The sequence below is a fragment of the Pseudoalteromonas sp. S4492 genome (genome assembly GCF_005886115.1).
Lineage (GTDB): Bacteria > Pseudomonadota > Gammaproteobacteria > Enterobacterales > Alteromonadaceae > Pseudoalteromonas > Pseudoalteromonas gelatinilytica.
In genome coordinates, this window is record NZ_PNCP01000011.1 from 1 (window position 1) to 56,846 (window position 56,846).

Sequence of the window (56,846 nt, forward strand, 5' to 3'; positions counted from 1 at the left end):
GTGCATTCTACGCAAGCCGTTATTTTTGTCAACACTTAATTTTGAGAAAAGTTTATTTTTTCAAAACCCAGTCTTACTTGACTCAACCAACTCGTCGTTTTGCTTTTTTGTAAGCAGTCCGCCGTGTCGGTGGATGCGCATTATAGGGAGATCCGAATTGAGATCAACTGTTTTTTGAAGTTTTTATGAAAAAAATGACTGTTCGCGCAAAATACGAACGAAACGCGTAAAAATAGCACTAAATCACTCGTATTAGGCCTATATAGCCACTGTATTTTATATATATGCCTGTTTTTAACTTCTATAACTGAAGATGTTGCTATTAAAGAACGCGGTGTGATCTTTATATGTGATCTTAGTTGCTAGTTGCTAGTTGCTAGTTGCTAGTTGCTTCAAGATTGTATGGTGATGTTTGGGAATTGATAGAGTTAATTTATCGATAGTGAATTTCAGAAAGTAAAAAGCCGAGCATAAGCTCGGCTTTTTGGTGTCTTTACGACTTACTCTGCAGACTGCGCGTCTTCTTGAACTTCTTCGTTTGTCGCTGGGCGACCAACTAGTTCAATATAAGCCATTGGTGCATTATCACCAGCACGGAAGCCACACTTAAGAATACGAGTGTAACCACCAGGACGGTCTGTATTACGTGGACCGATTTCGCTGAATAATTTACCAACTACTTCATTATCACGCGTGCGAGCAAACGCTAAACGGCGGTTTGCTACACTGTCAGTCTTAGCCAGTGTGATTAAAGGTTCAATTACACGGCGCAACTCTTTAGCTTTAGGCAAAGTTGTTTTGATGATTTCATGTTTCACCAAAGAACCAGCCATGTTGCTGAACATCGCTTTGCGATGGCTGCTGTTACGGTTTAATTGACGACCACTCTTACGATGGCGCATGACCCTATCCTTCTAACTAAACTAATATAGTGATTTAGATTATTCAGCTAGGCTTGCAGGCGGCCAATTTTCTAGGCGCATACCTAGAGAAAGACCACGTGAAGCTAGCACGTCTTTAATTTCAGTTAGAGACTTCTTACCTAAGTTAGGCGTTTTAAGAAGCTCAACTTCAGTGCGCTGAACTAAATCACCGATATATTGAATTTGCTCGGCTTTCAAACAGTTTGCTGAACGTACTGTTAGTTCAAGATCATCAACTGGACGAAGTAGAATAGGATCGAATTCTGGCTTCTCTTCTTTCTCTTCTGGCTCAGTTACATCACGTAAATCTACGAATGCATCTAATTGCTCAGCTAAGATAGTAGACGCACGGCGGATCGCTTCTTCAGGATCTAAAGTGCCGTTCGTTTCCATATCAATGATTAGCTTGTCTAAGTCTGTACGTTGCTCAACACGGGCTGATTCAACCGAGTACGCAATACGTTCAACTGGGCTGAATGATGCATCAAGCAGCAGACGACCAATTGGACGCTCATCGTCATCAGAGGATAAACGACTAGATGCCGGCACATAACCGCGACCGCGCTCAACACGAATACGCATGCTGATCTCGCTGCTATCTGTCGTAAGGTGACAGATAACGTGATCTGGGTTGGCGATAGTTACATCACCATCGTGCTGAATATCAGCCGCAGTCACAGGGCCTACACCAGATTTAGTCAGGGTCAGAAAAACTTCATCTTTGCCTTCTAAAGTTACTGCTAGACCTTTAAGGTTTAACAGAATTTCAATGATGTCTTCTTGTACGCCCTCTTTCGCGCTGTACTCATGCAATACACCGTCGATTTCTACTTCAGTTACTGCACATCCAGGCATAGATGATAACAGTATACGGCGTAAGGCATTACCCAAAGTGTGACCGAAGCCACGCTCTAATGGTTCTAAAACTACTTTAGAACGCGTAGGGTTGATAGCGTCGATATCGACTAACCTTGGTTTTAGGAATTCGGTAACAGAACCCTGCATTTTATCCTCTCTTAACTCTTAACTTTACTTAGAGTAAAGTTCGACGATTAGTTGTTCGTTAATGTCCGCAGACAGATCTGAACGCTCAGGTAGGCGCTTGAAGCTACCTTCCATTTTCTTACCGTCAACTTCAACCCAAGTCGGCTTTTCACGTTGCTCAGCCAACTCTAGAGCAGCGATGATACGTGCTTGTGTTTTTGACTTCTCACGAATTACAACAGTATCTTCTGGAGTAATTACGTATGAAGGGATGTTCACTACACGACCATTAACTAAAATCGCTTTGTGGCTAACTAACTGACGTGCTTCAGCGCGTGTACTAGCAAAACCCATGCGATATACAACATTGTCTAAACGTTGCTCTAAAAGCTGTAACAAGTTTTCACCTGTATTACCTTTAAGGCGAGCAGCTTCTTTGTAGTAGTTACGGAATTGCTTTTCTAATACACCGTAGATACGACGTACTTTTTGCTTTTCACGTAACTGTAAACCGTAATCAGATAAGCGACCTTTACGAGCGCCGTGCTGACCAGGTGCAGTCTCAAGTTTACACTTAGAGTCGATAGCTCTTACGCCGCTTTTAAGGAACAGGTCAGTACCTTCACGACGACTCAGCTTGAGCTTAGGGCCCAAATATCTTGCCATGTTATTTCTCCTAACCTATTGTTAAACGCGACGTTTCTTCGGTGGACGACAACCGTTATGAGGGATTGGCGTCACGTCAGTGATGTTGGTGATACGGTAACCAGCAGCATTCAAAGCACGTACAGCAGATTCACGACCTGGACCTGGACCTTTAATGAAAACTTCTAGATTTTTTAAACCGTATTCTTGAGCAGCAGTACCTGCACGCTCTGCAGCAACCTGAGCCGCGAATGGAGTAGATTTACGTGAACCACGGAAACCTGAACCACCTGCTGTTGCCCAAGATAGTGCATTACCTTGACGGTCGGTAATTGTTACAATAGTGTTGTTGAAAGAAGCATGAACGTGAGCCATACCATCAGCAACTTGCTTTTTAACCTTCTTACGACGAATTGGTGCTTTAGCCATAATCTACCCCACCTTATTTCTTGATAGGCTTGCGAGGACCCTTACGAGTACGCGCGTTAGTCTTAGTACGTTGACCACGTAGTGGTAACGAACGACGGTGACGTAGGCCACGGAAACAACCAAGGTCCATAAGGCGCTTGATATTTAATGTAACTTCACGACGAAGGTCACCTTCTACAGTGTACTTGCCAACTGCTTCACGCAATACGTCAAGTGTTTCGTCTGAAAGTTCACCGATTTTTGTGGTCTCGGCGATACCAGTCGCTGCTAAGATAGCCTTAGAGCGAGTCTTACCTATGCCATAAATAGCAGTTAAACCGATAACTGCATGTTTATGATCAGGGACGTTAATGCCAGCGATACGGGCCACTAACACATCTCCTATATTTGAATTTGGTTATCATCTGTTTGAAAAGCCCGTAAGGATACTCAAACGAAGACCAAATCACAACTAAAAACACAGGCCGAGTGAATAACTCAGCCTGCACGACTGTTTAATTAGCCTTGCCTTTGCTTGTGCTTAGGCTCACTGCAAATTACGCGTACTACACCAGCACGTTTAATAACTTTACAGTTACGGCATATTTTCTTAACGGAAGCACGTACTTTCATTGCTCAACTCCGTAAAATGACCTTATCGGCCGTAGCCTTTAAGGTTTGCTTTTTTCAGCACAGAATCATACTGATGTGACATCAGATGCGTCTGTACTTGTGCCATAAAGTCCATGATTACAACAACGATAATCAAAATTGATGTACCGCCGAAATAGAATGGCGTTTGCCATGCCATAGTCATGAATTCGGGCACCAGACAGATAAAGGTTATATACAAAGCACCTGCCAATGTCAGGCGTGTCATCACTTTATCAATGTATTTAGATGTCTGCTCACCTGGACGAATACCTGGGATAAATGCGCCAGATTTTTTCAGGTTATCTGCTGTTTCACGCGGGTTAAATACCAACGCGGTGTAGAAAAAGCAGAAGAAGATAATAGCCGCAGCTAAAACCATCGCATATAAAGGCTGACCTGGAGTCAACGTTGTAGCGATTGCTTGTAGCACATCAGCGACCGGACCTTCACCCTGGCCGAACCAGCTTGCAATTGTACCAGGGAACAGAATTATACTGCTAGCAAAGATTGGTGGAATAACACCCGCCATGTTTACTTTCAGTGGTAAGTGCGTGCTTTGAGCAGCAAATACCTGACGACCTTGTTGACGCTTCGCATAGTTAACGACGATACGACGTTGACCACGCTCAAAGAATACAACTAGGTAAGTAACAGCGAATACGATTACAGCAATCAATAACAGTACAAGTACATTCAGATCACCTTGGCGCGCCATTTCGGCTGTCGAACCAATAGCAGACGGCAGGTTAGCTACGATACCAACAAAAATCAGAACTGAAATACCGTTACCGATACCACGTTCTGTAATTTGCTCGCCCAACCACATTAGGAACATAGTACCAGTTACTAAACTCACTACAGCAGTGAAGTAGAAACCGATACCAGGGTTAACAACTAACCCGTCCATCATGCTCGGTAAGCTTGTAGCAATACCGATTGATTGGATAGTAGCAAGCACAAGCGTGCCGTAGCGTGTGTACTGGCTAATTTTCTTACGCCCTTGCTCACCTTCTTTCTTAAGCTCTATAAACGGCGGATACATATGCGTTAATAGTTGCGTAATAATCGAAGCCGAGATGTACGGCATAATACCCAGTGCTAACACTGAAGCGCGCTCAAGCGCACCACCGCTGAACATGTTAAACATTTCAACAATGGTGCCCTTTTGTTGCTCGAAGAAATCGGCAAGTACAGCGGCGTCAATCCCAGGGATCGGCACGAATGAACCTAGACGGTAAATAATGATAGCACCTAATACAAATAGTAATCGACGCTTCAATTCCGAAAGCCCACTTTGTGCACTTTTCATATCTTGACCTGGTTTAGCCATTAGTACTTCCTTAGTCTTCTACCTTGCCTCCGGCAGCTTCGATAGCTTCGCGAGCACCTTTAGTCACTTTAAGACCTTTAACGGTAACTGCGCGTGAAACTTCGCCAGATTTTACTACTTTAACGAACTGGATGTTCTTTTTAACTAGACCAGCTGCTTGTAACGCGTTTACGTCTACTACATCGCCTTCAACTTTAGCGATTTCAAAAAGGTTAACTTCAGTAGATACTAATGATTTACGTGAAGTGAAACCAAATTTAGGTAGACGACGTTGCATAGGCATTTGACCGCCTTCGAAACCAACGCGTACTTTACCGCCAGAACGTGATTTTTGACCTTTATGACCACGGCCACCAGTCTTACCAAGACCAGAACCGATACCACGACCTAGACGTTTCTTTTCAGTTTTTGCACCAGCAGCAGGTGAAAGTGTATTCAAACGCATCGAATTAACCCTCAACCTTTACCATGTAAGAAACTTGGTTAATCATACCACGCACACATGCTGTGTCTTCTAACTCAACAGTGTGATTGATACGACGTAGACCAAGACCACGTAATGTAGCTTTATGCTTCGGTAAACGACCGATAGAGCTCTTTACTTGTGTTACTTTAACAGTTTTATTAGCCATGGTTTACCCCGTGATTTCGTCAACGCTAAGACCACGTTTAGCAGCGATAGCTTCTGGAGAGTTCATGTTCTCAAGAGCAGCAATCGTTGCACGAACGATGTTGATCGGGTTAGTTGAACCGTATGCTTTTGACAGTACGTTCTGTACACCAGTTACTTCTAGTACTGCACGCATCGCACCACCGGCGATGATACCTGTACCTTCAGAAGCAGGCTGCATGTATACTTTAGAACCCGCGTGGCGACCCTTGATTGGGTGCTGTAGCGTGTTGCCGTTTAGTTCTACGCTGATCATGTTGCGACGTGCTTTTTCCATTGCTTTTTGAATAGCAGCTGGAACTTCACGTGCTTTACCATAACCAAAACCTACTTTACCTGCGCCGTCACCAACTACAGTTAGTGCAGTGAAGCTAAAGATACGACCACCTTTAACCACTTTAGACACACGGTTTACCGCGATTAGCTTTTCAGCCAAATCAGGCTGTTGTTGCTTTGCTTCTACGTTAGCCATTGTCTACTCCTAGAATTGCAGACCGGCTTCACGCGCTGCATCAGCAAGCGCCTTCACACGGCCGTGATATTTAAAGCCACTGCGATCAAAAGCAATCTTTTCGATGCCTTTGTCAGCTGCACGTTCAGCAACCGCTTTACCAACTGCTTGAGCAGCTGCAACGTTACCTGTGCCTTTAACTGTTTCGCTAATTGCTTTTTCAACAGTAGAAGCAGCAGCCAGTACAGTACCCTCAGCAGTAACTACTTGAGCGTAAATGTGACGTGGCGTGCGGTGGATAACAAGACGCGTTGTGCCTTGTTCAATGTAATTTCTACGAGTGCGTTTAGCACGACGTAGACGAGCTGTTTTTTTATCCATCGTCTTACCTTACTTCTTCTTAGCCTCTTTACGGCGTACATTCTCGTCCGCGTAACGAACACCTTTACCTTTATAAGGCTCAGGTTTACGGTATGCACGGATGTTAGCAGCTGTTTGACCAACTAACTGCTTGTCTACGCCCTTAACTAGAACTTCTGTTTGGCTTGGTGTTTCAATCGTAATACCTTCTGGTACTTCGAAATTAACTGGGTGTGAGAAACCAAGAGTTAAGTCTAATACTTTGCCCTTAGCTGCTGCACGGTAACCAACACCTACTAACTGAAGTTTCTTCTCGTAACCTTCATGCGTACCAACAACCATGTTGTTGATAAGAGCGCGAGCAGTACCTGCTTGTGCCCATGCATTGACTACGCCTTCACGAGGTAAAGTTGTAATAACGTTGTCGTTAACTTGTACTTCAACAGCGTCGTTGATAGTGCGAGTTAATTCACCGTTTTTGCCTTTAACTGTGATTTCCTGGCCTTTTAATGTAACTTCTACACCGGCAGGAACATTGATTGGTGCCTTTGCTATGCGAGACATAGTTCCCCTCCGATTAAGCTACAAAGCCAATGATCTCACCACCAACGCCGGCACTACGTGCTGCGCGGTCTGTCATTAGGCCTTTAGAAGTTGATACGATAGCGATACCAAGACCACCCATTACCTTTGGTAATTCGTCACGTTTCTTATAGATACGTAGACCAGGGCGGCTAACACGCTGGATATTTTCAATAACAGCTTTGCCTTCGAAATATTTTAATTCGATAGAAAGCTCAGGCTTCGCTTCACCGCTTACAGCGTAATCTGCGATATAACCTTCATCTTTTAATACTTTAGCTACTGCTACTTTCAGTTTTGAAGTTGGCATCGTTACTGATACTTTCTTCGCTGACTGACCGTTACGGATACGTGTAAACAAATCCGCAATAGGATCTTGCAAGCTCATAGTCTTACTCCCGTGATACTATTACCAGCTAGCCTTTTTAAGGCCAGGAATTTCACCGCGCATAGCTGCTTCGCGAACTTTGATACGGCTCATGCCGAATTTGCGAAGGTAACCGTGTGGGCGGCCCGTAACGTTACAACGATTACGTTGACGTGAAGGGCTAGAATCACGTGGTAAAGCTTGTAGCTTTAATACCGCGTCCCAACGATCATCGTCAGATGTTTTCACATCGCTGATGATAGCTTTTAGTGCCGCACGCTTTTCAGCGAACTGAGCAACTAATTTAGTGCGCTTTGCTTCGCGCGCTTTCATAGAATTCTTTGCCATAACCCTACCCTTATTTCTTGAATGGGAAGTTAAACGCTTCTAACAACGCACGGCCTTCATCATCTGTTTTCGCAGAAGTAGTGATAGTGATATCAAGACCACGTACACGGTCTACTTTATCATAATCGATTTCTGGGAAGATGATTTGCTCACGTACGCCCATGCTGTAGTTACCACGTCCATCGAAAGACTTAGCACTTACACCACGGAAGTCACGGATACGTGGGATAGCGATTGAAACCAAACGCTCAAAAAAGTCCCACATACGCTCGCCACGTAGGGTTACTTTACAACCAATTGGGTAACCTTCACGCACTTTGAAGCCAGCAACTGATTTGCGAGCTTTAGTGATTAGAGGTTTCTGACCAGAGATTGCTTCTAGATCCGCAACAGCGTTATCTAGGATCTTCTTGTCAGCTAGAGCTTCGCCCACACCCATGTTTAATGTGATCTTTTCGATCTGAGGGACTTGCATGACAGAGCTGAAACCAAACTTCTCTTGAAGCTCAGCAACTACTTTGTCTTTGTATAATTCATGCAGTTTCGCCATCATTCTACTCCAACTATTAGATAGTTTTACCAGTAGATTTAAAGATACGTAATTTCTTACCATCTTCAATCTTGAAACCTACACGATCTGCTTTACCCGTTTCCGAGTTGTAGATCGCAACGTTTGATACGTCGATAGACGCTTCTTTCTCAACAATACCGCCAGCTTGGTTCAACTGAGGAACAGGCTTTTGGTGCTTCTTGATTAAGTTGATGCCTTCGACAAATACTCGACCAGATTCAGCAACAACTGAAAGCACTTTACCGCGCTTACCTTTGTCTTTGCCTGCTAGTACGATTACTTCGTCATCACGACGGATTTTTGCTGCCATGATAGACTCCTTATAGTACTTCTGGTGCTAGTGAAACGATTTTCATGAACTTTTCAGTACGAAGTTCACGAGTCACAGGGCCGAAGATACGAGTACCAATTGGCTGTAAGTTATCGTTTAAGATAACAGCCGCATTGCTATCGAAACGGATCAAAGAACCGTCCGGACGACGAACGCCTTTTTTAGTACGCACAACTACCGCGTTTTTAACATCACCTTTCTTCACTTTACCGCGAGGAATAGCTTCTTTTACAGAAACTTTGATGATATCGCCAACCGCTGCATAGCGACGGTGCGAACCGCCAAGGACTTTAATACACTGCACTTTGCGAGCGCCGCTGTTATCAGCAACGTCCAGCTGAGTTTGCATTTGGATCATGTTAATGACCTCCGGTGTAGAAATTACAACACGCCTTAATTTTGTTTAAAATCAAGACATTTCGGTTAAATTCCACTCAAAAAACAAGCAAGTTGTCTCTTAAGGGCGGGCAATTGTAGCAGCAATGGCAAGGAAGTGGTAGGTTATTTTTTAATTAATTTGGAATTAATCGCAATGCCTGCATTGAGGAATTACAGCAGCTTGCTGGTTTGTTATTGATTATAAAACAAACAGGGCGCAAATGCGCCCTGTTTTAGTATTTAATTAAATTTTAATTAATTACCAAATAGACCTTTTAATTTGTCTTTAATTTTATCTTTAGCTTTCTCTTTCACTTCTTCTTTCGCCGCATCACTAACATCTAAGCTATAGCCAACATCATGAAATGGACCTTTGATACGCAGGGGAATTTTAAAGCCTGTGCTGTCATCGGTCGTGCCTTGACCTTCGATTGAATCAACAATACCTGTCACTAAACGGTAATCAACAGTCGTCATTGGTAAATCAACCTTACCTGAACCAGTAATACGGACAAGCGGGCTAAGTAGCGACAAGTCTTTATTTTCACCTACACCGTTAGTGAATACAAAACTGCCCTTCAATGCTGAGAAGTCTGTTTGCTGTGAGTTATCAAAGCCAGTATCTAACCCTTCAGATACTGCACTTAAGTTACCTTTGATAAGCTCTTTTGCTTTACGAACCATCTCTGCGATGTTGGCACCTTTTACCGCACCATCTGCAAACTCAAAGCCTAACTTACCATTTAATGCATTAATAAAGCTCTTTTGACTTTGACCTGTGGTCGTAAGATCCCAGTTTAGAGAGCCTTTACCCATCAACTTATCGAAACCAGCTGCATCAGTCAGTAATGGCTGTGCATCAATTTTATCTAAAGCAAAGTTGGTACTAATTTTATACGGTGTTTGCTTGGCATTGACGGTGATCACACCTTTACCATTGCCTTCATAAGCAACAAACTTATCTAGGCTGATTTTAGCCACTGCATTTTTTAGGTTCACCGTTAACTGGTTTTCACCAAGAGTAATATCATTTGCTTTTAAGCCACTTGAACGCACGACTACATTTGCATCCAATGCATTTAAGCCGCTCATGTCAATTGCAGTATCATCCCAAACAATTGGCTGTGCAGGCGCATCTGCTGCAGGCTCTGCTTGTTCTTCTTTAGCTACGCCCTCCGGTAAGTAAGGGTTTAAATCAAGCATCCCTAAATCAATATCGGCATTTACAGCTAAACGGTCACCAAGCTTAATATCGCTTTTACCTTTAATTTGCAGCTCATCTAGCGTGGCTAGTAGCTCAGTAAGCTTAAACTGCTGTCCTTTTAGGTGCATTGAACCTTTTACATTAAAGGCATTAAACGCATTTTCTTTTGCATTAAGCTCTACACCTTGCCAGCTCGCAATGTTTTTAACAGAGTCACCACTAACAGAAAGAAGCCCTTGCACATCATTACCCATTTCTGCAATTGCACCTTTAAAGTTCAAGTCGACTAAGCGAGAATCAACCTCAGTGCTGACATTAAAGGTTTCGCCTTCAATTGCTTTTACCGGTGTATCTAGCGTGACATCTAAGTTAAAGCGCTCACCCATATAGGTAATACCGCCTTTTAACTCTAAGGTCTTACGAAGAGAAGGTAATAAGATGGCTAACTCTAAATCGCTTATCTGTTGTTTTGCCCCGGTTTTACCGTCTAGATAAGTAAAAGTACCGCCATAGATTGCCACTTCACCAAGCTCGATATCAAAGTTATCTGGTAAGTTAACTGCGCTAGAACTCTTTTGCTGCTCTGTCTGTGGTTGCTCAGCAACCGCATCAAATAATTGCCAGTTTGCTTTACCATTTTTATCGGTTTCTAACAAAATCGTTGGTTCGTTAATCACAAATTTATCTAGCTTAAACTCACCGCCAAATAACGACATCCAAGGGATACGAATAGCAAGTTGTTGCATGCTCGCCATATCTTTTTGCGAGCCCGTTTGCATATTGGCAAAGTGCACATCATTCAATTCGAGTTTTAATGATGGAAATACCGACAACTTTTTATCGCCGTTAATAGTCAGACTACGACCTGTGGTTTGTTCTACTTGCTCCGATACTTTATTAAATATCGCGTCTGTAGGTATGAGAAATGGTGCTGCGACTACCAATGCAATCAGTAATACGAAGATGACACCAACGATTTTCAGTAAGGTTTTCATAATCATCCTTAAAAATGGGCAAACAATGTTCATATCATAGCGGGAGTTAGGCGCAAATGCATTGCCCAACACATAAAAAGGTTCGTAAACAAGCTTAGGTACAAGAATATGAATCAGCGCTGAAACTTTTTGATACCTACAGGTTACAAAAAAACTTGACCACATGATACCCTAGGGTTACATTGATACCTGTAGGTTACATTTGAGTTGAAAATAAAAGGAATCGATTATGTCTAAGCAAGATATCAAAACGGAAGAAAAGTTTATGAGTCATAACGCATGGTTTTCAATATTCATGGGAGTCACGTTATTGATTATTAGTGTTTACCCAATGCTCAAGCAAACATCAGTGCCTTTACTGTTTATTGGTGGTGCCGCATTTATTGGTTCATTCTTTATGTTTGTAATTAGAGGTGGATTTACATGGAAACTTGGCTATCGCCTTACATATAAGGATGAATTTTTAAATACGGTTGATACCATCGCTTATAAACATGTTGTGCTTGGATTACTTTTTAGCATGGGGGCTATTTTTTTATTAGCTGATGAACTTGCTTTAAATGTATCTCATAGCATGATGGCCACATTTTACCTTGCCTTGATGTGTTTGATATATGGCGTATCAATTATTTGGCAAAGTAGAGACTAGGTGTAAAAGTGCAAAATAATATCGCTAAATTCCGTAAAGATAAGGGTTTATCGCAGCAAGAACTTGCTGATGCCATTGCAGTATCACGTAAAACCATTAGCACAGTTGAAACAGGCCGCTTTATACCCTCGGTGATTATCGCGTTAAAAATTGCTGCTCACTTTGAGCTCAGTGTTGAACAATTATTTACACTCGATGACAATGATTAATTAACCACGTCAGACGCAATCTTACTTATAAATTATCAGTAAGATTGCATCATTTCATTACTTCGGTATGATGCACGCCCCTGTTGTTTTTGCACCCTGTGTACTAAAATTAAACAACCCAATTTAGTCAAAACTGGAGTATCGATTAAGCATGAAGAAACTGCTTATTTCACCGTCAAAAATGGCGCTTGGCGAGCAAGAAAGTCAAATTTATCAAAACATCCTCAAGCAAGCCTCTGATATCAGCTTAAACCTAATGGCAGTTAAAGTAGAAAATCACCCTGAAGACTTTTTAGGTTGGTGCTATGAGCTATTAAGTGCAAGCCGCGATCGCATTAACTACGATCTGTTAGAAGATAAGCAATTACCGACACTTAAAAAACTTCATGACTTATTAATTTCTGCAATCAGCTTTTTGCAGCTAAAAACACTAAGGGTTGCGCCATGGCCTGTTATCGCAGGCTTCATCGAACAGCATAAAGAACTGATAGCGCTTGATGAGCAACTACGCTTGGCTAATTACCTTGCAGCAATTAAATCGCAATCACTCAAAGAAATGATCCCTGAAGACCGTTTAGCGTTTTCAGGTAAACACAGTGCTTCACTAGACCCAAGCAGCTATAACTTCGACGTTGAATGGTTTGCTTCTACCAAGAACGCAAAAGGTTTCCACCAAATGTTGAGTGATTTACCTGGCGCATTTGATGAAGCGCTTGCACACATTCCACTGGAGGGTGAAGTAACGCAAGAACATTATCAGCATTTTATGGTTGCTTACTTCATGGCATTTAATGGCAGCGATGAAAAACCAACGCTTGCTCCTGCTACTCGCTTACTTGCGATGCGCCGACCTGACGTGTTTACACCAATCGTAAATAGTAAGCTCGATGCTCTTTGTGCGGCATTAGGCATTACTAAGCTTAATAACCGCGATTTTGAGCGCTACTGGCAAGATGTTGTCGAAGCCATTCATAGTATGCCTTGGTTCAAAATGGCCAACGCAGCAAATGAGCTTGAACACTCTCTGGTTGAAATCAAAGCCCTATTACCGAGCTTCTTTTATTATGCAGATAAAAGTACCGCTGATAACTCAAACTATATTAAGTTGTTAAACAAACCTAAGAGTACCACGAGCTCAGCAGGTAAAAAGACCGTACGCCGTGGCAAAGAATCAGCTGAGATACTGGTAGACCGCGCACTAGCAAGCGATGATACCCCTGAACATATCAAAGCTAAGCGCGATTCAATCATCAGTGAAGTTGAAAAAGGCCGCAGCGTCGAAGAAACAATTAGTCTAATGCGTGCAATTTTCGGCTAAGTCACTCTCAAATAAGCAAAACCCGGTTGCTTCGCAATTGTGCAATCGGGTTATTTATTGCACCACACGTGTGCGCATGAATAATTCAAATAACCACCCCTTCCAAAATTAAACAAGCTTAAAAGTCTGTTTTTAAAGCGTTTAAGCATAAAATATCCCATACAAAATGAACTTGGCACAACCAGTGCAATATCGTATCCAGACAACACATAGAAAATGTCCTCAAATAATAACCAGACTGCAATCTGAAATGGGACAAAATCAACATAACAACAGGATACAGAAACATGCTAAAACTAAAAAAAACGGTCGCAGCAAGCGCCCTTGCGCTATTAACTTTGAGCTCAACATATAGCTATGCAGAAGTCACAGCAAACGCTGCGGCAACTTCAAACTACTTATGGCGTGGTCAAGAGCAAGGCGGTGGTGATGCTGCAATCCAGGGTGGTATCGACTACGCAAGTGAATCTGGCTTTTATGCAGGTACTTGGGTGTCGAATGCTAGCTGGGCTGACGACATGACTTACGAGCTAGACCTTTATGCTGGTTTTGGCGGTGAAATCAATGAAACCTTTAGCTACGATGTTGGCTACATTTATTATGCATACCCAGATGCAGCATCTTACACAGATGCAGACTTCTCAGAAATCTACGGTAGCATTAGCATGGGTAGCTTCACCTTTGGTGCAGCAATACTAGCAACATCAGCAGCAAGCGGTGACGGTACAGATTTTGGTGATTCACTTTATTTAAATGCTGACTACAGCTTCCCAGTTGGTAGTACCGGTGCAGAAATGGCCCTTCATTTAGGTCATTACTCAGGGGATTTCATTGGTGATGATGACATCATCGACTACGGCGTTTCAGTGTCGAAAGACGGCTTTACTTTCGGTCTTTCAGACAATGACATCGATGGTTCAGATGTAAAAGTGTACGTCGCTTACGCGGTTGACTTCACTTTATAAAGAATGTGTTACTTGCTGCAACACGAAGGGCCGTAAGGCCCTTTTCTCATTTTGGGCTGTACGTTAAGGCACACTATGACCAGTTGAGCCTTGCCAAATGCGATACCATTGTTCACGGTTCATTGTAAGCTGCTTAGCTTCAACCGCTGATTTAACACGCTCAATATTCCCCGTACCGAGTACCACAGACGGTGCACTTGGGTGCATTAACAGCCAAGCATAAACAACTTGATCAATGGCTGTCGCGCCAATTTCAGCACCAACCTGCTCTAGCACTGCACGTAAACGTACCGCTTTTTCATCATCACTTGAGAATATACGACCCCCAGCTAATGGTGACCAAAGCATAGGTTTGATATCGAGCAATTGGCATTGGTCTAAGCTGCCATCATCAAGCGCTTTCATTTCGTAAGGAGAAAACTCAATTTGATTGGTCACAAGCTCAAAGTCTAAACGCGACTGCAACAGGCTAAGTTGCGATGGCGTAAAATTAGATACACCAAAGTCAAGCACATCACCATTTGCTTTTAGGGTATTAAATGCTTGTGCCATTTCATCGGCGTTCATTAAGTAATCAGGGCGATGGATAAGTAATACATCTAAACGATCAGTGTTGAAGTTTTTAAGTGACTGCTGTGCTGAGGCAATTATATGCGCGGCACTTGAATCATAATGGTTTGCTTTGCCTTGCAATCCTAGGCTTGCAAACGCAGGCTTGATACCACACTTAGTGATTATTTTGATTTCATCACGAATACTTGGTTTTAGTTTAAGTGCTTTACCAAATTCGGCTTCACAACCGTATTCACCGTAGATGTCAGCATGATCGGTATGTGACACCCCCATCTCTATTGCATTTTCTAAAAAACTTAAGCATTGCTGTGGCGTTATCTGCCAATCTAACAAGCGCCAGAATCCTAATACCAACTCATCAATACAACGACCTTTGCTATTCACCATAACGACCTACTATTCCTAATAAATTCGACTCAAATTAATCCTTAAACCATATCACAGATTTACTAATCACAGCTGTTAACATACAGTTACAAAACAAATTGCTAATTTGTTACTAAACAGGATATTTTAGTACCTAAAAACAAATGTTATAAAACAAGGAATAAAAAATGAAATCATCAAATGTCATGACTGCTTTGGTTGATATTTTTATCAGCCCGAGCAAAGCTTTTAATGGCTTAAAAGAAGCAAAAGGTTGGTCTTTTGTTGCCTTTATCTTACTTGCCGGCATTCTCGCTGCCAGCATGTTTGCTTTTTACAATAAAGCTGACCCGCAATTTTTAATCGATCAACAAGTCGCTGTTGCCAGTGTAGATGCCACTATTGCAGAACAAAAAATGATTCGCCAAAGCATGGAGCAAACCATTGATTTGCAAGTTTGGTTTGCAATGATTGGTGGCATTATTGGTCTAGCTGTTATCAATGCCCTGATGGCAGGCTATTACCTATTTGTATCGAAGCAAGACCCAGAAGCTAATTATGGTTATGGGGCTTGGTACGGCTTTGGTGTGTGGACTATGATGCCAATGATTATCTCAAGCCTTGGTTTACTCATCTTAGTATTAACTGCAAGTACTGACCAAATATCACAATCATTATTTAACTATGCTTCAATTAACCAACTTTTGATTGGCTTAGAAATTGGCCACCCATTTTACACCTTACTTGAAAGTCTCAATATCTTTTCTATTTGGGGCATTTTCATCGCAGCTATCGGTTTGAAGAGTTGGACTAATTTCACTTTCAATAAAGCGCTACTGTTTGCAGCCCTACCAAGTATTGTTATTTACGGTATTTGGACTGTAATCGCGCTCGTTTAATTCTGCTTTGAGCGGCAATATGCCGCTCTTAACATCAAGGAAGTAACATGAAAAAAGCCATTATAATTGGCCTCGCTGTTACAGCATTTGTCGCTTTACTGATTTCAAAACAAGTCACCGGCAATAAAGAAGCGCCAGAAATGCATATTGCTGAAGTTGAACAAGGCAATATTGCCGATTCAATTTTAGCCTCTGGTAACCTAGTCTTTAATACCCAAGTGCAACTGCGCTCAGAAGTGACAGGCCGTGTAGCGAAAGTGTTTGTAGAGGAAGGTGAAAGTGTCACTGAGGGCGATATTTTAATGCGCCTAGATACGACCGCGTTTGAATCTGAAGTTGCCCGCAACAAAGCCATGCTTCGTGCGACCGAAATCGATATTAAGCATAGCGAAACCCGATTAAAAAATATTGAGCGTCAATTAAGCCGCCAAAAAGAGCTTTATGAAGTTGGCCTTGCTGGCCAAGAAGTGTATGAAAACCTACAAAATGCCCGCGATTTAGCAAAAATAGATATTGAAGCAAAACGTGAAGCTTACAACCAAGCACAAGCATCGTTATTGATTGCTGAAGACCGTTTGAATAAAAGCGTGTTTCGCGCTCCAATGAGTGGCCTTCTTGCTTCGGTAAATATTAAAGAAGGTGAAACCGTTATTGCGGGAACAACCAACATTATTGGCTCAGACTTGATGCTAGTAGCTGATCCAAGCGCAATATTAGCCGAACTTCGAGTGGATGAAACCGATATTGCCGGTATCAAATTAGACCAACATGCAGATATCTATGCCGCCGCTTACCCAAATCAACCTTTCACTGGCAAAGTAATAAACATTGGCACATCAGCAAAAAATCAAGCCGGTTCACAAGGCTTATCATTTAAAGTCAAAGTACTGCTTGATGCCACTGACCGCCAGCTATATGCCGGAATGAGTTGCCGCGCAGAAATCGCCACGAGCATCGCCGAAAATGGCTTAAAACTCCCCATCGAAGCCATTCAAAAAGAGGATGATAGCTACTTTGTCTGGAAGCTTAATACAGATAACACAGTAACTAAAACAGCTGTTACGGTAGGTATTTCTTCAGATATCGAACAAGCGCTAACCAGCGGAGTTTCTCAGGGAGATCGTATTGTTATCGGCCCTGCTAGACCACTTAGTTCACTTAAAGAGGGTGATACGGTAGCCGTTAAAAACAGCCCTGAAAAAGGTGCTAAATAATGTCTGCGGTGATCAAGCTCAGCAATATCAATAAACAATACAAAATGGGCGAACAAGTTTTCAAAGCCCTTGATGATATTAATATTGAAATTGCTCAAAATGAGTATGTTGCCATTATTGGCCCTTCGGGTTCAGGTAAATCAACCCTGATGAACTTGCTTGGCTGTTTAGATACTCCCACCAGTGGTGACTACTATTTAAAAGATAAGTTAGTAAAGCGCATGACCGAAACGGAGCTTGCTCACCAACGTAATGAAAGTGTTGGCTTTATTTTTCAAAGTTTCAATTTATTACCACGAGCATCCGCTCTTGAAAATGTTATGCAGCCTTTGGTGTATCGATTTATCTCTGCCAAAGAGCGAAAACAACAAGCGCTCGAATCATTACAACGGGTCGGCCTTGGCGATAAGGTCAATCACCTTTCGAGCCAGCTTTCTGGTGGCCAACGTCAACGTGTCGCTATTGCTCGCGCACTAGTTACTAAACCCCATATTCTACTTGGTGATGAGCCTACCGGTAACCTGGATAGTAAAACCACCACTGAGATCATGGCGCTGTTTGATGAGCTTCATAACGAAGGGCACACCATTATTTTGGTTACTCACGAACAAGATATTGCTGATCACTGCCAACGGGTTATTCGTTTGGTTGATGGCAAGGTTGTCAGTGATACCCGAAAAGGCGAAGGAGCAAGGCAACATGTTTAAATCTGCTATCGCTGTAATGGAAGGAACAAAAGCCGCATTGATGGCAATAAAAGCCAATGCAATGCGCAGTGCACTTACCTGCTTGGGCATTATTATTGGAGTTGCTGCGGTTGTGACCGTGGTGGCAGTAATGCAAGGGTTTACCAAACAAATTAATGATCAGCTTGCTGATATGTCTCCCGATGTCACCAATATCAAACCTTACACAAGTATGGAAAAAGAAATGGTGGGGCAACAAGCAAAGCTGACTTACAACGACTTTTTAACTCTAAAAGCACGCGTTAAAGAAGCCGAAACTTTTACTGCACTGATGTTTACTTGGCGCTTTTCTGGCGCAGCTGAGTATGGCAATAAAAGCCATGCTTCTCGGGTAATGGGCACCGAGCAAGACTATCAAAAAGCTTACCGCACCTACCCAGAACTCGGCCGATTTATTCGCGCAGAAGATGATGAAAAACGGCGTCGAGTTGCATTTATCGGCCCTTCAATTATCGAAAAGCTTAACCTACCTGAAAACCCTGTAGGTGAATATATCAAACTCGGTGGTGAGTGGTTTCGCATTATTGGTGTTGCTGAAAAACAAGGTAGTTTATTAGGTTTTGACCAAGACGATTACATCAATATTCCGATAAGTACCATGAGTGCATTAGAAGGCGGCAGTGTTGATACCAATGTTCAAATGATGTTTCGGTTGAAAGACGATGCTAACGAAGCGCAAGTACTAGGTAAAATTCGCCGCATCTTACGTCAACTACATAAACTGAAAGACGGTGAAGATGACGACTTTGAATTTGAAACAGCTGAAAAAGCCCGTGCTAATATCGATAAATTTACCGGAAGTGCTACCGCAATTACCGCGGGGATAGTGGGTATCAGCCTGGTAGTTGGTGGTATTGGTGTGATGAATATCATGCTGGTTTCGGTAACAGAGCGTACTCGTGTGATTGGTACTTTAAAAGCATTAGGGGCAACACCAGGCTTTATAATGCTGCAATTTTTAGTTGAAGCGGTGGTGCTATCACTGTTTGGTGGTTTAATTGGTTTAGCGATAGGGTATGGTGCCGCGGCACTGATTTCGTTATCAGTGCCGAGCATGCCAGATGCCTACATACCGGGTTGGGCGATTATGCTGTCATTTGGCTTTACTTCATTGATTGGTATTGTATTTGGCTTAGCACCCGCTATTAAAGCGGCACGCTTAAACCCAATTGATGCACTGCGTTATGAGTAACTAGTCTGGCTTGTAAGGTACTTGGGCACAGCTTATTTCAACTGTTTTTGGGTACCAAATAGGCCCAACTTGGTTTACTGCAACTTCAGCTAGACCATTAGTGAACGACTTATAAGTGTGAACGGTTTGCCACTCGGAATCTGGGCACTCCTCAGATAAGTCTACAGGCTTTGAACCTTCGTAAAGCGCCGCGGCAAAGTTATGATGCCATTGCTCTGTTGCAGCTGCTTTATTAGCTTGAACGGCACTGCCGTTATCAAAGTAGATATTTGTGCAACCACTTAAGGTTGCCACTAACACAGTTGTTATTAGTAGGCTTTTCATAGTTGTTGCTCCTGTGCTTGTTGCTCACACCATACTTTTACTGTGTGAGGAGCATAAATTCCGAGTGTAACGAGTCCTAATGCGCCATCAGCGAATGTTTGTTGCGATTGCATTTGGGCAACTTTTTTATCTTGGCAAATAGCCTTTACATCAACGCGCTCTTCACCAACGAGGCCCCACAAAAAGAATGGGCGGCTATCTTGGTAATCAGCTTTAGTGGCTAATTTATTGGTTGTTTTTTCTGGCACTATGGTGACTGATGAACACGCTGTCACCGATAAGGCAAGCAGCATACAGGCCATTTGTTTCATGAGTAGTTCCTTTGTCTGAGTTGTTAAGCTCAGTAAGTATAAGAATATGAGTACTCATTTTGGGTAAGAAAGCGTATAGAAATTGTAGAAAATACTACAGTTTCTAACATTTAGCCTTTGAACTAAACTGAGGCTTACAACGACTAACTCTCAAGGAAAGTAACTAAAGGTCATTATGACGGCATATCTGCGTATATTTTTATTACTTGTGTGTTTGAGTGTGCTGTCTTGGTATAGCTTTTCAAGCGATCCTAGCTCTGATGAGCAACAAGGTATCACCAAAACCGCTGAGAACCTTGCTAATTGCCAACAGCAGTTAGCACAAAGTCGCATGCAAACTTACGCAGAACATTATATTTTGCCCTATCAGTTTAAGTTATTGAGTTGGAATATTTACAAGGCACAAATAGATGGCTTACTCACCGATTTGCAAAACCTAAATGCCGATGCTGATATTGTGTTACTGCAAGAAGCTATCGAAGAACCCGCGCTTACAAAACTCAAACCCTATTGGCGCTTTGCTAAAGGCTATAAGAGCGGCTGCGTGCAATCAGGGGTTATGACACTCAGCCGCTGGCCCGCCGCAGTACATTGTACACTCACCCATAAAGAGCCTTGGCTACGTAGTCCAAAAGCGACCAATATTGTGGAGTATGCGCTGCCAAATCAACAGTTATTACTGAGTATAAACCTGCATGCCATTAACTTTACGATGGGTGTTAGTGACTTTAAACAACAGCTCGACGATGCCGCCGCTATTATGCGAACGCATAAAGGCCCTATCGTATTTGCTGGTGATCTCAATACCTGGAGTGATGAGCGCCAAGCCTTATTACAGCAAACATTAACCAAGCTAGGTTTACACGAAGCTATTTATTTAAATGATAAACGCACCAAAGCATTTGGATTAGCACTTGACCAAGTATGGGTGCGCGGTGTCAAAATAGAGACAACTATAGTGCCTGAGCTTGTAAGCTCAGATCATAATCCAATAATTGCAACCCTAACCATAGAGCAAAAAGTACAGTGAAAGTAACAATGAAAGGATATTGGTTAATCGCATTAATGTTATTGAGCATTAGCCAATTCAGTGATGCAGCAACCCCAGAACAAGAGATAAATCACCTCATTGATTTTGTCGCTAAAAGCGATGCCGTATTTATTCGCAACGGCACCGAGCACTCAAGCCAAGATGCTGCCGAACACCTTGCTATGAAGTATCGAAAAGCGACCCGCTATGCAAAAACGGCCGAAAAATTTATCGAAAATTTGGCGAGTAAAAGCTCATGGAGCGGTAAGCCCTATAAAGTAAGACTCAGCAATGGGTCGTTACTCAATGCAAAAGATTGGTTGAGCAATGAATTAAAAGAGTACCGCCGAAACCAACATATTCATAATTAAAATCATCAACACACAAGAAGCGAAAAGCCATGCAAGAACACAAAAATCAGCCTCTCAATGACTTTATTGAGTACCCTCATGACGAGATGCTTAAACGCGCCGAAGAGTTTTTAGCCGTGAGTCAGCGTCGCCACAGTATTCGCAGCTTTAGCGATCGCCCAGTGCCAAAAGAAATTATCGAAACCTGTATTAAAGCGGCAGGCACTGCACCGAGTGGTGCCAATCATCAACCTTGGCACTTTGTAGCAATACACAGCAGCGATGTGAAAAAACAAATTCGTGAAGCCGCTGAAAAACTAGAGCGCTCATTTTATGAAGGTCGCGCAGGTGAAGAATGGTTAGATGCTTTAAAACCACTTGGCACCGATGCCAGTAAGCCCTACCTTGAGCATGCACCTTGGCTAATTGCCGTGTTTAGTCAAAAGAAAGGCGGTATTTCTGCCGATGACAAAAATACCAATTACTATGTTCATGAATCTGTTGGCCTAGCAACCGGTTTTTTAATTCAAGCACTACACAGAGCTGGCCTTGCTACCCTTACGCATACACCAAAGCCAATGAGCTTTTTAACCGAAATTTGTGGCCGCGATAAAGATAATGAGCGCCCTTACATGCTGCTAATTGCTGGCTACCCAAGCACAGATGCAACCATCCCTGAGCATGCCTTAGTGAAAAAGTCGCTGGACGAAATAGCGACCTTTATTTAGTTTTAAAATCAACAGCCAGCACATCACCCGGGTTTAAACCTGAAACGATGTGCTGCTTACCATCGAGCATTTCGCCAAGGCGCACATAGCGACGCACTATCTGATTATTTTCAAGTAAATAGACCATACTCAATTGGCCATATTGCTGCACCCAGCTTGACTCAATCAACACCCCTTTTTCAGTGGCGAGTGGTAATTGTAATTGCGCATAAAGACCAGGCATTAACCCAGTTTGGGCATCTGTTTCTAAACGAATTTCCATACTACGCGCAGCACTATCAGCAACGGGCACAATTTCTGTCACTGTGGCAGGCATTGACGTAGATAAAGCAGGTAATTTGACCGTTAGAGTTTGCCCAACATTCAACTTAATTGCTTGTTGTTCTCTGACATTAAATGCTAATTGCAATTGTTGTGGGTTATACAGCGCGAGTAATGGCGTGCCAGGAGTTGCGGTATCGCCAGGCTCTGCAAAACGCTCAACCACAACACCTGAAATCGGCGCTTTAATTTGCGTAAAACTCAGTGCAACTTGCGCTTGTGTTTGCTGCTGTTTAGCAATCGCTAGGTTCGCAGTTAAATTATCGAACCTTGCTTTTGCATCGTCGTATTCGCTAACAGATACCAAACCTTGCTTGTATAAATCGTTAATACGCTTAAGTTGTTTCTCTGCTTGAGTCAGCGACGCATTAATTGCATTTATTTGTGCTTCGCTTTGAGCAAGCCCAGCTTTAAAGTCATCTTGCTGCAAGGTAATTAACACATCACCCTGTTTTACAGTATCGCCAGCGCGTACATTTAAACGCTCAACTTGTGCCATAACCCGTGATGAAATTTGCGTATTTTGTTTTGCAATCACGGTGCCCGGTACAACTTCATCACGCGCAATATCTGCCAGTGTCACTGTCACTAACTGACCAGTGTAATCATTTGCTGATGGGTTTTTCATGCCTGCAGCTTGCTTATCAGAGAAACTGCCCGCCATGTAAAGTACCGCCACAATGATCACAGATAACGCGATGATTGAACCAATAAGTTTCGATTTACCCTGCATGAGCTTGTTCCTCTTTGGCTGCATCCTTTGCAAACACTAAATAATAAACCAATGGCACAACAAATAATGAGAACAATGTTGATGCCACAATACCAAAAATAATTGCGATCGCTAGACCGCTAAATACCGGGTCTAGGGTGATCACCAAGTTACCTAATAAGGTGGTTCCCGCAGTCAGTAACACAGGGCGCATACGCACCGTACCTGCGGCAATCAAAGCCTGTTTAATTGCCATACCTTGGCCGCGAGCTTGATTAATAAACTCAACTAAAATAAGTGAGTTACGAACCACAATACCAGCAAGTGCAATCATGCCAATCATGGCTGTTGCAGTGAATAACACCGGCTCAGGAGCACCAGCAATGCTGCGCTCTCCAAATTGATTTAATAGCCAAAAGCCCGGCATGATCCCTATTACGGTTAATGGAATAGCCGACATGATAATCAGTGACAAACTCGCAGAGTTTGTTTGAATGCGTAAGATGATGAAAATGGCTGTTAGCGCAAATGCAAAGGCAATACCCATATCTCTAAATACATCAATGGTAATTCGCCATTCGCCTTCACCACTAAAGGTCACGTCAGTGCCAACAGGTAATTGCCAAGCTTGGCTACCGCCATTATTGAAAAAGTGCCTACTTTGCCAATCAGTTTGGTTAAATTCGTCAGCGCTAATACCTAAGTCGGCATTGACGTCAGCAATAATTTCAGCGGGTGTACGGCCATTTAGCTCAGCCATTACATACACAACATTACGCTGATCTTTACGCATAATTGGCTTGGCAACATCTTGATGCTGAAATTCACCTAACTCAGATAGCGCCACCAGCGGACGTGGTGCACTTTGTAGCCCAAATTCATCACTGGTTTTTGCAAGTTCCCTATCACCACGAACTTGTAATGCCAGCAATTGAGCAAATTGGTTACGATCTTGATAAGGCAGTTGTAACTTTATATCGACAGGGTCTGTTTCGCCGCTAACATATAACACCCCAACATTTTGTCCATGTGAGGCAATGGCTAAGGTCTGGGCAATATCTTGCGTAGACACCGCCGACAATGACGCTTTACTTTTATCGGTAACAAAACGCTGTAAGGGCGCATTGGCAGCAATACTGGTATCAACTTCAACCACATGCGGCTCTTGTTTTAACCTTGCAGCAACAGCAAGGGCTGCTTGATAGTGCGTGTCTGTATCAACAAATGGCTCACTGTAAACTTCAGCCACTAAGGTACTTAAAACCGGCGGACCCGGTGGCACTTCAACCACTTTAATTACAATGCCATCGGTTGCCAGTGGCGCTAATGCGGCACGCAAGCGCATGACCACGCCATGAGATTGATGATCACGCTCAGTTTTATCGAGCAGTAATACTCTGAGCTCAGCTAAATTAGCAGCTTCACGTCGATAATAACCACGCACCATACCATTAAAGTCCATGCTTGATGGCTGACCAACGTAGGCTGCCGCCTCACTTACTTCATTTAATTGCCAAGTGATGGTTTGTACTTGTCGAGTGAAAGCGGCGGTTTGCTCAAGGCTTGTACCTTCTGGCATATCGATTAAAACTTGCAACTCGTTTTTATTATCAAACGGTAATAGCTTTAAAGGCACTGCACGCATTACGGGTAACATGGCACTGGCGACAAACAAGGCTAATGTAGTCCATAAAACGAGTTTGGCGCGGCCTTTAGACTCAAGTAATGGTGATAATATGCGCTCATATAAGCCATGCTGATTGGCATCAAGTTGTACGCTGTCATCGACTGGCGCTTTAAGTAGTTTCATTGCCAACCAAGGCGTAACAAAAAATGCCACTATGGTCGAAACCATTACACTAATTGGCACATTAAATGCCATTGGTGCCATGTACGGCCCCATCATGCCAGTGATAAACGCAAGTGGGATGAACGCCACCATAATGGTTAATGTAGACATAAACAGCGCCACACGAATTTCGCTCATGGCATCAACTATGCGTTGTTTTTTATCGCCTTTGTGGGTTAAAAAACGACTTATGTTGTCTATCCCAGTAATTGGATCATCAACTAATAACCCCAAAGAAAGTATTAGTGCAAATAGTGTGACTCGGTTAATTGTATAACCAAAGGCAAAATCAAGTGTCAGGGTGATGCCGTAGCAAATAGGCACCGCTAAACCAACCACAATTGCTGGTCGCCAACCTAAAAATACGCCAACAAAAATAACCACGGTAAATACCGCAAACACTAAGCTTGAGGTAAGGTTATTTACTTTCTCGTTCGCGGTTTGACCATAGTCACGCAGTACGGTGTAGCCCACTTCATCTGGCAATAGATTAGCCGATAAAGTGTCCATCATGCTGTGCACTTCGTTGGCCACAGCGACCGCATTGGTGCCAGCTTGCTTAGCGACACTAATAGTCACTAAAGGAAGTTGTTGCTGGTTATCTGATTGAGCCAGCCATTGATAGCTTTGTGCTTCGCTTGGACCATCACTCACTTCGGCGACATCACTTAGGTAAACACTCTTACCGTTTACCACGTTGACAACAAGCCGTTCTATCGCAGATTGAGAGCGTAAAACATCCCCCACTTGTAAAGCAATTTGCTGCTTACCTTCAACAACACTGCCCACGTTCACCAATTGATTAGATGCGCTAAGCGCATAATACACATCGGTTAGGGTTGTTTGGTGTGCAGCAAGAGCACTTGCATCAAGGTTAATCGTTAATTGACGAGTTCGACCAGCAATCACTTTCACTTCGCTGGTGTTTTCGATGCGCTGTAAACTGTTAGCGATTTCGTTGGCAAAACGAGTTAGTTGATAGTCATCGTAAAGTTTTGGATCTTTACTAAATAAGCCCAGCATCACAATGGGCACATCGTTCACTTCAACCGGACGTATTTGCCATGAGCTGATCACTGACGCCATCGTGTGTTGATAGCTATAGAGTTTAGCGTAAGTGTCGAGAATGGCTTGCTCACGATCGTGACCGACTTCAAAGCGAAGAGTAACGACAGCAGCATTACTTTGTGTGGTCGAGTAAATATGCTCAACGCCCGTTAACTGCGCCAATAACTTCTCCAATGGTTCAGTTACCAGCCTAGCTACTTCTGGCGCTTCAACGTTTGGTGCTGCCACATATATATCAAGCATCGGAACCACAATTTGCGGTTCCTCTTCACGCGGGGTTTGCTTTAATGCCATTAAGCCAAGCAGCACCGACATAATAAAAATAATAACGGGAAGGCGGCCGCTCAAGCTGTTTTTTACTGCATTATCGATAGCATTCATTGCTTAACTACCTTTTGCAAAATAAACCATGAAGGGTTTCAAGGATTGCCATAACACTTTTATCGACCACGCGATAATAGATAGTTTGGCTTTCACGTCGAGTCGCGACGATCTGAGCTTTTCTCAGCGCCGCTAAGTGTTGCGATAATGCTGACTGCGCCAACGGCACAGCTTCGTTTAATTCGCTCACGCTCATTTCACCATCTTGCAGCGAACATAAGATCATCAAGCGATTTTTATTCGCCAATATCTTTAGCATTTGCTCTGCTTGCTCCACATTGTCGGCCATAGCCGCAAAATCGATGTTCATAATCACACTACTCTATATTCTTAAAATACCGCTAAAGTATAGAATGATATATTAGAAAAGTCTAATATTAGAATTTACTAATGTAGCATTATCTAATATATTAAATACATCACTCTGTTATCGAGGTCTTATTATGAAACTAAATGACGCGCTTCGCCTAATTGCTGGTGTAATGATCTGTATTTCATTGTTGCTACAACAGTTTCACAGTCCGCTGTGGATTTGGTTTACGGTATTTATTGCTCTAAACTTAATTCAATCGGCATTCACTAAGTGGTGCCCAATGATCACTATTTTACGCAAACTTGGCATGGAGGATTAGTATGCTGACACCAATTCCTGACTTAATGAAAATTGTTGCCCCAAACCAGCGCCGTATTAGCGCTGACCAAGCAAAACAAGAATTAAGCGAAAACCATGGTTTATTAATAGACGTACGTGAGCCTGCTGAACACGCAACTAAAGCAGCAACAGGTGCCATTAATATCCCACGCGGTGTACTTGAAATGAAATTAATGGAAATTGAAAAAGATCCTGCAAGACCCATTTACTTACACTGTGCAAGTAGTGCCCGTGCCACACTGAGTGCCGAAGCACTGACTCGTGTTGGCTACGAAAATGTCACAGTAATCACCTGTAATGCAGAACAAATCTGTCAGGTTTTCTAACGCTTTTCATCTAATAGCGTAACTAACATTTGCTCAATGTTTTTTACGCTATACGTAAGTGAACGCAGCAATTCTAACTGACTATCTTCAGCTTGATGCTCAGGTTTTGCACTGCTGCTTTGAGTCATCTCATCTTTTTGCTTCAAGATTGCTTCGCGAAACGCCTCTGCATCAACCACTCCGAGCAATGATACCAATGCCCCTTGCCCTGATTGACCCGCCGTTTCAAAGCTCAGTCGATAAAGGCCAAATTGACGCATTAATGGGCCTTGGCTAAGTGCCACATCGGTTATTTTTTCAAGTGGGATCGATTTCTCTTCTTTAAAGAAGACACCACGTTTTACCACTAACTTACGCGTTAACAACGTGGCTGACATCGCCGCTAAAATACGCCCTGCCACCAGCCAGATTATTAACGCAACAATGGGAATGAAAGGGATACCTACCATACTAATCACACAGGTAAAAATACCCAGTAATAACCAATACTGTTTTACTTTTGGATCAAAGCTGGCACTCAATAAACTGGTTTCTGTCATCATAGGCTCCTTGATAGAGAGTTATGACAATATACAAACTTTTCATTAAACACAAAAAAAGCCGAGCAAAAGCCCGGCTTAAGGGTACTGCAGGGAAAGCTATTCCACTGCTTCAACCGTCACTGTTAATTTACTCAGATCAGGTCCTTGCACTGTAAAACGATAATCGCCAGCAGCTGCAATACTCAGGGCGATATTGGCGCCAACGGCTTCTAATAAAGCGGCTTCGCCAAGTACAGCAACAGGGGCATCACCACTGCCGCCATAATCTACGGTACTCCAATCTTCAGAAGCGACTTTGAACTCATAGTCACCAGCTTCTAAAGTCATTGTGGTACTGTACATCGCATCACCAGCATAAATTAGTGGGTTATCTGTGCCCCAACCATTAACGCTTCCGCGTAAGTACACCTGAGTTGCGCCAAACATTTCTGCATTAAATACACTCATGAGTGGCTCTTCAAGGTTGCTGGCATCAAACACAAACTGATATTGACCATCGCTTGCAATATCCATTGTCATGTTTGCACCTTTTACTGCGAGCAGTTTTTCTGTACCCACAGTGACTGCCGCGCTACTTTCACCTGAGCCATAATCCACCGTGCTCCAGTCACTTGAAGCCACTTTGAATTCATAGCTACCCGCGGTTAACTGTTTAGTGAAAGTGTAAATACCTTTACCTTGATACATCAGCTCGTCACTGGTACCCCAATCATTTAAGCTACCGCGTACATAAATTGCAGTGCCAACAAATGGCTCTTCGTTATAAACCTTAAGTACTGGGTTATCGGTGTCTGTGGCATCGAATGAGAACACATAAACAGCATCCATTGCCGCCGTAAAGATCATATTGGCACCACTACGTGTTAGCGGCTCATCTTCACCTTCGATCACCTCAGCAACATCAGCAGAAAGCGCACCAAAATCAACGGTAGACCAATCTTCTGAAGCGACTTTAAACTCATAACTACCCGCTGTTAAAGGAATGGCAATTTTGTACTCGCCATTACCCACATATTCAAAGCTATTTGCCGTACCCCAGTCGTTTAACGAGCCACGAACATAAACCGTCGTGCTACCAAATGGTACGATATCAGGTGCCCCCACAGTCGCATCGGCACTTAGGCCTTCGCCTTGTGCATCACCTTGTGGTTTCACAAACACAGCAACAGTATATGGCGGAACAGTAAAGGTCCCTTCGCCCTCACCAGCTATAAAGCTTGCCGCTGACATACTTGAGTCAACACTTGCTTTTAAAACAGGATGAAGCTCAAAACCCGCAGCCGTTGATACCGTATGCGATAAGCTTTGCTCAGTGCCGTTCATCACTACGACAATGGCATCGTATTGGCTATCTAGATCAGTCAAACCAACACCATCATCGATACTCATCACGACTAAGCCTTGCTGTTGACGCTTACCAATATTGTGGAAGCCAACGCGGTCTAAGATGTCTTGCTCTGTGGTTAAACTAAATAATGGGCTGGCACTACGAATTGCTAAGAACTCAGTAAATACATTACTTGCGTACTCAATGTCGCTAGCCATCGCTTGCGCATTCGTATTTGCTGAAATAGGTGCAATTTCGCCCCACTTCGCTTGGTTATCTTGCGCAGGCGGTAAACCTACATTCCAGTTGTTGGTTTCTTTACTGAAATCAACAAAGTTAAACCAATCACCAGAATCATAGCTGTTCCGATCCATTGATTTAGAACGCAGCATATCAGCACCCATTTGCATAAATGGAATACCTTGGCTCATCAGCGGCATAGCTAAAGCCATATTATGAACACGCACACGCTCTTCAATACTTAAGTTAGTGCCATGTTTATATTGCAGCTGATCCCATAGTGTTTCGTTATCATGCTTAGAGACATAGTTAATGCTGTCAGCCGGATCGAGTGCATAAGCCGCAGGCTGACCACTCCAACTAAAGCTGATGCCTTTTGCTGAATTACCTTTAAAGTCTTTAAGAATGTAGTTTTGTAAGTTACCTGCCAGTGATAAACGCAACGTATCTTGCTCAGATAAATTGCCATCTGTGGCATTATTACTAAAGAACGCACCGCCGCGAATTGCCTCACGGATACGGTCATTAAAGGTACCTACTTCAGTGCCTGCCATATCCATTTGTTTAGCTTGCACAAATAAACGGTTATCTGCGACTTCACCAAAGTTCCACCCTTCACCGTAAAAGTAGGTATCAGGGTCAACCGCTTGTACTGCACTAAGCGCGGTCATAATTGATGCTTTTGGCATATGCCCCATCACATCAAAGCGGAAGCTATCGTAACCAAAATCACGAGCTAGAATCACCATAGAATCAGCAACAAACTTATCCATCATGACATGTTCTGTTGCTGTATTTTCACAACAGGTTGAGCGCTCGATATCGCCTGATGTTTCGTTATATCTGTGGTAGTAACCTGGTACCAGTTTATCGAAGACTGATTTATCCCAAACACCTGATGAGGTCGTGTGGTTATAAACAACATCAAGCACGACACGTAAACCAATTTCTTGTAAAGACTGGATCATCGCACGCGTTTCTTTGACTCGTGCAATACCTTCAGGTGATGAAGCGTAAGAGCCTTCAGGCGCAATAAAATGATGCGGATCATAACCCCAGTTAAAGCTATCAACACCACGCATTGCATTAGCAAGTGCTTGAGCATCATCAGAGCCAGGTAGGTATGACGCCATTAAATCAACTATCAATGCACTCTTATCTTCGGTTTTACATGCATCGGCATCATCGTCAATGCGGCTACATAAATCACCTAAGGTCGCAGTGATATCAACACGCTGACTGACATCTTCATCTATAGTGCCAATATCTGTCAGTGGCAGTAAATGGAAATGGGTTAAACCATTATCTGCTAGCTTTTTAAGATGTTGCATTGGTGCGCTATCAAGCTCAGTAAACGCAAGATACTTACCACGGTTTGCTTCACTGACTGTTTCATCACGCACACTAAAATCACGCACATGACCTTCATAAATTACCGCTTGCTCAGGGTAATCAATCGTTGGCACCATACGCTCATCCCAGCCAGTCGGTTTAGTATCTTCATCATCAAGGTTAATTAGTTGGCTATATAAACCATTGGTTGAAACGTTTAATGAATAAGGATCTGTGCTCCATAAGCTTTCAATTTTCTTAGTCGTCGGATGATAAACATCAAACATGAAACGGTAGTAATGGCGATCGTGACTGATATCGATATTGCTAGACCAAATACCCGTTGCGCTATCAAAGGTCATAGCAAGTTGTTCAAGCTCTGTTTTATTAGCATCATAAAGCGCTAATTTCATATTGCTTGCAGTCGGTGCCCATACCGACACATCAATACCATTATTGGCGTAATGCACACCTAGTTGTGCTTCATTAGCGTCACTTTCGCCACTGGTGTATAAGTCATCAAGGGCTTTAGCGGTTTGCACATAAGTGGCTTCTGTTAGCTTGCCATCAGCATCATAGCCCGCAACAACTAATTGTTGTTTAATAAGCTCTTTTGCAGCGGCTGCATCCCAGCTACCTTGGTACGCATTCCATCCAGCAAGGTGTGGTACTTTAGCGATTTGCTCATCGCTTAAAGATGTCGATGTAAGCTCAACCACTTGACCATTTAGCTCACCGGTATCTTCATCGACAGCTAAATCAGCACTGCTTGAAGAGTGTAATTTAATGATACTTGTCAGCTCATTACTTGGCTGATAAATCACAGTAGATAAATCAATCCAATGCGCTGAGGCACCAGAAATACTCACTGGACGCTCACCTAAGCTTATAATTGGATATTCAAATACTGATGGTTCACCATGAATGGTAAAGTTCATACGTTGGAACTTTTCATCGTCCTGCATCAATGGCATTTTTAAATCGACATCACCAAACGCTTTGCCAGACCCTTCTGTGCCAATATGCACGATAAAGTTAGCACACTCGTTGTAACCCTCTTTTAGTTTTACAATCCAGTACGCGCCATAGTTAGGATCAATACCATCGTATTCATGACCATTTGCCCAATCAGTGGCATCAAACGGCGCTGCGTACGCATCACAGTCATCGTTATTCCATGAGTGTAATCGATAGCCTTCGTAGGCATCATCACTGGTGCGGTTATAGAATAAGATGGCTTCGTCATCTGCAGGGAAAACCACAGGATCAGGCAAAGTGGGATCAGCGCCTACTACGCAGCTCTCATTATTCTCATCGGGTACCGTTGGTGCCGGACAACTAATCGGTGGTGGATCAACACATTCAGTCCCCGCTTCATTGGGAACTTGCGGGACACTACAGGTCAATAAAACTTGCCCAGAATCTATATCGTTACTTGCGCCACCACCACATGCTGCTAGCAATACCATGCTACATGCAATCAGTAAGCGGCTAAAATTAGCTATTATTTTCATATTATTATCTCCAGCTTACTGATCAATGGTTATAGGTAAAACCTAGATAAAACTGACGACCAAAGAATTGCGTGGTGCCTGTTTTACTGGTTGTTCCAAAGTAGCTTTGTGTAGGTTCATCAGTTAAGTTATTCACTTGTAATAACATGCCGAATGAATCTGTGAACTGATACGATGTTTGGAAATCGATAACTGTTTCCGCATCAAAGTTCACCACTTGCTCATTGACAGCAACTTGCTCTGAAACGAAATCATCGCGATAACGCACATTCAAACGTGTTTCAAAGTTTTCATAGCTGTAAAAAAGAGTGCCGTTAAAGACATTATTTGACAGGCCAGGCAAGTCTTGCGATACAGAATCACCACCTAAATCGGTAATAGATTGCACCTCACTCTCGGTATACGAGTAACTGGCGTTAATACCTAGGCCTTCAAACGGTGAGGGTAAGAAAGAGAAAACTTGCGTATAGGCAAGCTCAATACCGCGAATATAACCGCCTTTGGCATTGTTAACCGCAGTGGTGTACACACCATTTGTGGTTTCGATTTGCTCACCACTGACAGGGTCAACAATGTATTCTGGTACGTTAAAACCATTACCCTTAAAATCAAAGTTCTCTATAGCTACCGTATCTATGAATGAGTCGATATTCTTATAAAACGCAGCAACTACCAGTGCACCATCGGTGTCTTCAAAGTATTGCTCGTAGGAGATATCGTATTGATCAGCATAGAAAGGTTTTAAGAATGGGTTATTAGTACTTGAACCGTTAATTTCGCCGTCATTGTTAACCGATGCACTGGCATCACCCGCTAAACGGTTAATCGGAGCACGTGCCATCACTTTTGCCGCAGCAAAACGAATTTGTGTCGCGTCACTCACTTTAAAGTTCAGGTTTAATGAAGGCAGGTAATCAGTGTATTTAATGCCTAACACGCTTGGTGCATAAAGGTCGTTAACAATGCCATTGTCATCGACAATATATTGCGCACCGAGTTGTGGATTGCCACCGACGTTTTCGAGTACCGTCGCAGACTGATCGGTGTCTACTCGGCGAATACCAATATTACCTGTGACTGGCAGCTTGCCAATTTCGGTATCAATGTTAAGCATCAGATAGGCTGACACCACTTCTTCATACACTGAACCACTTTGTAACATGGTCCATGAGTAGTTAGTGGTATAGCCTTGTGCATCTGGCTCACCATCACCATCTAAGTCAACAACACCATCGGCATTACCCCAGGTTTGTACTGGTTGCGGAATACCATTTGGGAACCATGCGTTGAGTGCTTTATCTAAATCTATCGCTAAATATGATGGGAAATAGCTAAACTCGCCTTGCCAATCGACTACTGTAGTCATGTCATCAGTAAGACGAAGCGGTGGTTGAGTCGAGGAGAATGCACCGTCGTTACCGTATTCAAATACAGAGCGATTATTGCTGTACTCACGGTCTGAATAACGAGCACCAAATTCAATTGAGCTAAACCAGTTATTCTCTAACTCATATTTAAAATCGAGTCGAAATGCTTTTACTTCATCTTCATTTTCATACGGATAAATACCGTATTTACTCACCATAACTCGGTCAATATCGCTAAATGCGTCTGCTTGGTTAAAGCCGACATCAGGCAAATTTAAGCCGTTCAATTGATAGTTAAGCGATACATTGGTATCGAACACTGGGTTCTCAACGGTAGCATCTTCTGCTACCAATGCCCAAAGTAAACCATTACGGAAATTACTCTTCGCACGTGATAGCGACACATCAGCATTGACGTTCAAACGCTCAGTAATTTGCCAATCGGCATTAATGCCGTAGCTGTCTACTTCATCAAAGTCTTGGTTATCATCATTAACGATTTCAACACGGGTAAAGCTATTTGATGTGCGGTTAATCGCACCACCAATCACCGCATTACCGTCAAGTACTGGATTAGCATACACCGCAGACGGACCACCAAACTTAACCCGAAAACCACGGGCAAATGATTCGCTATCAAAACGCGATAAAAACGCATCCCCTTTTAGTTTAAAGTTATCGGTTGGCGCCCATTCAATTGAGGTTAAATAACCATTACGGGTTTCTTCACCACCTAAATGCTGAAGCTCAAACCCTTCACTGATGTATTCATTAGCAGGGTTATCAGCTGGGCCATCGGTATCATTGGCCAGCCCATCAACATCTTTATTACCGTTATAAGCAAAACCGATAAATTGCGTCGCCACACTCGGCTGGAATAAGCGCGCGTAACCTAGTGCGACACCTAGCGTATCGTCAAGAAACTTGCCTTGGTAAGAAAAACTAATACGGTCGCCATATTCGGTGGCATCAAATACCTCTGAGGCACGGTCGTTATACATACCGCGCACATTCGCGGTAAATTTGTGTTGCTGATCATTATCCAAAGGGCTTGCTGTTTGTAGCTCGACTGTACCCGCGACGCCCCCTTCAATGAGCGATGCCTTAGGCGACTTGAAGACCGCCGCTGAGCTGATTAACTCAGACGGATATTGGTCAAACTCAATACTACGGCTACCACTGGTAGATACTTGCTCACGACCATTTAATGTCGAAAAAACAAAGCCACCAGATAAACCGCGAATGTTGATTTCGGCAGCTTGACCACCGGTACGTACCGCCGAGATCCCCGGTAGACGTGTTAATGCATCAGCCATAGATACATCAGGTAATGCCCCTAAATCATCGGCTGAAAGTTGCTCAGAGACAGTGTCGCTAAAGCGTTTTTGATTTAATGATTGAATTAAGCTGCGACTAAAGCCGCGCACTTCGATTACTTCAAGCTCAGGATCGATTTCCTTTGCTGATGTGCGTTCTTCTTCCGTCGCCGCCATTGCACTGTTTGCCGCTACTAAAGCTAGCATAAGCGCACTTAGCTTGAATTTCCCCATTGGATTTCCACCCTGTTGTCGTTGGAGGTGTTGTATTTGTGGTTATTGTTGTTGTCAAAAAACAACCAATAAAGTGTAACCAAAAGGTAAATATTGTGTGATGAATACGTATGCAATAGGAGCTTGCTGGGGAGAGCAGCGATCACACCCCTTTTTTATTAGTGATGTAATCGCAATATAGAGGGATTTATAGGGTAATAACGACGCGAACAGCTAAGGCAATAAAGATCACCCCTAGCAATTTTTCGAGCCATGGATTCGTCTTGGTAAAGCCAAAACGCTTTTTTGATATGTCGGTTAACAGTGCAACAAGTAGATACCAGCCAGTATCAAGCACAAATACCGTTAAACACATGATTAACCCAACTTGCAAAGTCAGGTTCTCAGGGTCAATAAATTGCGAAAACAGCGCTAAAAAGAACACCGCTAGTTTTGGATTTAAAAAGGCAATGGCAAAGCCGTCTTGCAGCGCGCTGCGAGGGCTCGGCTTAGTTTGCTCAACATTCAGTGTTTGCGAGCTGGGTTTAGCTAACAGAATACGAATACCCAAATATGCGAGATAGGCTGCACCGCCATAGACCAGCACTTGATAAAGCGTTGGTAACTGAGTCATCAGCGCACCTAAACCTAGTAACGAGGCACACGCATAAAAACCAACCCCAATACCATGGCTTAACGCCGCCAACATGCCGTTCTTCATACCGCCATGTAAACTGTGTTTTAAAACCACAGCTAAACTCGGCCCCGGCGACATTGCCCCCATCACGCAAATTAAAACTAAACTCAACCACTCAGTTAGTGTCATTATTCGTTATTCTCGATTAGTAATAAAACGGATGTTATCTGACCATAAACCCCAGTGGCAGTGGTGATTGTTTTCACTTGCCAACCAGCTTGGCCTAATTCGAACACCCGTTGATTTAATGCATCAATATCGATGCCGCCGAAAAAGCGCTTCTTTTTAAACTCAACTACTTTTTGCATGTTAGTCCATCAGTTGGTATTCAAAGTCATAATGATGAATACCCGATTCAATTCGAATTGCCATTTTACCAGAAAGACCTTCAAGCTCTCCTGCGCCTGAGTCTGGCACCACTTCTAAAATCAATCGGTCAGCACCTTTATCCATGGTGCCAAAATGTTGCAGCACAAAACTGCCTTGTTTACCTTCTAAACTACCAACAACTTGTTCTATCGCTACATAACCTGCACTACCTTGAGTTGCAGTTATGGCACTGAGCATTTCGCCTTGGCTTGTTGCTTCTAAAGGACCTGAAAACTGTTTATCAATCGACATGCGTCCTAAATTTACGCCATCTTTACCTGTTGCATAGCCACCAATTGGGTTTAATTTTACGGTGAATTGACCACTGATCGTTGTAGATTCCATACTAATCCCTTAATAACTGTTGAATTTTAGAGCATTGATAACCATATCTATACCCTATTCACCAACAAGAATCTAGCATGTCTAACAACAAAGAAAAGGCCGCATTTAGTAGCCTGTTACCGATTTTAGCTTTTATAAAACCTTATAAATGGGTGGTGTTTGCAGCCCTTGGCGCCTTGTTGCTTACGGCCGGTGTTAACTTATCACTCGGACAAGGCGTTAAATTTGTTATCGACCATGGCTTTATTGCAGGCTCGCAAGCTCAGCTTCAACAAGCGGTGATGGTGTTGATTGGTTTGATTAGCTTATTAGCAGTAGGTACTTTTTGTCGCTTTTATTTAATGTCGTGGATTGGTGAGCGAGTCAGTAACGATATCCGTAAAGCCGTGTTTGATCGCATCGTTACATTACACCCGAGCTACTTTGAAGAAAACCGCAGCGGCGAGCTGATGTCGCGCCTGACCACCGACACCACCTTGTTGCAATCTATCATTGGCTCCTCTTTTTCGATGGCATTACGCAGTAGCTTAATGCTAATTGGTGGTTTGGCAATGCTACTTATCACCAACCTAAAGCTAACCCTTGTGGTTGTTGCCTGCGTACCTGTGGTACTACTGCCGATGATGATTTTTGGCCGAAAAGTGAGAAAGCTGGCAAGCTCCAGCCAAGATGCCATTGCCGATATCAGTACCTATGCCGGTGAGATCATTCAAAATATCAAAGTCGTGCAAAGTTATAGTCACGAAGAACGTGAAAAAGCAGCATTTAGCGAAGAAACCAACAAAGCGTTTCAAGTCGCGAAGAGCCGTATCAAACAGCGCTCGTTTTTGATTGCAGCGGTTATATTTCTGACCTTTAGTGCTATTAGCGTGATGCTGTGGGTCGGTGGCAGCGACGTATTAGCTGGCACCATGACTGGTGGTGAGCTCGGTGCTTTTGTGTTCTATGCGATTATGGTGGCGATGTCTGTAGCAACGGTTGCAGAAGTGTACGGTGAATTGCAAAGAGCAGCAGGTGCAGCTGCACGATTATTAGAACTACTCGCCGTTGAAAGCATGATAAAAAGTCCAGATACAAATCATGATGCACAACTTGAGGAAAACAAACTTAATCACCCTGCTATCGAGTTTAATGAAGTGTCTTTTCATTACCCTTCAAGGCCAGATAAAGCCGCTTTAAATGCGCTTAATTTACAAGTAAAACAAGGGCAAACTGTTGCGATTGTTGGCCCGTCAGGCGCTGGTAAAACAACGTTGTTTGAATTACTGCAGCGCTTTTATGACCCAAGCTCTGGGAGTATTTCGCTGGCAGGAATAAACATAAAAGCACTCACTCTTGATTGCTTACGCCAGCAAATGGGGATGGTGGCACAAAACCCAATTTTATTTAGCTCAGACGTAATGCATAACATACGTTATGGCAACCCAAGCGCCAGCGACGAGCAAGTATATGCGGCGGCCAAATATGCCCATGCTGATGAGTTTATTAATCAACTCCCTGATGGTTATCACAGCTTTTTAGGGGAGCAAGGTGTTAGGCTTTCAGGTGGGCAAAAACAACGCATAGTGCTAGCGCGCGCAATATTAAAAGATCCTGCAATTTTGTTGCTTGATGAAGCAACCAGTGCACTCGACGCACAAAGTGAGTTTCATGTACAAGCAGCCCTTGAGCATCTGATGAAAGACAGAACAACACTGATCATTGCCCATAGTTTAGCAACGGTTAAACACGCCGATGTGATTGTTGTGATGGATAAAGGAGAAATTATTGCAACGGGTACGCATCAGCAATTGTTTGAAACTAATCCATTGTATAAACAATTGTGCGAACTACAGTTTAATCGAGATTAAGAAGAGAAATGTCAGGTTTGAAAGGGCATATCAAACCTGACCACAAATCTAGATGTAATATCTAACCTTGTGTATTCGGTACGATTTGAATTTCTACGCGGCGGTTTAAAGCTCGACCATTTGCTGAGTCATTGCTCGCCACAGGACGTGTTTCGCCATAGCCTTGCGTGCTGATACGTGCAGACATTATTTGATGATTAACTAAGTAATCTTTTACGCTTTGCGCACGTTGTTGAGATAACGTCATATTGTAGCTATCTTTACCTGTGCTATCGGTATGACCTTCAACGCTTAAGTAGGTTTTTTCGTATTTGTTCATCACCTTCGCAATCGCGTCTAGGGTACTGTGAAAACCCGACGAAATATAAGATTGGTCAGTTGCAAAGGTAATGTTAGATGGCATGACTAAACGAATATTGTCGCCTTCACGAACCACTTCAACACCTGAACCTGCTAGCTCATCGCGAAATGCTTCTTCTTGCTTATCCATATAATCACCAACAGCGGCACCCGCTAATGCACCAATAGCCGCACCAATAAAGATACGTTTATCGTCGTGGTCGCCAGTTGCTTTACCTAGCACGGCACCTGTTGCAGCACCAATCGCTGCGCCTTTACCTGTATTAGTTGTCTCACAACCTGTTAATAGAACGGCTAAAACGCCCACTGTTAAAACTGATTTTGTAAAAGTCATGTGTCTCTCCATGGCAATTATTCAAATTGAATTGTTTACAATTATGAATCAGTTTCTATGAACAAGCGATGAAGAAAAGATTACTTATCAAGTGCTACAGCAGTAACTGGAGGTAAGTTATACCCTTTAACCAGCTCGGTTAAGCGGCCATTGAGAACTAATGTATTGAGGCGGTCTTGAATTTTATCTGCCAGCTCTGAGCGTGCAAACTGTTTACTTAAAGCAATGTGGCCATAAATAACATCTTTATAGCGATAAGGCATTTTTACGATTTCTTGTGAAGGTCGCTGCAAAAATACAGAGGCGTGATCAGCTGTGGTTTCAACAGCAATTACCAGCTCAACACGGCTTTTTAACAACATATCAAACGCATTATGCTCGCTTAACGCTTCAACTTTAGTGAGTTTTTTATCATTATCGAAACGAGGAAAATGCGCAGCGCCTCGCATTACCGCAATGCGCTTACCAATTAAGTCTTGATAGTTGTTGATTTCAAGTCCACTGTCAGCTCTGGCATAAAACACAAAAGAAGATGACAGCATCATGTATGGTGGAGTAAGAAACTGCATTTTATGCTCACGCGCTTCTGTACGAATAAGCCCGCCCATTACATCTAGCTCATTTTGCTCGAGCATTTTTAAACAACGAGAAAACGGGCAAGCGACATATTCAAGCTTGATTGGTAAGGTACGCTGCATTTCACGCATAATATCCACTATTGCGCCACTGACTTTACCATCTTCAGAGACCATGCCATAAGGAGGCGCATGATCAACCGCCACCACAACCTTTTCAAACGCGGTTGCAAGTGCAAAGCTGCTGCAAACTAATAACAATAAGCTGGTAATATAGCGTTTCATAGTGATACTCATAACAACGTTCACTTGTTCTTTATATTGTAGACGCGCTTGTGTCATAAAAACCACAAAAATGTCATACAATTTTGTCATAATAGAAACAATCACCCATTAACGGCAAAGCAATGTTACTCGTTATCTTTAAGCAATTCTTTTTATTAGGCTGTATGAGTTTTGGCGGTCCTGCGGCACACCTTGGTTATTTTAAGCGCCACTTTGTTGATAACTTAAAATGGCTTAGTGCTGAGCGCTATGCGCAATTGATTAGCCTAAGCCAAGCATTACCTGGGCCTGGTTCAAGCCAAGTTAGTTTTGCGATGGGGGTTGAAAAAGGGGGCATTTTAGGCGGCCTATGTGCTTTTATTGGTTTTACACTGCCCTCATTTTTGATTATGTTTTTTCTAGCTCTCAGTGCTCACCAATTTGGTGATATTTACTTTGCAGTGATTGCCGGGCTTAAACTCTTTGCTGTGGTCATTGTTGCAGATGCAACCTACAGCATGGCAATGAGCTTTTGCAAAAACCATTTACACAAGCTTATCGCGGTATTGAGCACGATTGCACTCATTGTGTTCTCAGAGCTATCAAGCCAGATTCTCATACTCATTTTTGCTGCAACTTTGGGCTGGTTTTATCCTCAGCTTAAACTGCCAGAGAACCAAGAACATAAACCATTAACAGTCGCTTGGGTACCGCTTGGTTTATTTACCGCCTTGTTACTAATTAGCTTTTTACCTTTGGGTGAATGGTTTTCTGTGTTTGCCCCATTTTACCAAACAGGTGCTATGGTTTTTGGTGGCGGCCACGTTGTGTTACCCGTTTTACAGGCGGGTGTGCCGAGTCTTGACACTGAGCAGTTTTTATCTGCCTATGCCAGTGCTCAAGCCATACCTGGGCCAATGTTCACAATCGCCACATACTTAGGTGCACAAGTGTCGCCAAATACGCCACTTATAGGTGCAATTGTCGCAACGTCACTTATCTTCTTACCGGGATTTTTGTTGATGTTAGCGTTTATGAAAAGCTGGCTACAATTGGCGGATAAACCTCGCTTTGCGGGCAGCATTGCAGCGTTAAATGCGGCCGTGGTGGGCTTTTTAGCAGCTGCTCTTTATTCACCTATTTGGCAATCAGCAGTGCAAAATCTGTGGCAAGTAGCTTTAGTGATTGCAGCATTTACGTGGCTAAGAATGGCAAAGCCACCTATTTGGTGGCTATTGTTAGGTTTCATTGCAATCAGCTTACTGATTGCTCAGTTTTAAGCTTTTTCGCGGGGCGGATTCGTTACCTTGATACTCGGTTTTAAGCCTATTTGAGGCTCACTAGCCGTTAACTGCCCAGTGACACTTTGATAAGGTCGAAGCGCAAAAATTGGCAACACGGCAAGAAGATGATCCATGATCTCTGCTTGCAAATGCTCGTATGAGATCCAGCGTTTATCTTCACTAAAGCAATAAAACTCAATGGGTAAACCATGATTGATTGGTTGTAGCTCACGTACCATTAGGGTTAAATCACGATTAATTTTTTCGTGTTGTTTTAAGTAACCTTCGGCATAGCGGCGAAATAAACCTAGATTAGTAACTGGATCAGGCAAAGCCGTTACTTTGATATAGTCATGCAATGGAATAGCAGCATTTATTTGCTCACGAAACGCATCATCAACCAAACGAATACTATTCATATCAATGTTTAAAGAACGTTTGATACGGCGACCACCCGACTCTTGCATTCCACGCCAGTTCTTAAATGACCCAGCAACTAACATGTAGGTTGGAATAGTTGTGATAGTGTTATCCCAGTTGCGTACTTTTACCGTGTTTAAACCCAGGTCAATCACCTCACCATCGGCACCATAGCTGTCGACTTGGATCCAATCGCCATAGGTCACTAAACGATTAGCTGCAATTTGAATGCTGGCAACAAAACCCAAAATGGTGTCTTTAAATACGAGTAAAGTCACCGCCGCTATCGCACCAAAGCCAGACAAAATATAAGTTGGTGACTTTTCTAGCAAAATACTCACAATAAGGATGGCGCAAACCATAAAGGTGATAAGTTTTACAACTTGGATCAAACCCTGAATCGGAATATCGCGGGCAAAATCAAGTTGGTTATAGATGCCACCAGCAATGCTCACGACACTACTTAAAATAAAGCCACCATAAATGATCAGTGCAACTTGCCCCACCGTTTTTAGTACTAACGCAGCGACATCATGAACAGGATAAACATAATCGAAGGTTGCTAAATACAGTACGCAGCACAATATCCCCGCGAAACGGCGGTTTAGTTTATTGAGCATGGGTGTTAGCGCACCGATGCGCTCAGGAGATAAACGTGTAACAACCTTTTGAATGCCCGGCAGTAATAAGCGGCGGGTAAACATATAGATTATTAGTAACGAGCCAACACCAATCGCTGTAGCCGTTAATGCGCTTATTAGCGTCGCGTCGGGCATTGATTCAAACCAAGGCATCACCAACTCTTGCAGGTGAGTTTGCTTCATGGCGCTTCAACCTCTTTATTGATGGTAGCAAGGTATTCAGCTTGCTGGGTTTGATGATAAGTTAGTAGCTGAGCATCTTTTTGCAACCATAACTCATTAATATGTTGCTGAAAAGCCGTTCTAAATGCACGGTCATGCTGATAATCACCAATCATCTCTGCGCTAATTGCTTGTACGTGCATTTCAACTTTGATCACGTTGAGACGACCACGCATCAGATTGCGACAAATATGATCGCCTTCGCCTTGGTAAATAATCGAGGTATTTAATAATGCATCAAACTGCTCACCTAACACCTCAAGAGCAAATGCAATACCGCCCGCTTTAGGCTTTAAAAGGTAAGTGAACGGGCTGTTTTGCTTTTTGTGTTTTTGGCACGTAAAGCGTGTGCCTTCAACAAAGTTGATAATGGTAGTTGGATGATTACGAAAGTCGCGACAACTGCGTTTGGTACGCTCTACATCGAGTCCTTTCAGCTTAGGATTTTTTGCCAGCTGCGCTTTGCTAACACGCTTCATAAAAGGCATGCCCATCGCCCACGCGCCGGTGCCAATAAATGGCACATATTTTAATTCATCTTTTAGGAAGAACTTTGGCGCAGGTAAAACATCAATCGCACTTAAAACAACAATATCTAGCCAGCTCATATGATTAGAGATAAGTAAGTACCAACCATCTGTGCTGACTTTGCCTTTAATATCAACATCAATTGTAGGGCAACCTAGCCACAGAGCTAAACGATTCCCCTTACACCAACCGCGATAAGCCACATGAAGAATATCGCTAACCACTTTAAATGGCAGTAATAATTTAAGCACACCAAGGAGCAGCACAAGCGTGCCCCAGATAATTACATTAGCAAACAAGACAATGCTCACTAGAACGCCTGTTAACCAATTAGGTAAAAATTTCTTTAACATATGTGTGCTCTCGACTGCATAAGCAATTCTACTGCGATTTTGCTTCTAACTCGGCTAGTTGCTGATTTTTTTCATTCCAAATGCGATTTAACTCAGCTTGAAAGTTAACTCTAAACTCTGCATCACCGGTGTAATCACCGATTAAATTAGGGCTTACTTCCATCACCTCGACTCGCACTTCGACCTGTTTTACACGACCACTGGCGAAGTCCACAAAGCTAGGAATACCATCAGGGTAATGAATAGTGACATTAACCACTTTTGAAATTTGCTCACCCATTGCTTGCATAACAAACGCAACCCCACCTGCTTTTGGCTTTAATAAGTGTTCAAAAGGGCTGTTTTGGCGTGAGTGTTTTTGCTCTGTAAAACGCGTACCTTCAACAAAGTTAACGATGCTCACTGGCATTTCTTTAAACTTTTCACAGGCTTTACGCGTGGTTTCTAAGTCTTTACCACGCAATTTAGGGTTTTTCTTTAACTGGGCTTTACTCGTGCGAGTCATAAATGGGAAATCCAACGCCCACCAAGCAAGGCCTAAAAAAGGAACGTAGATTAGCTCTTTCTTCAAGAAAAAGTTTAAAAACGGAATACGACGATTAAATACGCGTTGCATTACAACAATATCTACCCAGCTTTGATGATTTGCGATCACCAAGTACCAGTCTTTCGCTTTTAGTTGCTCAAGACCTGTTACGTTCAGCTTATATGAAGCAAATATGTTTTGGTTGATGTTATTGCAACTCACCCACATAGTGGCGCATTGCTTAGCAATCCAACTCATTAATTTTTGCAGAGGCTTAATTGGGATCAGTTTAATCACGCCACAAATAAAGATGGGCACAAACCAAAAAAGTGTATTGAGGGTGTAAAATATAAAACTGAACACACAACGGATCATGGACATTACTACTTATTCCTTTAATGCTTAATCTTCAAAATACGTGTAGCCAGCAAGGCCTGCATTTAGTTCTGACAAATATTGTGCCTTAGATTGCTCATCAATTGCCAGTGAGTTAACCCGTTTTGCAAAGTTTTCAGCAAGAATGTCGCTATCATAATCAACAAACTTTAATACGTCCTTAACGCTGTCACCTTTAATGGCGTTAGTCAGCTGGTAACCTGCGTCAGTGAGTTCAACATGTACTGAATCAGTGTCACCGAACAGGTTATGTAAATCACCTAAAATTTCTTGATACGCACCCACTAAGAACATCGCAATGTGATATTGCTGACCTTGTTTGTACTCAGGAATAGGTAAACTGCTCTCAATACCTGTACCTTCAACATAGTTACGAATTTGCCCATCAGAGTCGCAAGTAATGTCTTGAATAATGGCACGCTGCGTTAATGGCTGATGAAGATTTTCTACTGGCATCACTGGGAATAACTGCTGAATACCCCAGACATCAGGCAATGATTGGAATAAAGAGAAATTAACAAACAACTTGTCGGCTAGTTTTTCATTTAAATCGTCTAGCACTTCACGGTGGGCACGGGCATTTTCGCTAAGAGATGCACGAACACGGTGTAAAATGGTGAAATACAGCTGCTCGAGCTTCGCCCATTCAAGCATAGTGAGTAGACCATGCACATATTGGTCATGGGCTTCACTGAATAAATGCATAGCATCATGATAAATTTCCAGCGCCATACGCGGTGTTAAACGCTGTAAACACTGCCACATTTCATCTAGCACCAATACGCTGTCAGCCTCAGGCGCCGTTGGATTTGCATGATTAGGCGCACGCTCAACATCAATCACATCTGTAATTAATACTGCGTGGTGTGCTGTTAACGCACGACCTGACTCAGTAATAATCGCAGGGTGTTTAAGGTCATGTTGCTGACACACTTCAGCAAACGCATTCACTACATTACGGGCATACTCTTCAACACTGTAGTTCATTGAACACGAACTGCGCGAACCAGACCCTTCGTAATCAACACCTAAACCGCCACCTACATCCACTGTATTAAGTGGTACACCTAACTGCGTTAGCTCAGCAAAGTGACGAGCACATTCACGCAGTGCACGGTGAATATCACGGATATTGGCTATTTGAGAGCCAATATGGAAATGCACTAATTGCATTAAATGGAGCTTATTACGTGACTTAAGTAGCTCAACAGCAGAAAGCACTTGGCCTGCAGTTAAACCAAACTTGCCTTTTTCGCCACCGGTATTCTGCCATTTGCCCTTACCAACCGAGTTTAAGCGAATACGAATACCAATTGACGGCTCAATGCCTAAGTCATCAATTTCAGCTAACAAAGTAGTTAGTTCAGAGAGTTTTTCTACAACAATGTGAACCTTGTGACCCATGCCTTGACCGATACAGGCCAAGCGTAAAAATTCACTGTCTTTGTAGCCATTACAAACAATGGTAATTGGCTCTTTAGCAACACCTAAAATCGCCATAAGCTCAGGTTTTGAGCCGGCTTCAAGGCCCACTAAACCACTTGGGTGAGCAAGTAATTTACTTACTACAGAACGTTGCTGGTTAACTTTGATTGGGTATACACAGGTATAACTACCTTGATATTCACGGGCATTGCGCGCTTTGGTAAATGCACTGGTTAGCGTCTCGACACGATTTTGTAAGATATCAGTAAAACGCACCAAAACAGGTAAGGTAAGACCTTGCTTTTTAAATTGCTCAGTAAGTTCAGATAAAGACACCGCAGCTTTAGTTTGATCGCCATCTGGATAAGCTACCAACTCACCTTGTGCGTTAATGTCAAAATAACCGTCGCTCCAATGAGCAACATTGTATGTTTCGCGTGCTTTGTCTAAACCCCAAGTCATGGCAATGTCTTCTGTAATTTCGTTAAATATAAACGCACATTTTAATACGCTAGGGCTGACCACGCTAACAAAAATTGCGCTATATGCCAAAGTGATAAAAAATATTCGCTATACTGATTAAAATTTGATTGAGCAATTGGCCAAGCACTGGCAGAATTGCACCCCTTTTTTACCATTAACCAAAAGTGTATAAGCAAGATGGCTAATTTAGATCAAAACAACTGGTTCACTGAAATTAGTGACCGTGATGGTAGCGCCTTTTCACTACGCATTACTAAAAAGCTTGATGAACAGCAATCGCCATTTCAAAAAGTAGAAATGTACGAGACAACTGACTTCGGTAATCTAATGATTATTGACGGTTGTACTATGGTAAGTAGCCGTGAAAACTTTTTTTATCACGAGATGATCAGCCACCCGGCATTGCTTGCACACCCAAATCCGAAAAACGTTGTGATTATTGGTGGTGGTGACTGTGGTACTTTACGCGAAGTATTAAAACATCCAGGTGTTGAAAGCGTAACGCAAATCGATATCGACGAAGTTGTGACGCAAATGTCACTTAAATACTTCCCTGAGCTATGTGAATCAAACCAAGATCCTCGCGCTACAGTGATGTTTGACGACGGTATTAAATACATGCGTGAAGCGGCTCCTGAATCAATCGATGTGGTCATTGTCGATGGTACAGATCCAGTTGGTCCGGGCGAAGGTTTATTCAACCACGCTTTCTATACTAGCTGTTTAACTGCACTTCGCCCTGGTGGCATCTTAATTCAGCAAAGTGAATCTCCACTTATGCATATGCCACTATTAGTAGAAATGCGTGATGCAATGACAGAAGTGGGTTTTGTTGACCTACAAACGTTGCCTTTCCCGCAACCAATTTACCCAAGTGGCTTATGGTCAGTCACGCTTGCTCGTAAATCTGAAGCGTTTGCTGGTTTTCGTGAAGATGATGCAAATACACTCGCGCAAAGCACAGAATACTACAATGCAGGTATTCACCACGGTGCATTAGCAACACCAAATTATATGAAACGTGCTTTTGAGAAAAAGTAAGCGTTTTAGCTAGATACAAAAAAGGGCTCATTGAGCCCTTTTTTATTAGCTTTAATTACACTTTAAATCGATTCACTAAATGATTTAGCTCATTCGTGAGTTGGTTCATGCGATTAGCCACTTCTTGTGTTGAACTTGCTAAACCGCCCCCTTGTTGGGTTTGATCGTTTAAGTCTGATAAGTTTTGGCTAATTTCATCTGCTACAGCAGTTTGCTCTTCAGTCGCTTGCGCTGTCTGCATCGCCATATCATTTACTTTAATTGATGACTCTTGCATAGAATTAAGCACATCATTGGTTTGTGTGAATGACTCAACCGCTTCATCGGCGTAACGCTTACCACTATTAATAGCTTGCAGTGACTGCTCAACACTGCTTGCAAACTGCTCAACCATAGTTTGAATATCATTGGTGCTCTCTTGCGTACGAGTTGCAAGTGTTCGTACTTCGTCCGCAACGACCGCAAAACCACGCCCTTGTTCTCCGGCACGAGCCGCTTCAATTGCTGCATTGAGTGCAAGTAAGTTAGTTTGCTCGGCAATAGCACGAATAACTTCAAGCACTTTGGCAATATTGTCTGAGCTTTGTTGTAACTCAGTTGAACGCTGACTGGCATGCTCCATGTTGTCTGACAAAGCAATAATTTTACGGCTTGAGTTATCAACCGCTGCTAAACCTTGTTTAGCAAGCTGCTGTGAATTATCAGCTTCGTGGGATGAGTTTTGCGCCACATTGGCCACTTCGCGACTTGCTACACTCATTTCGTGTACAGCGCTAACTATCGACTCAGACGCTTGGCTGAGCTTTTGGTTTACTTGGTGGTTTTGATTTGCAAAGTTATCTAAATCATTACCTAGATTATGCAGCTCTTTCGCTTGCTCTAAGATATCTTTGATTAACTGCTGCAAATTATCTAAGAAGCGATTAAATGCGGTTGCTAACTCAGCAAATTCATCTTGCGTTTTAACATTGATACGACCTGTTAAATCGCCATCTCCAGAGGCTATTTCGTTAATTCGTTCTGTGACAAAGTTAATTTGTTTTGTAAGCTGACGCGGCACAAAATAACTAAACCAACCAGCCACTGCCAGAACCACAGCAATCATCACCATTAGCATCACTTTAAAGCCCATCACTTTATCCATTAGCTTTTCAGTTTCTGCTTGAGAGGTCTTTTCGGCGACTTCACCGGCTTTGTCTAAAATATCACGAAGCGCCGAAAAGCTTTGCTCAGACGCTTGTTGTTGCGCAGCATTTGCGGGGTTATTGATGTAAGCTGTTGACGCTGTATACCAAGTATCAAACGCGCCATCAAAGTTACGAAACTGACCCACAATCTCAGAGTATGGCGACATATAAGATAAGTATTGCTTAAAACGGTCTTTCACTTGATCGGCATTGTCTTGGTGATCAGTAAGCTGGCCTTTATCGCCTTTCATTTGGGTAACCAGTTGTAGCTCTGCGACTTTAGCTTGGTATAGATCTCGGTCAGCATTAACAACCACAGAGACCGCATTTAAGAAACGCTCTGATTGTGCATCAATCGCTTCTTTTTGAAGGTTAATTAGATAGGTATAGCCTGCAATTAAAATGACGATAGCAATGCCGAGCAGCACAATAGGCAAAGAACTTTTGACGCGAATGCTTTGTAACTTCATACATTATCCTAATTCAAATTCTAATCAGCACGTTCATTAGAATGTTAGTAGAAAAACTAAAAAAGTGTATGAAATTAAAAGTGCCAACTCGCTGAAAATTGCAATTGCTGCTGCGAGTTATGCTCATTGAATCCCATACCGGGTCTATTTTGAGCGTCACTGCTCAGCACTGAATATTCAGCACCTACTTGCCACTTGGTTGACAGTTGATAACGCCAACTTGCGGTTAAAGCTTCTCCACGACTTTGGTTAGGATCAAATTGCCAATCATCATGATCGCTAACCTTAAAATAATCATACCTAATTGTGAGACGATGCTGGTCTAACTTGTGGCTTAATAGAACAAAGTGACTATAAAAATCATTGTCTACCCCACGATTTTTGCCCATTGCAGTTTTGCCATCGAGTATCTGCACTATGACACGCGTTTGGCTGTTAAATTTATACAACCACGCCGCACTTAAAAAACGTGTATCCCATGCATATTGACCAGTACGAGTATTCAACGCACCTGGATCGCCATTGTTGTCATAATAATAAACACGTAACTGCGATTTCTTTTGATAATCCCAGTGTGCACCAAAATAATAGCCAAAGCGCCCATCTACTTCTTCGAAAGGCTCCACATGCTCAGCTTGCTTATCTAACTGCGTCCATTCAAAAGAATGTGGAACAGCGAAATCGATTTGTTCGTTAAAGGTGGTTTGCCGGTCATGCATAGCAAATCCTCGCCATGACAGGAGTGTTCCGGCAGGGTCGTTACCTTTAAAAACCGAAGCAAAGCCCTCAAAGGTATGATTACTTCTAAATTGTCGACCAGGGCGCTTAATGCTTGCCTCTAAACCAAAAGCGCGCACCTCTTCGCCAATCCAAGTATTAATTGCAGAATTAGTGTAGTTATAAGGTGACATCCAGCCATTTTGCGGGTTTTCAAGTGACATTTTCGGATAAAAGCCACCGGCTTTCACTGCCCATTTGTAACGACTTGCCGTGAGCGGTTGATATTGTAAATAGGCCTGACTAAAGCCAACGGTTAGTTCAGGATCAGGATGAGCATTAAGCACAGTGTGCGCAGACCAATCACTCGTTAACTCAAAACGACTACTCAGCATAGCTTGGGATATCACAACACCATCATGCTCTTGGTCATAACGGTATAAGCCAATTCCTTTGCGCTGATAGCTCGTTAGTTGGTCACCACGCACAGCCGAAACCGTTACCAGCCCATCATGCTCAGCAAATGCCACTGCAGGCAACCCAAAAACACTCGCCAATGCTAAGGCTTGCCATTTATTCATAATCATCAAACTCGTCGCTGCTTAGTTCTAGTTTTGGTAATAAGGCTTGTTTTAACTGATAACTCAACGGCTTCGCATTGCTCGTCATCTCGATGGTTTCCGGTGTGCTGATATCGTTAAAGCGATCATGCCAAACGGCCAAAGTAAACGTCCCATCGGGTAAGTTTAGATCAACCATGCCTTGCTCATCCGTTTGCCCATAAATCCCACCATCGACGACCACAATGTAACCCAGCATCCAGTCATGAATATTACAACCAAGCTCAACAACTCCCGTTTGTGCAAAGTTAATCGGTTGCTCTGGTTTATCGTGGTAAAGCTTTAACTCAAATTGTTTTGTTTTAGAAAATGAATAAACGTGGTGCATGATTGAATCAAGGTTAGGAAACTCAACATTAGCCCCTTGCGGTACTGCCAATACATGAGGCACAAAGGCACGCTTTTTTTGGCTCATTGTGTAATGGCTATCAGGAGCAGCAAGTTGTTTTGAACCTTTAATCCAAACCACGGCATTTTTGACAGGCTGATTCTGCTTATCCACTATTTGTATTTGCTGTGCCAATAAACTTTGGCTAAACAATAGTAGTAGCAACAGGGTTATTCTTATCATTTTGCTAAACCTTTTTCAGTGCTGGGCTTGATATCGCGACGTTCACTTTGTTGAATACGTATGCAGATCCCTCGTATTAACCGGCAAGTCACTTTATGCTTTAAGGATATATGTGAATACGTGACAACAATCCATAACCATAAGCCGCCAAGGAACAACAATGCGATTAACTGCCTTAATGTTAGCAGCCTTTTCAGGTACTTGCCTAGCACAAACCACAACCGTCAGCTCACCTGATGGGCAGATCAAAGTAACCATTTCTGATGAACAACACACACCTAGCTACGAAATCAGCTTTGCAGGTAAACAGGTCATCGCTAACTCAGCGTTAGGCCTTGTTTTTAAACAACAACCAGCAATGAGCGAAGGTTACAAAATTAGCGGCCAAACCACTGATTCTGTAAAAAGTAGCTGGGAGCAACCTTGGGGTGAACGCCAAACGGTAGTTGATAACCATAACGAAGTTGCTGTTACTTTTAAAAAGCCACAACCACAAGGTGGCACGTTCACAGTACGCTTTCGCGCTTTTAATGATGGTGTAGGCTTTCGATACGAATTACCAAAGCAAGCAGGCTATGATGATGTAGAAATCACCAAAGAGCTGACTGAATTCGCTATTACAGACTCATCAGATGCAACGGCATGGTGGATACCTGCGCGTGGTTGGAACCGTTATGAGTATGTTTATAACACCACGCCACTACATAAAGCTGCACTTGTGCACACACCATTTACTTTAAAAAATAAAGAGGGTGTGCATATCAGTATTCACGAAGCTGCCCTTGTTGATTATGCAGGCATGGTATTAAATCAACGCCGTGATGGTACTTTCCAAGCTGATTTAACTCCTTGGTCAGATGGTGTCGCGGTTAAAAAGCACGGCGCATTTAATACTCCTTGGCGTACAATTCAAATTGGCGATGAAGCTGTTGATTTAATCAACTCAGATATCATCTTAAATCTAAACGAACCAAATAAACTGGGCGATGTATCTTGGGTTAAACCGGGTAAATACGTAGGTATTTGGTGGGGTATGCACATCAATGAAAATACTTGGGGTAGCGGTAAAATTCATGGTGCAACCACTGCAAACACAAAATATTACATGGACTTCGCAGCTAAATATGGCTTCGATGGTGTGCTAGTCGAAGGCTGGAATATTGGCTGGGATGGTGACTGGTTCTATAACGGTGATGTTTTTAGCTTTACGCAACCTTATGACGACTTTGATATCGAAGAGCTGACACGTTACGGTAAAGAAAAAGGCGTGCAACTTATTGGTCACCACGAAACGTCGGGCAACGTAACAAACTACCGCAACCAAATGGAAGGCGCATTTGAGTTATATGAAAAATCAAATGTAAGCCAAGTTAAAACAGGTTATGTCGCCGACGGTGGCAACATCAAGCGCATCGATGAAAATGGCATTGTACGCAAAGAGTGGCACGATGGTCAGTTCATGGTAAACGAGTACCTATACAACGTGAAACTTGCTGCTAAGCATAAGATTAGTATCAATACGCATGAGCCAGTAAAAGACACCGGCCTACGTCGTACATACCCGAACTGGATTGCCCGTGAAGGTGCTCGTGGCCAAGAGTTTAACGCATGGGGTACACCGCCGAACCCACCTGAGCACATTCCAATGCTTGCTTTCACGCGTATGCTTGCAGGCCCTATGGACTTCACGCCAGGTATTTTTGATATGAGCTTTAACGGTTTAGGTGCCGATACCAACCGTCCGCAAACAACCCTAGCGAAGCAATTAGCGCTATATGTTGTAATGTACAGCCCAATTCAAATGGCCGCAGATTTACCTCGTAACTACTTAGCGAAGCCTGATGCATTCCAGTTTATTCAGGATGTACCGACTGATTGGCAACAAAGTATTGCATTACAAGGCGAAGTTGGCGATTACGTTGTGTTTGCACGTAAAGAACGCAAGCGTGATCAATACTCAGGTAACGATTGGTATTTAGGCGCAGTTACAGACGAAAAAGCCCGCACTTTAGAAGTGAAGTTAGACTTCTTAGATAAAGGTAAAAAGTTTGAAGCGCAAATCTACCGCGACGGTGACAAAGCTGAATGGGTAAATAACCCTTACGACTTAAAAGTAGAAAAACGCATAGTGACTGCTGATGATAAGCTAACGTTAAAGCTTGCCACCAGCGGCGGCACAGCGATTCGTTTTAAAGCAATCTAAGCTAAAAGCTGTAAGTTTTAAGCTTTACGTAAAAAAGAGCGCGGCATTTGATGTCGCGCTTTTTTATGGCAATAAAAAAGCAGCCTACTCGGGCTGCTTGAAACTTATAGCTTAAGGCTTAAAGCTAAATACTTTTAAAACGGTAAATAAATCTGGGCACTGAGGCCACCTTCTGGGCGATTAAGTAGCTGCACTCGGCCGCCGTGCATATCGACAATACGTTTAATTATCGCAAGACCTAAGCCACTGCCTTCACTACCACGTGCCGCATCACCTTGTTTGAACGGTTCAAATACGGTTTCAAGTTCGCTTTCAGGGATCCCCGGGCCGTGATCATTAACCACCACCATGGCAAACTTTTTATTACTGCTCACGCGAGTTTCGACCTCGATATCACCATCTGAATAGCGAATTGCGTTTTCAATCATATTAGTAACAACACGCTTTATTGCTACCATACTCACCGGCACTTCACCTAAGCTTGGGTTTTCTTTGAAGGTAATGGTGCGATTATGCTTTTGCTCAGCCTCAACGACCTCTGAAACAATCGCGTTTAAATCTTCTAACTCAAGTTCTTCACGTTTGTGATGACGTAAGTATTCAATGAATTGGTCGATAATCGCGTTCATGTCTTCAATGTCATGAATGATCCCTTCTCGCAGGTAATCTTCATCGTCCGACATCATTTCAGTGGCTAAGCGAATACGTGTAAGCGGCGTGCGCAAGTCATGAGAAACACCTGCCATTAATAATCGACGGTCGTTCTCAAGGGCAGCAATCCCCCGTGACATTTGGTTAAACGCACGGGTTACTTCAATCACTTCAGTAGAGCCTTGCTCTTCTAATTTGGTAGAAAAGTCACCTACTCCTACTTTAACAGCCGCTTGTTGCAGTGCTTTCAAAGGTCTATTTAGATGACGGGCAAACAACCACCCACCGAGTACACTTAAAAAACCAATACTCGATAAATAGAAGGTTAGAAACTTTAGGTTGTTTTCTTGCAGGCCTGTGAGCGGCACGCGCACCCAATAACCCGGAGCTTGCGGGGCTTCAACCCAATAAACAAGTGGATCGGTCTGACTAATGCGTACTCGAGCAGAACCATTGAGCTCTTTCGACATACTGCGCGACAGCATAGAATACTCGCGAGTTTCAGCAAGCCCTTCACTCATCGCTTGGCGCTGCGTCATCACTTCTATGCCGGTGATCTCAAAAAACTTGTCAGAGGCTTCTTTGCTAACCTCAACGCCCTCTTCCCATTCAATAAACACGGTTTTCACCTGTTTCGATAGGATCAAGTTAACTTGCTCTATGGTGGGTTTAACAACATAAAAACTGACAGTGATATAAGAGACAATTTGATTGATTAACAGCAGGGCCGCAACCAAAAATACCGTTTGTCCAAACGCACTACGTGGAAACATGCCCATTACTGTTATTTTTCACCATCTGGCACAAATACGTAGCCTAAGCCCCATACTGTTTGGATATAACGAGGATTTGCCGCATCCACTTCAATCATACGACGTAAGCGCGATACCTGAACATCAATACTACGCTCTAGCGCACTGTAGTCACGACCACGTGCTAAATTCATTAGCTTGTCGCGACTAAGCGGCTCACGAGGATGTGTTACCAAGGCTTTTAAAACTGCAAACTCACCACTGGTTAACGACATTGTTTTGTCACCATGACTCATTTCGCGGGTCGCAAGGTTAAGAGTAAACTCACCAAAGCTAATTTCGTTTTCTTCGGCAGCAGGGGCACCCGGCACTTCTTTAGCACGACGACGTAAAATTGCTTTGATACGCGCGAGTAATTCACGTGGATTGAATGGTTTAGGAATGTAATCATCTGCACCGAGCTCTAAACCAATGATGCGGTCTACTTCATCGCCTTTCGCTGTAAGCATAACAATAGGAATGTCATTTTCTTTTTGACGTAAACGACGGCAAATTGAAAGACCATCTTCACCTGGTAACATTAAATCTAATACAATCAAGTGGAAGTTTTCGCGCTCTAATAAGCGATCCATTTGCTCTGAATTTGCTGCTGTACGAACAATAAAACCTTGTTCTACAAGGTAACGCTCTAGCAAACTGCGTAAGCGCATATCATCATCAACAACCAATACTTTTGTCGTTTCGTGTCCCATAACTTTCATTCTTTTTGTAATATGTTACTTATTAATATAAATGAAAAAGTTAAGAATAAAAAACGAATTGCGCGCTTAGATTGTTACTGAACATTTCAAAATCCCACTCGACAAAGGCAATAGACTTTTATAACTTGCAGCTGGTTTTCTTTTTTGGCTAAGTAAAATGGCAAAGACAAATTTAATAACCCGTGAAGGGTATCAGCAATTACAACAAGAACATGATTACTTATGGCATGAAAAGCGCCCAGAAATTACCAAAATTGTTACCTGGGCGGCGAGCCTAGGCGATCGTTCTGAAAACGCCGATTATCAGTTTAATAAACGTGTTTTACGACAGATCGACCGCCGTGTACGCTATCTTCGTAAACGTATGCCAGACCTTAAAATCATTGATTACAATCCACAGCAAGCGGGTAAAGTTTTCTTTGGCGCTTGGGTCGAAATTGAGAATGAACAAGGTGAAACTAAGCGTTTTCGTATTGTCGGGCCTGACGAAATTTACGAACGTAAAGACTACATTTCTATTGATGCACCGATGGCTCGAGCGCTACTTGGTAAACAGGTGGATGATGACTTTTCGGTGATGACGCCTGAAGGCGCAAAGGAGTGGTTCATCAATGAAATAACGTATCCAGATGCAAAATAATTTTTCCCAGAAAATTCAGAAAGCGTTAATTAGTGATTGTTTAGTCTAAAAATGTGATCTATAACTAAAGGTACTCAAGATAAATCATTACTTGAGGTTTAGAAGGTAGTAACTATGTCAAACGCAATACAACGCATAATAAGTAATGCCATTGTATTCGCACTTTTAATGAGTGTGAGTTTGATATCTTATGCCAGCGACATAGAAAGCCATTCAGACAGTGTTACGCCAACCGCTCATTTTATTGCGTGTGATAGTGCAGAGCCTGCCAACGTAGACACCGACCTCGACAAACATACTGCTGCGTTCATCGCTGATGTAGCCCAACCACTGCCAGATGCACGTGTTGTTTTGTATGTTAATGCTTGTTCTAAGGCGTCTGTTTATAGCGCGCACCAGCGAGGGCCACCTGTTTTTTAATTAACTCAAATTTTTCTATTTCAGTTTTATTAAAATGTATGGTGACCAAAATGAATAATTTCAAAGAATTACGTCTTCAAGATATCTCTAATGGCGCATTATCTAATGCAGTGAATGAAGTTGAGCCAACACTCGATCTCACTTCTCCAGCTTTAAAAGTACTTAACAGCTTTACGCAAAAAGACCCATTACGCGCTCATTACGGCACAACCATTGTTGATGCGTTAAAACAAACGAATAGCTGTTGCTCAGATTTTATTTTAGTTGTTGATAACGAAGATAAACTACTCGGTATTACCTCTAGTGCAGACTTACAAAGCTCAAAAATTATGATTCTTGCGCAGCGTTTAAACTTACATCGTGACGAAATCACCTTGCATGATGTGATGACTCCTCTAGGCAATTTAGCGGGTGTGAGCCTGCAAAGTATCAGCTACGCTTGTATTGGTGATGCGCTACAAACAATGGAGCACCAAGGTATGATGTTCCTACTGGTGACCAGTGCTA

At 42.8% G+C, this 56,846-nt stretch carries 61 protein-coding genes (1 of these 61 running past the window's edge); 20 read left to right on the forward strand and 41 right to left on the reverse strand.

Features of this window, described 5'->3' with window-relative positions:
- Positions 1-500: 500 nt before the first annotated feature.
- The 18 genes from rplQ to CWC28_RS03810 form a co-directional block, all read right to left on the reverse strand.
- Positions 501-902 carry a 50S ribosomal protein L17 gene (gene rplQ / locus CWC28_RS03725; protein ID WP_004589197.1) on the reverse strand — a complete coding sequence of 134 codons (402 nt, stop codon included), beginning with the start codon at positions 900-902 and terminating at the stop codon, positions 501-503.
- A 39-nt stretch (positions 903-941) separates the two neighbouring features.
- Positions 942-1,928 carry a DNA-directed RNA polymerase subunit alpha gene (locus CWC28_RS03730; protein WP_004589198.1) on the reverse strand — a complete coding sequence of 329 codons (987 nt, stop codon included), beginning with the start codon at positions 1,926-1,928 and terminating at the stop codon, positions 942-944.
- 24 nt (positions 1,929-1,952) lie between these two features.
- Positions 1,953-2,573 (reverse strand): 30S ribosomal protein S4, encoded by a 621-nt coding sequence (gene rpsD / locus CWC28_RS03735; protein WP_036974007.1) that lies wholly within the window; start codon positions 2,571-2,573, stop codon positions 1,953-1,955.
- A 21-nt stretch (positions 2,574-2,594) separates the two neighbouring features.
- Positions 2,595-2,981 (reverse strand): 30S ribosomal protein S11, encoded by a 387-nt coding sequence (gene rpsK, locus CWC28_RS03740; protein WP_036974009.1) that lies wholly within the window; start codon positions 2,979-2,981, stop codon positions 2,595-2,597.
- A gap of 13 nt (positions 2,982-2,994) precedes the next feature.
- Complete coding sequence (gene rpsM, locus CWC28_RS03745) at positions 2,995-3,351, reverse strand: 30S ribosomal protein S13 (protein WP_036974011.1); 357 nt, start codon at positions 3,349-3,351, stop codon at positions 2,995-2,997.
- Between the two features lie 128 nt (positions 3,352-3,479).
- Complete coding sequence (rpmJ, locus tag CWC28_RS03750) at positions 3,480-3,593, reverse strand: 50S ribosomal protein L36 (protein ID WP_002959476.1); 114 nt, start codon at positions 3,591-3,593, stop codon at positions 3,480-3,482.
- Between the two features lie 22 nt (positions 3,594-3,615).
- On the reverse strand, positions 3,616-4,944 hold the full coding sequence (gene secY / locus CWC28_RS03755) for a preprotein translocase subunit SecY (RefSeq protein ID WP_063702319.1): 1,329 nt from the start codon (positions 4,942-4,944) through the stop codon (positions 3,616-3,618).
- Positions 4,945-4,954: 10 nt separating this feature from the next.
- Positions 4,955-5,389: a 50S ribosomal protein L15 gene (gene rplO, locus CWC28_RS03760; RefSeq protein WP_036974015.1), complete on the reverse strand. Its 435-nt coding sequence runs from the start codon at positions 5,387-5,389 to the stop codon at positions 4,955-4,957.
- A gap of 4 nt (positions 5,390-5,393) precedes the next feature.
- The gene (gene rpmD, locus CWC28_RS03765; RefSeq protein WP_016710201.1) at positions 5,394-5,576 is read right to left on the reverse strand and encodes a 50S ribosomal protein L30; all 183 of its coding nucleotides are present in this window, start codon (positions 5,574-5,576) and stop codon (positions 5,394-5,396) included.
- Positions 5,577-5,579: 3 nt separating this feature from the next.
- Positions 5,580-6,086 carry a 30S ribosomal protein S5 gene (rpsE, locus tag CWC28_RS03770; RefSeq protein ID WP_063702321.1) on the reverse strand — a complete coding sequence of 169 codons (507 nt, stop codon included), beginning with the start codon at positions 6,084-6,086 and terminating at the stop codon, positions 5,580-5,582.
- A 9-nt stretch (positions 6,087-6,095) separates the two neighbouring features.
- Positions 6,096-6,446, reverse strand: coding sequence for a 50S ribosomal protein L18 (rplR, locus tag CWC28_RS03775; protein WP_036974021.1), 351 nt, complete (start codon positions 6,444-6,446; stop codon positions 6,096-6,098).
- A 9-nt stretch (positions 6,447-6,455) separates the two neighbouring features.
- Complete coding sequence (rplF, locus tag CWC28_RS03780) at positions 6,456-6,989, reverse strand: 50S ribosomal protein L6 (RefSeq protein WP_063702324.1); 534 nt, start codon at positions 6,987-6,989, stop codon at positions 6,456-6,458.
- A gap of 13 nt (positions 6,990-7,002) precedes the next feature.
- Positions 7,003-7,395, reverse strand: coding sequence for a 30S ribosomal protein S8 (gene rpsH / locus CWC28_RS03785; RefSeq protein WP_063702326.1), 393 nt, complete (start codon positions 7,393-7,395; stop codon positions 7,003-7,005).
- Between the two features lie 21 nt (positions 7,396-7,416).
- The gene (gene rpsN / locus CWC28_RS03790; protein ID WP_063702327.1) at positions 7,417-7,722 is read right to left on the reverse strand and encodes a 30S ribosomal protein S14; all 306 of its coding nucleotides are present in this window, start codon (positions 7,720-7,722) and stop codon (positions 7,417-7,419) included.
- 10 nt (positions 7,723-7,732) lie between these two features.
- Positions 7,733-8,272 carry a 50S ribosomal protein L5 gene (gene rplE, locus CWC28_RS03795; protein ID WP_063702328.1) on the reverse strand — a complete coding sequence of 180 codons (540 nt, stop codon included), beginning with the start codon at positions 8,270-8,272 and terminating at the stop codon, positions 7,733-7,735.
- A gap of 16 nt (positions 8,273-8,288) precedes the next feature.
- A complete protein-coding gene (gene rplX / locus CWC28_RS03800; protein WP_054554391.1) occupies positions 8,289-8,603 on the reverse strand; it encodes a 50S ribosomal protein L24 in 315 nt (104 codons plus the stop codon).
- Positions 8,604-8,613: 10 nt separating this feature from the next.
- A complete protein-coding gene (gene rplN / locus CWC28_RS03805) occupies positions 8,614-8,982 on the reverse strand; it encodes a 50S ribosomal protein L14 (protein ID WP_010378257.1) in 369 nt (122 codons plus the stop codon).
- A gap of 275 nt (positions 8,983-9,257) precedes the next feature.
- Positions 9,258-11,201: an AsmA family protein gene (locus tag CWC28_RS03810; RefSeq protein ID WP_063702332.1), complete on the reverse strand. Its 1,944-nt coding sequence runs from the start codon at positions 11,199-11,201 to the stop codon at positions 9,258-9,260.
- 229 nt (positions 11,202-11,430) lie between these two features.
- Here CWC28_RS03810 and CWC28_RS03815 point away from each other — a divergent pair, with 229 nt between their 5' ends.
- From CWC28_RS03815 to CWC28_RS03830, 4 genes are all read left to right on the forward strand, one after another.
- Positions 11,431-11,850 (forward strand): hypothetical protein, encoded by a 420-nt coding sequence (locus CWC28_RS03815; RefSeq protein WP_063702334.1) that lies wholly within the window; start codon positions 11,431-11,433, stop codon positions 11,848-11,850.
- Between the two features lie 8 nt (positions 11,851-11,858).
- On the forward strand, positions 11,859-12,059 hold the full coding sequence (locus CWC28_RS03820) for a helix-turn-helix transcriptional regulator (protein WP_063530018.1): 201 nt from the start codon (positions 11,859-11,861) through the stop codon (positions 12,057-12,059).
- Between the two features lie 151 nt (positions 12,060-12,210).
- A complete protein-coding gene (locus CWC28_RS03825) occupies positions 12,211-13,377 on the forward strand; it encodes a hypothetical protein (protein ID WP_138624750.1) in 1,167 nt (388 codons plus the stop codon).
- 287 nt (positions 13,378-13,664) lie between these two features.
- Positions 13,665-14,342: a TorF family putative porin gene (locus CWC28_RS03830; protein WP_063702346.1), complete on the forward strand. Its 678-nt coding sequence runs from the start codon at positions 13,665-13,667 to the stop codon at positions 14,340-14,342.
- A 63-nt stretch (positions 14,343-14,405) separates the two neighbouring features.
- Here CWC28_RS03830 and CWC28_RS03835 read toward each other — a convergent pair whose 3' ends face one another.
- Positions 14,406-15,302 (reverse strand): aldo/keto reductase, encoded by an 897-nt coding sequence (locus CWC28_RS03835; protein ID WP_199775199.1) that lies wholly within the window; start codon positions 15,300-15,302, stop codon positions 14,406-14,408.
- A gap of 167 nt (positions 15,303-15,469) precedes the next feature.
- Here CWC28_RS03835 and CWC28_RS03840 point away from each other — a divergent pair, with 167 nt between their 5' ends.
- The 4 genes from CWC28_RS03840 to CWC28_RS03855 are packed head-to-tail and all read left to right on the forward strand — an operon-like array spanning position 15,470 to position 19,332.
- The gene (locus tag CWC28_RS03840) at positions 15,470-16,180 is read left to right on the forward strand and encodes a YIP1 family protein (protein WP_063702348.1); all 711 of its coding nucleotides are present in this window, start codon (positions 15,470-15,472) and stop codon (positions 16,178-16,180) included.
- Between the two features lie 47 nt (positions 16,181-16,227).
- Positions 16,228-17,394 (forward strand): efflux RND transporter periplasmic adaptor subunit, encoded by a 1,167-nt coding sequence (locus CWC28_RS03845; RefSeq protein WP_138624751.1) that lies wholly within the window; start codon positions 16,228-16,230, stop codon positions 17,392-17,394.
- The gene (locus CWC28_RS03850; protein WP_063702351.1) at positions 17,394-18,101 is read left to right on the forward strand and encodes an ABC transporter ATP-binding protein; all 708 of its coding nucleotides are present in this window, start codon (positions 17,394-17,396) and stop codon (positions 18,099-18,101) included. Before CWC28_RS03845 ends, CWC28_RS03850 begins: the two co-directional genes overlap by 1 nt.
- The gene (locus CWC28_RS03855) at positions 18,094-19,332 is read left to right on the forward strand and encodes an ABC transporter permease (protein ID WP_063702354.1); all 1,239 of its coding nucleotides are present in this window, start codon (positions 18,094-18,096) and stop codon (positions 19,330-19,332) included. Before CWC28_RS03850 ends, CWC28_RS03855 begins: the two co-directional genes overlap by 8 nt.
- Here the strand turns inward: CWC28_RS03855 and CWC28_RS03860 are convergent, their stop codons facing one another.
- Positions 19,333-19,656, reverse strand: coding sequence for a Bor/Iss family lipoprotein (locus CWC28_RS03860; protein ID WP_063702356.1), 324 nt, complete (start codon positions 19,654-19,656; stop codon positions 19,333-19,335). It lies immediately after the preceding gene.
- Positions 19,653-19,967: a Bor family protein gene (locus tag CWC28_RS03865; RefSeq protein ID WP_054554401.1), complete on the reverse strand. Its 315-nt coding sequence runs from the start codon at positions 19,965-19,967 to the stop codon at positions 19,653-19,655. Before CWC28_RS03865 ends, CWC28_RS03860 begins: the two co-directional genes overlap by 4 nt.
- Positions 19,968-20,142: 175 nt before the next feature.
- On the opposite strand from CWC28_RS03865, the gene CWC28_RS03870 reads away from it, so the two are divergent.
- Genes CWC28_RS03870 through CWC28_RS03880 form a run of 3 tightly spaced genes read left to right on the forward strand, consistent with a single transcriptional unit; the run spans position 20,143 to position 22,075 of the window.
- Positions 20,143-20,997: an endonuclease/exonuclease/phosphatase family protein gene (locus CWC28_RS03870; protein ID WP_138624752.1), complete on the forward strand. Its 855-nt coding sequence runs from the start codon at positions 20,143-20,145 to the stop codon at positions 20,995-20,997.
- Positions 20,994-21,368 carry a YfeK family protein gene (locus CWC28_RS03875; protein ID WP_240494358.1) on the forward strand — a complete coding sequence of 125 codons (375 nt, stop codon included), beginning with the start codon at positions 20,994-20,996 and terminating at the stop codon, positions 21,366-21,368. The genes CWC28_RS03870 and CWC28_RS03875 overlap by 4 nt, the downstream gene beginning before the upstream one ends.
- 29 nt (positions 21,369-21,397) lie before the next feature.
- Positions 21,398-22,075, forward strand: a complete 678-nt coding sequence (locus CWC28_RS03880) for a nitroreductase family protein (RefSeq protein WP_138618396.1) — start codon at positions 21,398-21,400, stop codon at positions 22,073-22,075.
- Here CWC28_RS03880 and CWC28_RS03885 read toward each other — a convergent pair.
- From CWC28_RS03885 to CWC28_RS03895, 3 genes are read right to left on the reverse strand one after another with little or no spacing between them, the layout of a single operon-like run.
- On the reverse strand, positions 22,068-23,129 hold the full coding sequence (locus CWC28_RS03885) for an efflux RND transporter periplasmic adaptor subunit (protein ID WP_138624753.1): 1,062 nt from the start codon (positions 23,127-23,129) through the stop codon (positions 22,068-22,070). The genes CWC28_RS03880 and CWC28_RS03885 overlap by 8 nt on opposite strands.
- Positions 23,119-26,406 (reverse strand): efflux RND transporter permease subunit, encoded by a 3,288-nt coding sequence (locus tag CWC28_RS03890; protein WP_105174362.1) that lies wholly within the window; start codon positions 26,404-26,406, stop codon positions 23,119-23,121. Before CWC28_RS03890 ends, CWC28_RS03885 begins: the two co-directional genes overlap by 11 nt.
- Before the next feature lie 7 nt (positions 26,407-26,413).
- Complete coding sequence (locus CWC28_RS03895) at positions 26,414-26,716, reverse strand: ArsR/SmtB family transcription factor (RefSeq protein WP_063702365.1); 303 nt, start codon at positions 26,714-26,716, stop codon at positions 26,414-26,416.
- A 133-nt stretch (positions 26,717-26,849) separates the two neighbouring features.
- Between CWC28_RS03895 and CWC28_RS03900 the strand changes: the two genes are divergently transcribed.
- Both CWC28_RS03900 and CWC28_RS03905 read left to right on the forward strand, forming a co-directional pair.
- Positions 26,850-27,038, forward strand: a complete 189-nt coding sequence (locus CWC28_RS03900; RefSeq protein WP_054562832.1) for a YgaP family membrane protein — start codon at positions 26,850-26,852, stop codon at positions 27,036-27,038.
- 1 nt (position 27,039) lies between these two features.
- Positions 27,040-27,384, forward strand: coding sequence for a rhodanese-like domain-containing protein (locus tag CWC28_RS03905; RefSeq protein ID WP_063702368.1), 345 nt, complete (start codon positions 27,040-27,042; stop codon positions 27,382-27,384).
- On the opposite strand, the gene CWC28_RS03910 is transcribed toward CWC28_RS03905, so the two are convergent.
- From CWC28_RS03910 to CWC28_RS03935, 6 genes are all read right to left on the reverse strand, one after another.
- Entirely contained in the window at positions 27,381-27,923 is a 543-nt protein-coding gene (locus tag CWC28_RS03910) for a PH domain-containing protein (protein WP_105174363.1), read from the reverse strand. The genes CWC28_RS03905 and CWC28_RS03910 overlap by 4 nt on opposite strands.
- A gap of 99 nt (positions 27,924-28,022) precedes the next feature.
- Entirely contained in the window at positions 28,023-32,339 is a 4,317-nt protein-coding gene (locus tag CWC28_RS03915; RefSeq protein WP_138624754.1) for an alpha-1,6-glucosidase domain-containing protein, read from the reverse strand.
- A gap of 22 nt (positions 32,340-32,361) precedes the next feature.
- Positions 32,362-35,256, reverse strand: coding sequence for a TonB-dependent receptor (locus CWC28_RS03920; protein ID WP_105181965.1), 2,895 nt, complete (start codon positions 35,254-35,256; stop codon positions 32,362-32,364).
- A 187-nt stretch (positions 35,257-35,443) separates the two neighbouring features.
- A complete protein-coding gene (locus tag CWC28_RS03925; protein ID WP_063702377.1) occupies positions 35,444-36,061 on the reverse strand; it encodes a LysE family translocator in 618 nt (205 codons plus the stop codon).
- Positions 36,061-36,240 carry a DUF4177 domain-containing protein gene (locus CWC28_RS03930; protein WP_054554414.1) on the reverse strand — a complete coding sequence of 60 codons (180 nt, stop codon included), beginning with the start codon at positions 36,238-36,240 and terminating at the stop codon, positions 36,061-36,063. The genes CWC28_RS03925 and CWC28_RS03930 overlap by 1 nt, the downstream gene beginning before the upstream one ends.
- Before the next feature lies 1 nt (position 36,241).
- Entirely contained in the window at positions 36,242-36,646 is a 405-nt protein-coding gene (locus tag CWC28_RS03935) for a DUF3224 domain-containing protein (RefSeq protein WP_063702379.1), read from the reverse strand.
- A 77-nt stretch (positions 36,647-36,723) separates the two neighbouring features.
- On the opposite strand from CWC28_RS03935, the gene CWC28_RS03940 reads away from it, so the two are divergent.
- Positions 36,724-38,496 carry an ABC transporter transmembrane domain-containing protein gene (locus CWC28_RS03940; protein ID WP_138624755.1) on the forward strand — a complete coding sequence of 591 codons (1,773 nt, stop codon included), beginning with the start codon at positions 36,724-36,726 and terminating at the stop codon, positions 38,494-38,496.
- A gap of 61 nt (positions 38,497-38,557) precedes the next feature.
- Here CWC28_RS03940 and CWC28_RS03945 read toward each other — a convergent pair whose 3' ends face one another.
- Positions 38,558-39,190, reverse strand: a complete 633-nt coding sequence (locus tag CWC28_RS03945) for a YiaD family glycine zipper/OmpA-like lipoprotein (RefSeq protein ID WP_063702385.1) — start codon at positions 39,188-39,190, stop codon at positions 38,558-38,560.
- Between the two features lie 80 nt (positions 39,191-39,270).
- Positions 39,271-40,140 carry a substrate-binding periplasmic protein gene (locus CWC28_RS03950; protein WP_233999152.1) on the reverse strand — a complete coding sequence of 290 codons (870 nt, stop codon included), beginning with the start codon at positions 40,138-40,140 and terminating at the stop codon, positions 39,271-39,273.
- A gap of 32 nt (positions 40,141-40,172) precedes the next feature.
- Here CWC28_RS03950 and chrA point away from each other — a divergent pair, with 32 nt between their 5' ends.
- Entirely contained in the window at positions 40,173-41,309 is a 1,137-nt protein-coding gene (gene chrA / locus CWC28_RS03955; RefSeq protein ID WP_138624756.1) for a chromate efflux transporter, read from the forward strand.
- Here the strand turns inward: chrA and CWC28_RS03960 are convergent.
- From CWC28_RS03960 to speA, 4 genes are read right to left on the reverse strand one after another with little or no spacing between them, the layout of a single operon-like run.
- Positions 41,306-42,556: a mechanosensitive ion channel family protein gene (locus CWC28_RS03960; RefSeq protein WP_063702391.1), complete on the reverse strand. Its 1,251-nt coding sequence runs from the start codon at positions 42,554-42,556 to the stop codon at positions 41,306-41,308. The two genes, chrA and CWC28_RS03960, sit on opposite strands and share 4 nt — an antisense overlap.
- Complete coding sequence (yihG, locus tag CWC28_RS03965) at positions 42,553-43,476, reverse strand: 1-acylglycerol-3-phosphate O-acyltransferase, YihG family (protein WP_063702393.1); 924 nt, start codon at positions 43,474-43,476, stop codon at positions 42,553-42,555. Before yihG (CWC28_RS03965) ends, CWC28_RS03960 begins: the two co-directional genes overlap by 4 nt.
- 28 nt (positions 43,477-43,504) lie before the next feature.
- Positions 43,505-44,383, reverse strand: a complete 879-nt coding sequence (yihG, locus tag CWC28_RS03970; RefSeq protein ID WP_063702395.1) for a 1-acylglycerol-3-phosphate O-acyltransferase, YihG family — start codon at positions 44,381-44,383, stop codon at positions 43,505-43,507.
- A gap of 21 nt (positions 44,384-44,404) precedes the next feature.
- Positions 44,405-46,285 carry a biosynthetic arginine decarboxylase gene (gene speA, locus CWC28_RS03975; protein ID WP_063702542.1) on the reverse strand — a complete coding sequence of 627 codons (1,881 nt, stop codon included), beginning with the start codon at positions 46,283-46,285 and terminating at the stop codon, positions 44,405-44,407.
- Positions 46,286-46,483: 198 nt separating this feature from the next.
- On the opposite strand from speA, the gene speE reads away from it, so the two are divergent.
- The gene (gene speE / locus CWC28_RS03980; RefSeq protein ID WP_054562846.1) at positions 46,484-47,347 is read left to right on the forward strand and encodes a polyamine aminopropyltransferase; all 864 of its coding nucleotides are present in this window, start codon (positions 46,484-46,486) and stop codon (positions 47,345-47,347) included.
- 55 nt (positions 47,348-47,402) lie between these two features.
- Here the strand turns inward: speE and CWC28_RS03985 are convergent, their stop codons facing one another.
- The 3 genes from CWC28_RS03985 to CWC28_RS03995 form a co-directional block, all read right to left on the reverse strand.
- Positions 47,403-49,004 carry a methyl-accepting chemotaxis protein gene (locus CWC28_RS03985; RefSeq protein WP_063702398.1) on the reverse strand — a complete coding sequence of 534 codons (1,602 nt, stop codon included), beginning with the start codon at positions 49,002-49,004 and terminating at the stop codon, positions 47,403-47,405.
- Positions 49,005-49,078: 74 nt separating this feature from the next.
- Positions 49,079-50,308, reverse strand: a complete 1,230-nt coding sequence (locus CWC28_RS03990) for a hypothetical protein (protein WP_138624757.1) — start codon at positions 50,306-50,308, stop codon at positions 49,079-49,081.
- On the reverse strand, positions 50,295-50,912 hold the full coding sequence (locus CWC28_RS03995) for a methylamine utilization protein (RefSeq protein ID WP_063702401.1): 618 nt from the start codon (positions 50,910-50,912) through the stop codon (positions 50,295-50,297). Before CWC28_RS03995 ends, CWC28_RS03990 begins: the two co-directional genes overlap by 14 nt.
- Positions 50,913-51,072: 160 nt before the next feature.
- Between CWC28_RS03995 and CWC28_RS04000 the strand changes: the two genes are divergently transcribed.
- The gene (locus CWC28_RS04000; RefSeq protein ID WP_063702403.1) at positions 51,073-53,115 is read left to right on the forward strand and encodes a glycoside hydrolase family 97 protein; all 2,043 of its coding nucleotides are present in this window, start codon (positions 51,073-51,075) and stop codon (positions 53,113-53,115) included.
- Between the two features lie 134 nt (positions 53,116-53,249).
- Here CWC28_RS04000 and envZ read toward each other — a convergent pair whose 3' ends face one another.
- A complete protein-coding gene (gene envZ / locus CWC28_RS04005) occupies positions 53,250-54,545 on the reverse strand; it encodes a two-component system sensor histidine kinase EnvZ (protein WP_063702405.1) in 1,296 nt (431 codons plus the stop codon).
- A 5-nt stretch (positions 54,546-54,550) separates the two neighbouring features.
- Entirely contained in the window at positions 54,551-55,270 is a 720-nt protein-coding gene (ompR, locus tag CWC28_RS04010; protein ID WP_063702407.1) for an osmolarity response regulator transcription factor OmpR, read from the reverse strand.
- 166 nt (positions 55,271-55,436) lie between these two features.
- Here ompR and greB point away from each other — a divergent pair, with 166 nt between their 5' ends.
- The 3 genes from greB to CWC28_RS04025 form a co-directional block, all read left to right on the forward strand.
- Positions 55,437-55,919 (forward strand): transcription elongation factor GreB, encoded by a 483-nt coding sequence (gene greB, locus CWC28_RS04015; protein WP_063702409.1) that lies wholly within the window; start codon positions 55,437-55,439, stop codon positions 55,917-55,919.
- 114 nt (positions 55,920-56,033) lie between these two features.
- Entirely contained in the window at positions 56,034-56,339 is a 306-nt protein-coding gene (locus CWC28_RS04020) for a hypothetical protein (RefSeq protein ID WP_063702411.1), read from the forward strand.
- Between the two features lie 50 nt (positions 56,340-56,389).
- On the forward strand, positions 56,390-56,846 hold the 5' portion of the coding sequence (locus CWC28_RS04025) for a CBS domain-containing protein (protein WP_063702413.1). 125 nt of this gene lie beyond the right edge of the window; only the first 457 of its 582 coding nucleotides appear in the window; the start codon lies at positions 56,390-56,392; the stop codon falls past the right edge of the window.

What these genes read in the sequence shown, in the direction of transcription:
- rplE (WP_063702328.1), bottom strand. Translation starts at nt 8,272, where the DNA reads ATGGCGAAACTGCATGAATTATACAAAGACAAAGTAGTTGCTGAGCTT.
- CWC28_RS03855 (WP_063702354.1), top strand. Translation starts at nt 18,094, where the DNA reads ATGTTTAAATCTGCTATCGCTGTAATGGAAGGAACAAAAGCCGCATTG.
- yihG (WP_063702395.1), bottom strand. Translation starts at nt 44,383, where the DNA reads ATGTCCATGATCCGTTGTGTGTTCAGTTTTATATTTTACACCCTCAAT.
- CWC28_RS03930 (WP_054554414.1), bottom strand. Translation starts at nt 36,240, where the DNA reads ATGCAAAAAGTAGTTGAGTTTAAAAAGAAGCGCTTTTTCGGCGGCATC.
- rplN (WP_010378257.1), bottom strand. Translation starts at nt 8,982, where the DNA reads ATGATCCAAATGCAAACTCAGCTGGACGTTGCTGATAACAGCGGCGCT.
- CWC28_RS03890 (WP_105174362.1), bottom strand. Translation starts at nt 26,406, where the DNA reads ATGAATGCTATCGATAATGCAGTAAAAAACAGCTTGAGCGGCCGCCTT.
- CWC28_RS03870 (WP_138624752.1), top strand. Translation starts at nt 20,143, where the DNA reads ATGACGGCATATCTGCGTATATTTTTATTACTTGTGTGTTTGAGTGTG.
- CWC28_RS03990 (WP_138624757.1), bottom strand. Translation starts at nt 50,308, where the DNA reads ATGATTATGAATAAATGGCAAGCCTTAGCATTGGCGAGTGTTTTTGGG.
- CWC28_RS03835 (WP_199775199.1), bottom strand. Translation starts at nt 15,302, where the DNA reads ATGGTGAATAGCAAAGGTCGTTGTATTGATGAGTTGGTATTAGGATTC.
- CWC28_RS03950 (WP_233999152.1), bottom strand. Translation starts at nt 40,140, where the DNA reads ATGACAAAATTGTATGACATTTTTGTGGTTTTTATGACACAAGCGCGT.
- CWC28_RS03830 (WP_063702346.1), top strand. Translation starts at nt 13,665, where the DNA reads ATGCTAAAACTAAAAAAAACGGTCGCAGCAAGCGCCCTTGCGCTATTA.
- rpsD (WP_036974007.1), bottom strand. Translation starts at nt 2,573, where the DNA reads ATGGCAAGATATTTGGGCCCTAAGCTCAAGCTGAGTCGTCGTGAAGGT.
- CWC28_RS03995 (WP_063702401.1), bottom strand. Translation starts at nt 50,912, where the DNA reads ATGATAAGAATAACCCTGTTGCTACTACTATTGTTTAGCCAAAGTTTA.
- CWC28_RS03895 (WP_063702365.1), bottom strand. Translation starts at nt 26,716, where the DNA reads ATGAACATCGATTTTGCGGCTATGGCCGACAATGTGGAGCAAGCAGAG.
- CWC28_RS03920 (WP_105181965.1), bottom strand. Translation starts at nt 35,256, where the DNA reads ATGGGGAAATTCAAGCTAAGTGCGCTTATGCTAGCTTTAGTAGCGGCA.
- CWC28_RS03840 (WP_063702348.1), top strand. Translation starts at nt 15,470, where the DNA reads ATGAAATCATCAAATGTCATGACTGCTTTGGTTGATATTTTTATCAGC.
- rplQ (WP_004589197.1), bottom strand. Translation starts at nt 902, where the DNA reads ATGCGCCATCGTAAGAGTGGTCGTCAATTAAACCGTAACAGCAGCCAT.
- secY (WP_063702319.1), bottom strand. Translation starts at nt 4,944, where the DNA reads ATGGCTAAACCAGGTCAAGATATGAAAAGTGCACAAAGTGGGCTTTCG.
- CWC28_RS04000 (WP_063702403.1), top strand. Translation starts at nt 51,073, where the DNA reads ATGCGATTAACTGCCTTAATGTTAGCAGCCTTTTCAGGTACTTGCCTA.
- CWC28_RS03860 (WP_063702356.1), bottom strand. Translation starts at nt 19,656, where the DNA reads ATGAAAAGCCTACTAATAACAACTGTGTTAGTGGCAACCTTAAGTGGT.
- speA (WP_063702542.1), bottom strand. Translation starts at nt 46,285, where the DNA reads ATGACTTGGGGTTTAGACAAAGCACGCGAAACATACAATGTTGCTCAT.
- CWC28_RS03880 (WP_138618396.1), top strand. Translation starts at nt 21,398, where the DNA reads ATGCAAGAACACAAAAATCAGCCTCTCAATGACTTTATTGAGTACCCT.
- CWC28_RS03730 (WP_004589198.1), bottom strand. Translation starts at nt 1,928, where the DNA reads ATGCAGGGTTCTGTTACCGAATTCCTAAAACCAAGGTTAGTCGATATC.
- ompR (WP_063702407.1), bottom strand. Translation starts at nt 55,270, where the DNA reads ATGGGACACGAAACGACAAAAGTATTGGTTGTTGATGATGATATGCGC.
- CWC28_RS03925 (WP_063702377.1), bottom strand. Translation starts at nt 36,061, where the DNA reads ATGACACTAACTGAGTGGTTGAGTTTAGTTTTAATTTGCGTGATGGGG.
- envZ (WP_063702405.1), bottom strand. Translation starts at nt 54,545, where the DNA reads ATGGGCATGTTTCCACGTAGTGCGTTTGGACAAACGGTATTTTTGGTT.
- CWC28_RS03850 (WP_063702351.1), top strand. Translation starts at nt 17,394, where the DNA reads ATGTCTGCGGTGATCAAGCTCAGCAATATCAATAAACAATACAAAATG.
- CWC28_RS03935 (WP_063702379.1), bottom strand. Translation starts at nt 36,646, where the DNA reads ATGGAATCTACAACGATCAGTGGTCAATTCACCGTAAAATTAAACCCA.
- chrA (WP_138624756.1), top strand. Translation starts at nt 40,173, where the DNA reads ATGTTACTCGTTATCTTTAAGCAATTCTTTTTATTAGGCTGTATGAGT.
- CWC28_RS03885 (WP_138624753.1), bottom strand. Translation starts at nt 23,129, where the DNA reads ATGCAGGGTAAATCGAAACTTATTGGTTCAATCATCGCGTTATCTGTG.
- yihG (WP_063702393.1), bottom strand. Translation starts at nt 43,476, where the DNA reads ATGTTAAAGAAATTTTTACCTAATTGGTTAACAGGCGTTCTAGTGAGC.
- CWC28_RS03865 (WP_054554401.1), bottom strand. Translation starts at nt 19,967, where the DNA reads ATGAAACAAATGGCCTGTATGCTGCTTGCCTTATCGGTGACAGCGTGT.
- CWC28_RS03985 (WP_063702398.1), bottom strand. Translation starts at nt 49,004, where the DNA reads ATGAAGTTACAAAGCATTCGCGTCAAAAGTTCTTTGCCTATTGTGCTG.
- rpmJ (WP_002959476.1), bottom strand. Translation starts at nt 3,593, where the DNA reads ATGAAAGTACGTGCTTCCGTTAAGAAAATATGCCGTAACTGTAAAGTT.
- CWC28_RS03910 (WP_105174363.1), bottom strand. Translation starts at nt 27,923, where the DNA reads ATGACAGAAACCAGTTTATTGAGTGCCAGCTTTGATCCAAAAGTAAAA.
- rplX (WP_054554391.1), bottom strand. Translation starts at nt 8,603, where the DNA reads ATGGCAGCAAAAATCCGTCGTGATGACGAAGTAATCGTACTAGCAGGC.
- CWC28_RS03915 (WP_138624754.1), bottom strand. Translation starts at nt 32,339, where the DNA reads ATGAAAATAATAGCTAATTTTAGCCGCTTACTGATTGCATGTAGCATG.
- rplF (WP_063702324.1), bottom strand. Translation starts at nt 6,989, where the DNA reads ATGTCTCGCATAGCAAAGGCACCAATCAATGTTCCTGCCGGTGTAGAA.
- CWC28_RS03905 (WP_063702368.1), top strand. Translation starts at nt 27,040, where the DNA reads ATGCTGACACCAATTCCTGACTTAATGAAAATTGTTGCCCCAAACCAG.
- speE (WP_054562846.1), top strand. Translation starts at nt 46,484, where the DNA reads ATGGCTAATTTAGATCAAAACAACTGGTTCACTGAAATTAGTGACCGT.
- CWC28_RS03815 (WP_063702334.1), top strand. Translation starts at nt 11,431, where the DNA reads ATGTCTAAGCAAGATATCAAAACGGAAGAAAAGTTTATGAGTCATAAC.
- rpsH (WP_063702326.1), bottom strand. Translation starts at nt 7,395, where the DNA reads ATGAGCTTGCAAGATCCTATTGCGGATTTGTTTACACGTATCCGTAAC.
- CWC28_RS03945 (WP_063702385.1), bottom strand. Translation starts at nt 39,190, where the DNA reads ATGACTTTTACAAAATCAGTTTTAACAGTGGGCGTTTTAGCCGTTCTA.
- rpsE (WP_063702321.1), bottom strand. Translation starts at nt 6,086, where the DNA reads ATGGCTAACGTAGAAGCAAAGCAACAACAGCCTGATTTGGCTGAAAAG.
- rpsK (WP_036974009.1), bottom strand. Translation starts at nt 2,981, where the DNA reads ATGGCTAAAGCACCAATTCGTCGTAAGAAGGTTAAAAAGCAAGTTGCT.
- CWC28_RS03940 (WP_138624755.1), top strand. Translation starts at nt 36,724, where the DNA reads ATGTCTAACAACAAAGAAAAGGCCGCATTTAGTAGCCTGTTACCGATT.
- rpsN (WP_063702327.1), bottom strand. Translation starts at nt 7,722, where the DNA reads ATGGCAAAGAATTCTATGAAAGCGCGCGAAGCAAAGCGCACTAAATTA.
- CWC28_RS04020 (WP_063702411.1), top strand. Translation starts at nt 56,034, where the DNA reads ATGTCAAACGCAATACAACGCATAATAAGTAATGCCATTGTATTCGCA.
- CWC28_RS03845 (WP_138624751.1), top strand. Translation starts at nt 16,228, where the DNA reads ATGAAAAAAGCCATTATAATTGGCCTCGCTGTTACAGCATTTGTCGCT.
- rplR (WP_036974021.1), bottom strand. Translation starts at nt 6,446, where the DNA reads ATGGATAAAAAAACAGCTCGTCTACGTCGTGCTAAACGCACTCGTAGA.
- rplO (WP_036974015.1), bottom strand. Translation starts at nt 5,389, where the DNA reads ATGCGTTTGAATACACTTTCACCTGCTGCTGGTGCAAAAACTGAAAAG.
- CWC28_RS03960 (WP_063702391.1), bottom strand. Translation starts at nt 42,556, where the DNA reads ATGAAGCAAACTCACCTGCAAGAGTTGGTGATGCCTTGGTTTGAATCA.
- CWC28_RS03825 (WP_138624750.1), top strand. Translation starts at nt 12,211, where the DNA reads ATGAAGAAACTGCTTATTTCACCGTCAAAAATGGCGCTTGGCGAGCAA.
- CWC28_RS03900 (WP_054562832.1), top strand. Translation starts at nt 26,850, where the DNA reads ATGAAACTAAATGACGCGCTTCGCCTAATTGCTGGTGTAATGATCTGT.
- CWC28_RS03810 (WP_063702332.1), bottom strand. Translation starts at nt 11,201, where the DNA reads ATGAAAACCTTACTGAAAATCGTTGGTGTCATCTTCGTATTACTGATT.
- rpmD (WP_016710201.1), bottom strand. Translation starts at nt 5,576, where the DNA reads ATGGCTAATAAAACTGTTAAAGTAACACAAGTAAAGAGCTCTATCGGT.
- greB (WP_063702409.1), top strand. Translation starts at nt 55,437, where the DNA reads ATGGCAAAGACAAATTTAATAACCCGTGAAGGGTATCAGCAATTACAA.